The 50,859-nt window shown below is 41.6% G+C and carries 49 protein-coding genes; 24 read left to right on the top strand and 25 right to left on the bottom strand.

Annotated elements, in window-relative coordinates:
• The first annotated feature begins 376 nt into the window (after positions 1-376).
• Complete coding sequence (locus ASJ81_RS01230; RefSeq protein WP_095642880.1) at positions 377-3,121, top strand: calcium-translocating P-type ATPase, SERCA-type; 2,745 nt, start codon at positions 377-379, stop codon at positions 3,119-3,121.
• A 1-nt stretch (position 3,122) separates the two neighbouring features.
• Here the strand turns inward: ASJ81_RS01230 and ASJ81_RS01235 are convergent, their stop codons facing one another.
• Together ASJ81_RS01235 and ASJ81_RS01240 are read right to left on the bottom strand one after the other, a co-directional pair.
• Positions 3,123-3,638 carry a cation:proton antiporter gene (locus ASJ81_RS01235; protein ID WP_245859682.1) on the bottom strand — a complete coding sequence of 172 codons (516 nt, stop codon included), beginning with the start codon at positions 3,636-3,638 and terminating at the stop codon, positions 3,123-3,125.
• Positions 3,639-3,888: 250 nt separating this feature from the next.
• Positions 3,889-5,517 carry a flippase activity-associated protein Agl23 gene (locus ASJ81_RS01240; RefSeq protein ID WP_095642881.1) on the bottom strand — a complete coding sequence of 543 codons (1,629 nt, stop codon included), beginning with the start codon at positions 5,515-5,517 and terminating at the stop codon, positions 3,889-3,891.
• Positions 5,518-5,596: 79 nt separating this feature from the next.
• Between ASJ81_RS01240 and ASJ81_RS01245 the strand changes: the two genes are divergently transcribed.
• Both ASJ81_RS01245 and ASJ81_RS01250 read left to right on the top strand, forming a co-directional pair.
• Positions 5,597-5,890 carry a ubiquitin-like small modifier protein 1 gene (locus ASJ81_RS01245; protein ID WP_095642882.1) on the top strand — a complete coding sequence of 98 codons (294 nt, stop codon included), beginning with the start codon at positions 5,597-5,599 and terminating at the stop codon, positions 5,888-5,890.
• Between the two features lie 21 nt (positions 5,891-5,911).
• Complete coding sequence (locus ASJ81_RS01250) at positions 5,912-7,105, top strand: molybdopterin molybdotransferase MoeA (protein ID WP_095642883.1); 1,194 nt, start codon at positions 5,912-5,914, stop codon at positions 7,103-7,105.
• A 416-nt stretch (positions 7,106-7,521) separates the two neighbouring features.
• On the opposite strand, the gene ASJ81_RS22480 is transcribed toward ASJ81_RS01250, so the two are convergent.
• The gene (locus ASJ81_RS22480; RefSeq protein ID WP_158498980.1) at positions 7,522-7,695 is read right to left on the bottom strand and encodes a DUF5350 domain-containing protein; all 174 of its coding nucleotides are present in this window, start codon (positions 7,693-7,695) and stop codon (positions 7,522-7,524) included.
• A 332-nt stretch (positions 7,696-8,027) separates the two neighbouring features.
• Here ASJ81_RS22480 and ASJ81_RS01255 point away from each other — a divergent pair, with 332 nt between their 5' ends.
• A complete protein-coding gene (locus ASJ81_RS01255; RefSeq protein ID WP_245859684.1) occupies positions 8,028-8,768 on the top strand; it encodes a YkgJ family cysteine cluster protein in 741 nt (246 codons plus the stop codon).
• 535 nt (positions 8,769-9,303) lie between these two features.
• Positions 9,304-9,816: a hypothetical protein gene (locus tag ASJ81_RS01260; RefSeq protein ID WP_095642884.1), complete on the top strand. Its 513-nt coding sequence runs from the start codon at positions 9,304-9,306 to the stop codon at positions 9,814-9,816.
• A 167-nt stretch (positions 9,817-9,983) separates the two neighbouring features.
• Here the strand turns inward: ASJ81_RS01260 and ASJ81_RS01265 are convergent, their stop codons facing one another.
• From ASJ81_RS01265 to ASJ81_RS01280, 4 genes are all read right to left on the bottom strand, one after another.
• Positions 9,984-10,682: a 2,5-diamino-6-(ribosylamino)-4(3H)-pyrimidinone 5'-phosphate reductase gene (locus tag ASJ81_RS01265; RefSeq protein WP_095642885.1), complete on the bottom strand. Its 699-nt coding sequence runs from the start codon at positions 10,680-10,682 to the stop codon at positions 9,984-9,986.
• Between the two features lie 172 nt (positions 10,683-10,854).
• A complete protein-coding gene (locus tag ASJ81_RS01270; protein ID WP_095642886.1) occupies positions 10,855-11,709 on the bottom strand; it encodes a CBS domain-containing protein in 855 nt (284 codons plus the stop codon).
• Positions 11,710-11,796: 87 nt separating this feature from the next.
• The gene (locus tag ASJ81_RS01275) at positions 11,797-12,249 is read right to left on the bottom strand and encodes a universal stress protein (protein ID WP_095642887.1); all 453 of its coding nucleotides are present in this window, start codon (positions 12,247-12,249) and stop codon (positions 11,797-11,799) included.
• A gap of 18 nt (positions 12,250-12,267) precedes the next feature.
• Positions 12,268-13,377, bottom strand: coding sequence for an amidohydrolase family protein (locus ASJ81_RS01280; RefSeq protein ID WP_095642888.1), 1,110 nt, complete (start codon positions 13,375-13,377; stop codon positions 12,268-12,270).
• A gap of 472 nt (positions 13,378-13,849) precedes the next feature.
• Between ASJ81_RS01280 and ASJ81_RS22485 the strand changes: the two genes are divergently transcribed.
• From ASJ81_RS22485 to ASJ81_RS01290, 3 genes are all read left to right on the top strand, one after another.
• Complete coding sequence (locus tag ASJ81_RS22485; RefSeq protein WP_170943137.1) at positions 13,850-13,996, top strand: hypothetical protein; 147 nt, start codon at positions 13,850-13,852, stop codon at positions 13,994-13,996.
• A gap of 311 nt (positions 13,997-14,307) precedes the next feature.
• Entirely contained in the window at positions 14,308-14,625 is a 318-nt protein-coding gene (locus ASJ81_RS01285; RefSeq protein WP_095642889.1) for a DUF167 domain-containing protein, read from the top strand.
• A 145-nt stretch (positions 14,626-14,770) separates the two neighbouring features.
• Positions 14,771-15,202 (top strand): toprim domain-containing protein, encoded by a 432-nt coding sequence (locus ASJ81_RS01290; protein ID WP_095642890.1) that lies wholly within the window; start codon positions 14,771-14,773, stop codon positions 15,200-15,202.
• Between the two features lie 153 nt (positions 15,203-15,355).
• Here the strand turns inward: ASJ81_RS01290 and ASJ81_RS01295 are convergent, their stop codons facing one another.
• Entirely contained in the window at positions 15,356-15,772 is a 417-nt protein-coding gene (locus tag ASJ81_RS01295; protein WP_048109193.1) for a DUF356 domain-containing protein, read from the bottom strand.
• Positions 15,773-17,283: 1,511 nt separating this feature from the next.
• Here ASJ81_RS01295 and ASJ81_RS01300 point away from each other — a divergent pair.
• The 3 genes from ASJ81_RS01300 to proC all read left to right on the top strand — a co-directional run bounded on the left by ASJ81_RS01300 (position 17,284) and on the right by proC (position 21,026).
• Entirely contained in the window at positions 17,284-18,627 is a 1,344-nt protein-coding gene (locus ASJ81_RS01300; protein WP_095642891.1) for a glutamate-5-semialdehyde dehydrogenase, read from the top strand.
• A 209-nt stretch (positions 18,628-18,836) separates the two neighbouring features.
• Positions 18,837-19,988, top strand: coding sequence for a glutamate 5-kinase (gene proB / locus ASJ81_RS01305; protein ID WP_095642892.1), 1,152 nt, complete (start codon positions 18,837-18,839; stop codon positions 19,986-19,988).
• Between the two features lie 219 nt (positions 19,989-20,207).
• Positions 20,208-21,026: a pyrroline-5-carboxylate reductase gene (proC, locus tag ASJ81_RS01310; protein WP_095642893.1), complete on the top strand. Its 819-nt coding sequence runs from the start codon at positions 20,208-20,210 to the stop codon at positions 21,024-21,026.
• A gap of 47 nt (positions 21,027-21,073) precedes the next feature.
• Here the strand turns inward: proC and ASJ81_RS01315 are convergent, their stop codons facing one another.
• The gene (locus ASJ81_RS01315; RefSeq protein WP_095642921.1) at positions 21,074-21,763 is read right to left on the bottom strand and encodes a peroxiredoxin; all 690 of its coding nucleotides are present in this window, start codon (positions 21,761-21,763) and stop codon (positions 21,074-21,076) included.
• 484 nt (positions 21,764-22,247) lie between these two features.
• Here ASJ81_RS01315 and ASJ81_RS01320 point away from each other — a divergent pair, with 484 nt between their 5' ends.
• From ASJ81_RS01320 to ASJ81_RS01330, 3 genes are all read left to right on the top strand, one after another.
• Positions 22,248-23,231, top strand: a complete 984-nt coding sequence (locus ASJ81_RS01320) for a YbgA family protein (protein WP_095642894.1) — start codon at positions 22,248-22,250, stop codon at positions 23,229-23,231.
• Between the two features lie 36 nt (positions 23,232-23,267).
• Positions 23,268-24,359: a hypothetical protein gene (locus tag ASJ81_RS01325; protein ID WP_095642895.1), complete on the top strand. Its 1,092-nt coding sequence runs from the start codon at positions 23,268-23,270 to the stop codon at positions 24,357-24,359.
• A 315-nt stretch (positions 24,360-24,674) separates the two neighbouring features.
• Positions 24,675-24,860 carry a PspC domain-containing protein gene (locus ASJ81_RS01330; RefSeq protein ID WP_048109187.1) on the top strand — a complete coding sequence of 62 codons (186 nt, stop codon included), beginning with the start codon at positions 24,675-24,677 and terminating at the stop codon, positions 24,858-24,860.
• 633 nt (positions 24,861-25,493) lie between these two features.
• On the opposite strand, the gene ASJ81_RS01335 is transcribed toward ASJ81_RS01330, so the two are convergent.
• The 7 genes from ASJ81_RS01335 to ASJ81_RS01365 form a co-directional block, all read right to left on the bottom strand.
• On the bottom strand, positions 25,494-26,252 hold the full coding sequence (locus tag ASJ81_RS01335) for a class I SAM-dependent methyltransferase (protein WP_095642896.1): 759 nt from the start codon (positions 26,250-26,252) through the stop codon (positions 25,494-25,496).
• A gap of 22 nt (positions 26,253-26,274) precedes the next feature.
• Entirely contained in the window at positions 26,275-27,891 is a 1,617-nt protein-coding gene (locus tag ASJ81_RS01340) for a nickel ABC transporter substrate-binding protein (RefSeq protein WP_095642897.1), read from the bottom strand.
• A 26-nt stretch (positions 27,892-27,917) separates the two neighbouring features.
• Entirely contained in the window at positions 27,918-28,883 is a 966-nt protein-coding gene (locus tag ASJ81_RS01345; protein ID WP_095642898.1) for an ABC transporter ATP-binding protein, read from the bottom strand.
• Between the two features lie 11 nt (positions 28,884-28,894).
• Entirely contained in the window at positions 28,895-29,707 is an 813-nt protein-coding gene (locus ASJ81_RS01350; RefSeq protein WP_095642899.1) for an ABC transporter ATP-binding protein, read from the bottom strand.
• Positions 29,691-30,563 carry a nickel ABC transporter permease subunit NikC gene (gene nikC, locus ASJ81_RS01355; RefSeq protein WP_095642900.1) on the bottom strand — a complete coding sequence of 291 codons (873 nt, stop codon included), beginning with the start codon at positions 30,561-30,563 and terminating at the stop codon, positions 29,691-29,693. The genes ASJ81_RS01350 and nikC overlap by 17 nt, the downstream gene beginning before the upstream one ends.
• Before the next feature lie 8 nt (positions 30,564-30,571).
• A complete protein-coding gene (gene nikB / locus ASJ81_RS01360; RefSeq protein ID WP_095642901.1) occupies positions 30,572-31,501 on the bottom strand; it encodes a nickel ABC transporter permease in 930 nt (309 codons plus the stop codon).
• A gap of 269 nt (positions 31,502-31,770) precedes the next feature.
• Entirely contained in the window at positions 31,771-32,520 is a 750-nt protein-coding gene (locus tag ASJ81_RS01365) for a class I SAM-dependent methyltransferase (RefSeq protein ID WP_095642902.1), read from the bottom strand.
• Between the two features lie 503 nt (positions 32,521-33,023).
• On the opposite strand from ASJ81_RS01365, the gene ASJ81_RS01370 reads away from it, so the two are divergent.
• The 10 genes from ASJ81_RS01370 (at position 33,024) to ASJ81_RS22010 (ending at position 44,774) form a co-directional block, all read left to right on the top strand.
• Positions 33,024-34,835 (top strand): ABC transporter ATP-binding protein/permease, encoded by a 1,812-nt coding sequence (locus ASJ81_RS01370; RefSeq protein ID WP_095642903.1) that lies wholly within the window; start codon positions 33,024-33,026, stop codon positions 34,833-34,835.
• Positions 34,832-36,691: an ABC transporter ATP-binding protein gene (locus tag ASJ81_RS01375; RefSeq protein WP_170943138.1), complete on the top strand. Its 1,860-nt coding sequence runs from the start codon at positions 34,832-34,834 to the stop codon at positions 36,689-36,691. The genes ASJ81_RS01370 and ASJ81_RS01375 overlap by 4 nt, the downstream gene beginning before the upstream one ends.
• A gap of 300 nt (positions 36,692-36,991) precedes the next feature.
• On the top strand, positions 36,992-38,143 hold the full coding sequence (locus ASJ81_RS01380; protein WP_095642905.1) for an ABC transporter substrate-binding protein: 1,152 nt from the start codon (positions 36,992-36,994) through the stop codon (positions 38,141-38,143).
• Between the two features lie 41 nt (positions 38,144-38,184).
• Complete coding sequence (locus ASJ81_RS01385) at positions 38,185-39,339, top strand: ABC transporter substrate-binding protein (RefSeq protein WP_245859687.1); 1,155 nt, start codon at positions 38,185-38,187, stop codon at positions 39,337-39,339.
• Between the two features lie 27 nt (positions 39,340-39,366).
• Complete coding sequence (locus ASJ81_RS01390; RefSeq protein WP_095642907.1) at positions 39,367-40,410, top strand: FecCD family ABC transporter permease; 1,044 nt, start codon at positions 39,367-39,369, stop codon at positions 40,408-40,410.
• Positions 40,407-41,204 carry an ABC transporter ATP-binding protein gene (locus ASJ81_RS01395; protein ID WP_095642908.1) on the top strand — a complete coding sequence of 266 codons (798 nt, stop codon included), beginning with the start codon at positions 40,407-40,409 and terminating at the stop codon, positions 41,202-41,204. Before ASJ81_RS01390 ends, ASJ81_RS01395 begins: the two co-directional genes overlap by 4 nt.
• Positions 41,205-41,206: 2 nt before the next feature.
• Positions 41,207-41,986: a class I SAM-dependent methyltransferase gene (locus ASJ81_RS01400; protein WP_095642922.1), complete on the top strand. Its 780-nt coding sequence runs from the start codon at positions 41,207-41,209 to the stop codon at positions 41,984-41,986.
• 15 nt (positions 41,987-42,001) lie between these two features.
• Positions 42,002-42,754 carry a class I SAM-dependent methyltransferase gene (locus ASJ81_RS01405; RefSeq protein WP_095642909.1) on the top strand — a complete coding sequence of 251 codons (753 nt, stop codon included), beginning with the start codon at positions 42,002-42,004 and terminating at the stop codon, positions 42,752-42,754.
• A gap of 182 nt (positions 42,755-42,936) precedes the next feature.
• Positions 42,937-44,082: an ABC transporter substrate-binding protein gene (locus ASJ81_RS01410; RefSeq protein WP_095642910.1), complete on the top strand. Its 1,146-nt coding sequence runs from the start codon at positions 42,937-42,939 to the stop codon at positions 44,080-44,082.
• Between the two features lie 503 nt (positions 44,083-44,585).
• Positions 44,586-44,774, top strand: a complete 189-nt coding sequence (locus ASJ81_RS22010; RefSeq protein ID WP_141241557.1) for a hypothetical protein — start codon at positions 44,586-44,588, stop codon at positions 44,772-44,774.
• 152 nt (positions 44,775-44,926) lie between these two features.
• On the opposite strand, the gene ftsY is transcribed toward ASJ81_RS22010, so the two are convergent.
• The 9 genes from ftsY to ASJ81_RS01460 all read right to left on the bottom strand — a co-directional run bounded on the left by ftsY (position 44,927) and on the right by ASJ81_RS01460 (position 49,910).
• On the bottom strand, positions 44,927-46,156 hold the full coding sequence (ftsY, locus tag ASJ81_RS01415) for a signal recognition particle-docking protein FtsY (protein WP_095642911.1): 1,230 nt from the start codon (positions 46,154-46,156) through the stop codon (positions 44,927-44,929).
• A gap of 109 nt (positions 46,157-46,265) precedes the next feature.
• Positions 46,266-46,700: a prefoldin subunit alpha gene (gene pfdA, locus ASJ81_RS01420; RefSeq protein ID WP_095642912.1), complete on the bottom strand. Its 435-nt coding sequence runs from the start codon at positions 46,698-46,700 to the stop codon at positions 46,266-46,268.
• A gap of 5 nt (positions 46,701-46,705) precedes the next feature.
• Entirely contained in the window at positions 46,706-46,882 is a 177-nt protein-coding gene (gene rpl18a, locus ASJ81_RS01425; RefSeq protein WP_048109172.1) for a 50S ribosomal protein L18Ae, read from the bottom strand.
• Positions 46,883-46,931: 49 nt separating this feature from the next.
• On the bottom strand, positions 46,932-47,591 hold the full coding sequence (locus tag ASJ81_RS01430; RefSeq protein WP_095642914.1) for a translation initiation factor IF-6: 660 nt from the start codon (positions 47,589-47,591) through the stop codon (positions 46,932-46,934).
• Positions 47,592-47,623: 32 nt separating this feature from the next.
• Entirely contained in the window at positions 47,624-47,893 is a 270-nt protein-coding gene (locus ASJ81_RS01435; RefSeq protein ID WP_095642915.1) for a 50S ribosomal protein L31e, read from the bottom strand.
• Positions 47,894-47,911: 18 nt separating this feature from the next.
• Positions 47,912-48,067 (bottom strand): 50S ribosomal protein L39e, encoded by a 156-nt coding sequence (locus tag ASJ81_RS01440; protein WP_080942342.1) that lies wholly within the window; start codon positions 48,065-48,067, stop codon positions 47,912-47,914.
• A gap of 272 nt (positions 48,068-48,339) precedes the next feature.
• Complete coding sequence (locus ASJ81_RS01450; RefSeq protein WP_095642917.1) at positions 48,340-48,951, bottom strand: DUF7411 family protein; 612 nt, start codon at positions 48,949-48,951, stop codon at positions 48,340-48,342.
• A 5-nt stretch (positions 48,952-48,956) separates the two neighbouring features.
• The gene (locus ASJ81_RS01455; RefSeq protein ID WP_095642918.1) at positions 48,957-49,325 is read right to left on the bottom strand and encodes a DNA-binding protein; all 369 of its coding nucleotides are present in this window, start codon (positions 49,323-49,325) and stop codon (positions 48,957-48,959) included.
• Between the two features lie 135 nt (positions 49,326-49,460).
• Positions 49,461-49,910 (bottom strand): 30S ribosomal protein S19e, encoded by a 450-nt coding sequence (locus ASJ81_RS01460; RefSeq protein WP_095642919.1) that lies wholly within the window; start codon positions 49,908-49,910, stop codon positions 49,461-49,463.
• Positions 49,911-50,859: the final 949 nt, after the last annotated feature.

A 50,859-nucleotide genomic window follows, 5' to 3' on the forward strand; every position in this document is an offset into this window, starting at 1 on the left:
TTATGAAAATCAATGCAATTGATAACGATTTTTCCTTAACCGATGACCAATGGGTAACTCTTAAGAAATCAACCAGACTCAAATAGATTTCAAGTAAATTTGAATAATTTCAAATAGATTTCAAGTAAATTTGAATAATTTCAAATAGGTTTCAACTAGATTCGAATAGATTCCAGATGCCTGTCTTGATATAAAAATAGCTAAAGTTTTATATCTCTTTTTCCACAAGAGTCCATGTTACTGAAATTTCTTTAAAAACCCCTTAACCTATCGATATACTTAACTGCTATATATGCTTTGAAACTTATATTAAATAAGCAGATATATTAATCAAGGAACATCTCCGGATTATTAGGGGATTTTGAGGGATAGAGGGGTGTATTACGATCAGGAAGTCAACTCCGTTTTTGAAGAGCTTGGAGTATCGGAAGCAGGTTTGAGTTCAGAGGAAGCCGAAAAAAGACTTAAAAAATATGGCGAAAATGAACTTAAAGAAAAGGAAAAAGTATCGGTTCTGCAGCTCTTTATCTCACAGTTTAAAAGTATCTTGATTTTTATTTTGATTACGGCCTCTATTGTTTCGGCTCTTCTCGGGGAGGTAGTTGATGCAATAGTCATTATTTTTACGGTTTTTCTTGCAGGGATTCTCAGCTTCGTGCAGGAATATCGAGCCGAGAAAGCAATTGAGCTTCTAAAGTCCCTTACTTCACCTGAAGCTACTGTTATAAGGGACGGGGTTGAAAAAAATATTTCCTCAAACAATCTCGTTCCTGGGGATCTTATCCTTATTGAAACCGGAGACCGCATTCCTGCGGATGCCAGGATCGTTAAAGAGTTCAATCTCAAACTTGATGAGTCCTCCCTTACAGGAGAGTCCGTGCCTGTTCAGAAAAACATTGAAGCCGTGCCCTCCGAAACTCCTGAAGCTGACAGGACAAACATGGTCTATACAGGAACTGCAGTTGCTTACGGAAGAGGCAGTGCAATCGTTACCGCAACCGGAATGAATACGGCTTTTGGGGAGCTGGCCGGGCTTCTGGGGACAATAGAGAGGTCCAGAACTCCTTTACAGGAAAGCCTTGATAAGTTCGGCAGATGGATTGGTATTGCGACTCTTGTAATTGTGGCTTTTATTGCAATGCTTGGGGTTTTTTATGGTTTTCCTCTCCTTGATATGTTTTTATGGGGCGTTGCTCTCGCGGTTGCTGCTATTCCTGAAGCTCTTCCTGCAGTTGTTACGGTAGGGCTTGGGCTCGGAGTAAGACGTATGGTCAAAAGGCATGCCCTTATAAGAAAACTGCCATCTGTAGAAACTCTTGGAGCAACAAACGTTATCTGTTCGGATAAGACAGGCACGCTTACGCAGAACAAAATGACGGTTGAAAAAATTTGTGTTAACAAGCAGGTTTTGAATGTTACGGGAGCAGGATATTCTCCTGAAGGAGAGTTCTTTAAGGGAAGTGATAAAGTTTCTATGGATGACTCCCATCTTCAGATCCTCTTACTGGGAGCTGCTCTTTGTAACGATGCTGGTCTTTTTAAGGAAAATGAAAAATGGGAGATCAAAGGAGATCCCACGGAGGCAGCTCTTGTGGTTGCTGCGGCAAAGGCAGGGCTTCATAAAGTTGATATTGATCAAAAATATCCTCGCCTTGGGGAAATACCCTTTTCCTCTGAAAGAAAACGAATGACCACTATCAGTAAACTGGAAGCTGATTCTGGCAGCTTTCCTCTTAAAGGGCTGGTTGCTTTCTCAAAAGGAGCTCCTGAGGTAATTCTTGGCTCATGTACGAAGATTTTTCTTGATGGTGAAATAAAATCTTTATCTCCAGAGATGAAGCAGTTGATTACAGGGGAAGTTAGGGAAATGGCTGATCAGGCCCTCAGGGTTATGGCTCTTTCATTCCATCCTCTGGATGAGGAACTCTTTATTGAAAATAATTCTTCAGGAGAACTTCCATCTGAGAAAATTGAAGAAGATATGATCTTTTCAGGCTTAACTGGCATGAGAGATCCACCAAGAGAGGAAGTAAAGGTTGCAATCCAAAAATGTGAAAACGCAGGTATTAAAACCATAATGATAACAGGTGACCATAAGATTACGGCATCTGCAATTGCAAAGGAACTGGGGATTTTGAAGGAAAACGATCTTACTCTTACAGGCTCGGAACTTGATACCCTCAGTGATGCCGAGTTTGAAGGGGAGGTTGAAAGAGTCTCGGTTTATGCCAGGGTTTATCCTACCCATAAATTGAGGGTTATAGACGCCCTTAAGAAAAAAGGCTATGTCGTAGCAATGACCGGGGACGGAGTAAACGATGCTCCTGCCCTTAAAGCTGCAGATATGGGAATAGCTATGGGGATTACGGGCACGGATGTCAGTAAAGAAGCTTCAAGCATGATCCTTACGGACGATAATTTTGCATCAATTGTTGCAGCGGTTGAGGAAGGACGAAATATATTCAAAAATATTAGAAACTTCATTACTTACGGGCTCTCAGCCCATATAGGTGAGGTGCTCATAGTCCTTATTTCTATTCTGGGGTGGCAGATTCTGCCTCTGATTGCGGTTCAGATCCTCTGGATTAACTTAATTACGGACGGGCTTCCTCCTATGGCTCTATCAGTTGAGCCTCCTGACAGCGGCATTATGAGACAGAAGCCAAGAAACGTTGAGGAAGGTCTTATCACTCGCCGGGAAATCACAGCCGGGCTGGGAATTGGAGGGTTGATTGCTCTTCAGGCTCTTCTAGTCTTAACCTGGGCTCTTGACAGAAACTTCTCTATTGAGAAACTCCAGACTCTGATTTTTACTCTCGTAGTTTTTTCAGAAATGTTTAATGCTTTCAACTGGCGATCTGACCGTTACTCAATATTTTCCCTGGGAATTTTTACAAACAGGTCCCTGGTTTATGCAGTCCTGACAACAATAATCCTGCAACTGGTAGTAATTTATGTTCCTTTTTTCCAGACTGCTTTTAGGACCGTTCCGCTTTCTCTCTCTGACTGGGGAGTGATACTGCCTCTTGCTTCTACCACGCTTATCTCAATGGAACTGATAAAATATTTCTCAGGAAAAAGTTCTCAGGGGAAAACTAAAGAAAAGACAAACTTTGATTGATTTACCCGTTCTTTCGTTGCCTGGCTTGAACAGCCCATCTCACACAGATCGGTGAGATTAGAATAGATACAACTACCATCAGGACCATTGACGAAAATGTTTCCTGATTGATTATTTGTAATTCTCTTCCTATAGTAAGTATCACAAGCTCAACTCCTGCCCTCGGCATAACCCCTGTGCCGAAAATTAAACTTTCGTAAAAGTCGAAACCTATAACTTTTGATCCGATAAAGCCTCCTGCTAATTTCCCAGAAAGTGCTGCAAGGATAATTAGAAGGGTAAAGCTGCCAGTGTTTTTTAGAGTGTATGGATTAATTAAAAATCCTATAAAAGCGAAAAAAAGAGGAATCAAAACTCCATGAGCCAGTCCATCAACTTTGCTTTGTATATCCGGGAGTTTAGCAAGGGGAATTTCCGACACCATTATGCCTCCTGTAAAGGCCCCTATTGATGATGAAGTCCGAATAGTTCTGCAAGATAAGCAGAAGCTATTTTTCAGACTGAGTGTTCTGTCCATACCATCTCCCACTTAAAGATTGTTCTTCTAGTACTATTCTTCTAGTACTATTCTTCTAGTGCTTCGATTCCAAAATAAATTCCTTAATTCCTGGAAAAATCCGTGATTCTCGGCTCTATTCAAAAGTCAAATTTTATGAACTACTTGGGAATCACAGTACTAGTACTATTCTTCTAGTACTATTCTTCTAATACTATTGTTTTCCTGTACTTAAAATGTAAATTTCCTTTTTCCGGTCTGGTATATGTTTTTATATGTTTTTTTCAAGTTCTTTTTTATAATAAAGAGTAAACTCCTTTCCAGGGCGTAAGGAGAAATTATATGAGGAATATTTTTCTTCTGAAATCAGATCGTACATCCGGTATGTTGAAGGTACTATTATCGCGTCGTACTCTTTTTTTGTTGGCGGTTCTGTATAATATGCTGCTTTCTCATAGTCCCTGAGGTACCATGGGAGAGGCCAGTAAAGGCTTTCGGGATCCACAACGGATATTCTTAGAGTTTCAGGCCCGAGATTGAATCCTTCTATTTTCTCCATAAGTTCCCTGATATCCGGAGATGTCTGTGAATACGTCATCAGCTCATCAGGTTCCATACTCCTGTAAAAGTTTACGGAGAAGCACTGAGCCAATGATATTATTAGCGTAAGTGCCAGAATCCCTGTAATAAGGATATAGGCTCTGGAATATTTTATCCCGGAAACGGGAGGTTTGTCTGTTCCGAAACTCATGTTTTCTTTTTCGAGTAAATTCTTCTGTCTTCGGCCAGGTATCCCTGGAAAAAAATCTCCAAGATAAGCCCCTGCCAGAATCCCAAAAGGCAGGACAATATGCACAACAAGCCAGGGGACTTTTTCCTGAAGATAGGAGTAAAGCAGTAAACTCGAAACTGCCCAGTAAGAAACAAACAGGAAAAAGGAGGCGTTTTTTCCTTTCTTTCTCAGAAAATGAACTATACCTGCAGCCCCAAAGATCAGAATCGGGCTTTCGTATACAAGAAGGATAGGAATATAATAGTAAAAAGGGCCTCCTATACGTTCAATTCTATGCATCTCCATCCAGTGAGAAAAAGCTTTTTCCACAATTGAATAGAGAGTTTCCGGGGTTCTGAAGAGGCTTGTATAAAACAACATTACAATAAAAACAAAGAGAGTGCCTGAAATCAGAATTTCTGGTATGAATGGAGAAACGGCTGAAATTTTGAGAATAAAAGTTCTTTTAAGGCTCAGATTTTCTTTTTTCCAGTCGGAGTAAAATCTGTACAAGGAATAAATCAATACATAGGCTCCGAACATAAGGATAACAAGATAAGCGTTTTCTTTTGAGGATACGGCAACTGCAAGAGAGGAAGCAGCAAGGATAAGATAAGAGTACCTCTTTGAGCTGTGAAGGTTCTCAAGATAGCGAATTCCACCTATAACCGTTGCCAGGGTGCAGAAAACAATGATCAGGTCATTCCTGAAGAACCTTGAAAAGTACACCATACTTGGAGAAAAAGAGAGCAAGAAAGCCGACCAGAGTACACCCCTTTCTCCAAGTTCCTTCTTAAGTAAAAAGAGCAGAAGAATTGCTGCTACTCCGAAGAAAACAGGGATCAGGCGTGCTGTCGCATCGTTTATTCCCAGGAAGTGAAAGACGAGAGCAGTAGAATGAAATAGAAAGGGGCCGTGATAGGCAGGGTCATATTTATATTGCCCGCTTTCGAGAAGTTTAAGGGTAAAACTGGCATGTACGCTTTCATCGTGATGAAGTACTCGCTCTCCCAGATCGAACAATCTTATTAACAGGGCAAAAAGAATGATCAGAAACCCGAGCAATTTGTATTTTTTCTCAGAAAGCTCTGGCGAGTTCTCAGTGTTGTAATCCTGACCTTGCTGCATTATTCCCCAAACCTTCCAGCATAGCTGATTCTTAATGGGCATAGGTATATTTAAGGAATAGGATGAAATAATCTCTCTCATGGCTGAGGTTAAAGTCAAGTTATTTGCAAATTTGCGTGAAAAAGCGGGCACATCGGAACTGCAGCTGTCGGGAGAAAAGGTTATTGATATCCTTTTATCTCTTACTGAAAAATATCCCGAGTTAAAGCTCCTTATTTTTGAGGAACTCGAAAGAGAAAGTAAAGCTCCAATTATGTGCGGTTCAATTAATGTCCTTGTAAACGGAAACAACATTCGGCATCTTGACGGACTTGATACTCTTCTTTCTGACGCTGATGAGCTTGCAGTCCTGCCTCCGGTTTCGGGAGGCTAATTCTCTTCAGGAAGGACGATTATGGGCAGGATATTCAAAAAACGAACCTCGGTTGACGAAGCTTTGAACCTTTTTCTTGAGCGTATTTCTACCATAAAAAAAACAGAAGAAATCTCCCTTGAAACCTGCACAGGCAGGGTACTGGCAGAAGCCGTAATCTCTGAAAGGAATGTGCCACATTACCGACGTGCAGCTATGGATGGATACGCTGTAAGGGCTTCAGACACTATGGGAGCTTCCCCTTCAAATCCGGTAATGCTGCAGCTTTCTGACCGAGTAGAGGAAGGAACTTCAACCTGGGTCCATACCGGAGCGTTAGTGCCTGAAGGAGCTGATGCTGTCGTAATGGTTGAAGATACCATAACCGCAGGAAACCTTGTAGAGATTAGGGCTCAGGTCTATCCTGGCAAGAATGTGGGACAGATCGGAGAGGACATAAAAAAAGGAGAGGTAGTTTTTGAGGAAGGGCATCTTCTTCGCCCATGTGATATTGCTGTTCTTGCATCGCTTGGATTTGGCAGGGTCAAGGTTTTCAAAAAGCCTGTTGTTGCAGTTATTCCAACAGGGGACGAGCTCGTAAGCCGTCAGGAGGAAAGGGATGTCCCTCCTCCTGGCATGGTGCTTGAGACTAATGGATTGATGTCGTCTCTTTACGTGAAAAAATGGGGTGGAATTCCTCGTTATCTCGATATAGTTCCTGATAATCCGGATAATATAAAAAGAGCCATAGAAGCAAACCTGGATGCCGATATGATTCTTCTTTCAGGCGGAACATCAGTAGGAAAAAGAGATCATGCCTCTGAAGTTGTAGCAGCTCTAGGAGAACTGCTCGTACATGGCATAGGAGTCAGTCCAGGTAAACCTTCAGCTCTTGGAATTATAAGTAACATCCCTGTAGTTTGCCTGCCAGGTTATCCGGTTGCCGGGCTCGTTTCCCTCTATTTCTTTGTCCGCCCGGGGATTCGAAAACTGGCTACAATTCCAGAGATTCCTGAACCTATTTTTAAAAAGCGCCTGGCTGCAAAAATCAGTTCGAAAATAGGATACATTAATTTCGTCCGTGTTGTCTTTGAAGGAGATAAGGTGCGCCCTCTGACCGGAAACGGAGACAGAGTTCTGACTTCAGTTGCAAAGGCTGACGGGTATGTGCTTGTGCCGGAAAACGTTGAAGGATATGAAGAAGGAGAAGAGGTAGATGTCTTCTTAATCGAATGACACTCCTGTATTCTCTCAAAATACCTTTTTAATCTTCTTTTACCTTATTGTTATATTCTTCAGATTGGATTAATGAAAAAACGTTCCAGTTTTTATTCCACTTTTTGTAAAAGTAAGTCAAAAATAATGAACGAAATCCCTTTCTTTCTTCCTTCAGGTCCAGTGATTCGCTTTTTCTTATATGAAGTTTTATGCTTCAAAGGCTAATCAAACGGAGAGAGCCAGCAAAATATTCTGGTCTAAAGTATTCTGGTCTAAAATGTTCAGAGCTATGATCTAAATTCAAAATTAAAGTTCAAAATTAAAGCTCAAAATTAAAATTCAAAATTAAAGCTCAAAAATTAACCTCAAAAGTAAATTCAAAACAACAAATTAAAAAAGTAAATTTAAAAAAATAAATTTAAAAGCCCTTAAGATTACTTTACAAGAGCCTTTGCAGATCTTCTGATGAAGCGCCTCTTATGTCCTGAAGAACTGAAGCGCTGCGCAGGTCCTGGGTGTGCTTTTTGAGCCTGTGACTTCTGGACCTTAATTACTCTGCCTTTTCTGCCTTTTACTTTTACCCAATCAATGCTACCGGTTTTGCCCATTATCATTCCTCTTTATGTTTAATCTTAATTTTCTCTAAATTTGTTTGTAATTTATCACGTAATATATCCAGGTATTCGCTTATTGCTGGACACTGCCGGTTGCCGCGGATTTTTTCCTCGGCAGAGTCTCAATAAACAGGTATTCCCTGGTTTAACAGGTATTCCCTGGTTCTATAATGTTAAATCGATAATTCTCAATGATGATTAAGAATATCTGATATTCCTTGAAGCCTGAAAGTGCGAAATTATAAATGTTATCAAGCCTTGGATTTATGATAAAAAGAAATGCTAGTAATTAAATGTTACGGACATAGAATTAAAACAAGGTAGACTTGCATAATTCTTTTTTTAAAAAGGTGATTAACGTAAAAAAGAATAACATTGAAACAAGGCTTGCAGACGCACGGGAAGAACTTGCAGGCGTAGAAAAATTTCCTGATCCTGAATTTGTAGGCATTATTAAAGAGCTGGGGTTCAGGTGTGAACTCTGTGCACGCTGCTGCACCAGAGAGTTCAATGACCATGTTTTCCTGCTGGATGTAGACCTGGCTGTTATAAGGCAAATAAATCCAGATTTCGTTACTCCTGCTCCTTATTACGAGTTTTGTGACCAGAGGGGCAGGTTTTATGTTTCAGGCTACGCACTGAAAACAAAGCCTGACGGCTCCTGTATTTTCCTTGAGAATAAGCGCTGCAAAATTTATGACAGGCGTCCTTCAATTTGCAGAGTCTATCCTTACATGCTCCATCGGGAAGCTGACGACTCAGGCAAGGTGGATTGGCGCCAGATAAGCGGCTTAAACGAGCATGGAAGCTATTATTCCGAACTTGAGGATTCCGAGTGTGAAGCAATTGCGCGGGAGACCAGGGCTTATGAAGAGGCTTATTTGAGACAGATGATCGGGTTTTTTGAAGCTGTGGAAACCCACTTCCAAAAAAATGGCCTGAGACACGTTCAAAGCATATATGACCGCAGAATGCGGGAATTCCTTAAAGGCAAGTGTGAACTTGAAGTCTTCGTATATTATAAGGGCGGGTTCGAAAAATATAATCTTAAACCAAATACCGATTAACAATGCGGTAGAATCCGATTGGCAATCCGATTAAATACTGGAAGTTAATCTTCTATTTTCAGTTAGGGAAAAATCCTGTATAGTAATGAAGATCTAGCTTCGGTGAACCAAAATTAAGTAAAGTCTAAGTAAAAAACAAAAGCTAGGAATAGTAAAAATTCAAATAGCTATTTTACGTGAAAAGAGAATTTGAGATCTACTTTTGGAGGCAATTCTTTCCGATATTTTAAACGATAATGATAGCTCTTTTGCTGGAAAACACATTATCCCTATAAACTAATTATTATTGAAGAAAGTGTTCATTGCTTAAGCGTTCATTGCTTATATGTCGTGAGATCTGCATTATGTGAGATCTGGGTTATGTTACATTTTCAACCTTAATAAATTATAAAGATTTCAAAAAAGTAACCATCACCAATTATCAAAATATAATATTGACCTGCTGAACGCAGGTTGAAACGATCTAATCAGACTGCCTCAAAAATTATTTAGTATTCATTCCGGAAAATTCAGATTTCAAATTGAGAGGAGTAGCATGTCTTTTAAAAGTTTCCTATTGAAGAGACTGATTATATGGGATTTTATACCATATTCTTTGAGATGGAAAAAGTCCGTCAGTGGAATTGGGATGATATATGTGGACACTCTGGAAATGATGCAGAAGAACTATGGAAAAGGCGGTGTAAGCAACTTAAATGAGATTATGTATAATATTGGTCTTGGGCAATCAACCGAAATTCTGAAGATGCTGGATTTAAAAAGAGATCTGGAAGGATGTGCATATGTGTTGCTGGCAATGCACCGGATTTTTGGAATCAAAAGTAAAATAGTACAGAAAGATAATGACAAAATAATAATTCATGCCAGGAAATGTCTTTGGGGGGGACATTTAAAAAAATGGAATGCCAGAACCTGTTTATCCATCGATAATTATGAAGCAGGATTGATTGAAGGTATACTGCCTTTTTCTGAACATACATATACCAGAAGAAGGAGTTGTGGCGATAACGTTTGCGAACTTGTTATCCGTTTTAGTGACAGTGATTGATTTTTTTCCACCACTGTTGCTGATACTAAAAACGATGAAATTTAGATTTCACCATATTCCACGCAGCCTCTTCATTATTTGATGAAATAAAGTTTAAATTGATGAAACAATGTTTAAATTAAAGATAAATATCAGGTAAAAATTAAAAAAGTTACGAAGGCAAAAAATTAGGATACAATCTGATTTGTTTTTCCTTTGACCTTCCACTTAAGAAGTACCCCTTCTTCGATTGTTTCAGCAGAAAACAGTTCAAGCCCCAGGAGTTCGGCTTCTGAAAATCCTTCTCCGTCAGTGAAAGTTGGAGATGTAGCGCCACCTATAATAAGATTTCCTATGAAGGTGTAAATTTCATCAACAAGGCCTGCAGAAAGCATTCCCCAGTTTAGGGTTGCCCCTCCTTCGACCATAATTGTATTTATATCCATTTCCTTTAGTCTTCTTACAAGCTCCGGAAGGTCGACTTTCTCAGTTCCTGCCTTGATAACAAGAGCTTTTTCTTCCAGTTTTTCTATCTTTTCAGCAGGTGCAGAAGTCGAAATGGCAATTATCCTGAGTCCTTCCCCTTTTTTGAAAATGTCGGCATCAAGCGGAGTCCTTGCTGAACTGTCCACAATAATCCTTACTGGATTTTCGTTTTTTCCGGCGGCTTTCCTGACTGCCCGTCTCTCTGGAGATTTTACAGTTAAACTTGGATCATCCGAAAGGACAGTTCCTATTCCTACCATAATTGCATCTACTTGGGCTCGGAGTTCGTCGACTCTTTCAAAATCAAGTTTTCCTGAGATTCGGACTTGTTTTCTTTCTTTTGTTGAGAGTTTGCCGTCGGCTGACATAGCAGAATTAATAAAAACAAAAGGTCTGTCCATTTTTCTAGCTCCTGAAAAAAGTAGTTTTCGGAGGCGTCTCTAGAAAGAATGCCTCCTTACTGGTAAAAATTTTGAATAGGCATCAATAGCCTTATTTTTCTTAAATAGCTTTATTATTCTTCGTCTTACGTTAAAAGATTTAACGGTTCTTAGAAGCGAGATTAATCTTAATTTATTCGATTTCTATCAGAGGCTTCAGAAGATCATGGTCTCTCAAAAGTCCCTGAAGTTTCCGGTTTGAATTAATAATCGGAACCTGGTCAATTCTGTTCCGCTTCATTTTCCGTGCACAGTCGCTGACAGATGTAATATATGTGGCTGTGATTGGCTCTCTTATCATGATATCGCTTCCGATCAGGTTGGGAACCTTAATCCTTGAGACGCTGTAGTAAATGCTCATGGTGTCTCGCATCGATTCCCAGGTCCAGGCATCGTCGTCCTGACCTGCAGACATATCTGACATCTCTACACTGTCTTCAATTATGCTTGCAGCAATAACGTCACGGTCCGAGATAATTCCTACAAGTTCCAGGCTTGAGTCAAGTACAGGTACAGCCTTAACACCTGCCAGTTCCATAATCCTGGCAACAACGGGTAAAGGCGTTTCATTGTATATTGCAACGACTTTCTTTTCCACATAGTCCTTTATCGGGATATCAATGTTCATGTCTGCAATTGTACCTATAATATCTGCCACGGTAACAAGCCCTACAAGTTTCCCGTCATCTACTACCGGAAGCCTTCTTATGCGGTGTTCCAAAAGTAAACGTGCTGCAGTCTGCAGATCAGATCCGGAGGATATGGTTATCGGATCCCGTGTCATAAGAAGAGCCAGTTGTTCTTCTTCAGGGTTTTGTAATAGGTTTGTCCTTGTTACAACTCCCACAACTTTGGAGTCTTTAATTACTGGAACTCCTGAAATGTGTTTGTTCTTAAGAATTTTAAGAACCTCGTCCCTTGAACCTGGAAGGGTTGCACTTGCTACATCCCTTACCATGATATCTTCAATGAAGATGCTTTTTGGCATGTGATATACACCTTTGTATACGCTAAATCCTGGTTTTCTTTCTCCGATATCTATTTTCTCAAAAGGCTTCCAGTTGACTAGAAAGTCTTAATCTTGTTTTTCACTCCGGACGACCAGGACCGGGACTTTTGAGCCTCTTACTACTTTCTCTGCAACACTTCCCAGCAGAAACCTATCGAGCCCGCTTTTGCCGAGGGTGCCTACAACTATCAGATCAATATCGTTATTTTCTGCGAAATTTATAATCTCATTACTCGGGTGACCTTCCAACATCACTTCTCTTACCTCAACTCCTGAGGCATCTCCGTGTTCCTTTACCACGGATATTGCTTTCTTCCCCTCCTCTCTCAGGGTGTCATACATTATTTCCAATCCCGCATCCATAGGCATTGAAGAAAAAGAAGTTATATCTGTTACGTAGAGAGCGTGAACCGTAGCTCCGCTGAGTTTTGCAATCTCAATACCGTAAGAAATAGCCCTAAGGCTGTTCTCGGATCCATCTGTTGCAATCACTATATTCCGGTAAAATTCGCTCATCATGTTTATTCTCCATTTGCTTTATGAATGAAGTACTGATAGTATGTCATCGGGTCTTGCTCGCCTTGTAATTCCACTTATGGGGTTCTTTATCCCTGCAAGATTATTGGAATTTCCATTCAGGATCATGAGATTAGCTTTATTCCCCTTTTGTATTGAGCCCGTAGAATTAAATCCCATTACAAAGGAACCATTAAGTGTGCAAATTTTAAATACTTGCCTATCATCAATGGAAAAAATCTTAGACATAAATTCCATTTCAGCAAACATATTTACAGAATTTAACATTACATTATCCGTTCCTGCAGCTACTTTTATCCCAGCTTCCAGCATCTCGGCAACAGGTGCGATTCCGGCTCCTGTAATTAGATTAGATCTGGGACAGACAACAACCGGAATCTTTGCATCAGCCACCTCTTCAATATCTTTTCTTGTAGCATTTGTCAAATGAATCAAGAGATCAGGCTCAAGCGACAATGATTTTTCTATATCGCTCGTATCTTTTTCTCCGGCATGGATCGCAAAGAACTTTTTATGCTGCCGTGTGCAGGTAGCAATATTCTCCAACAGTTTGAAATCAAGGTCATTTGCTCCACTCATCCCAAGTCCGGTGGAGTGTAGAAGAATTCTTCTCACTTCTGCCAGTACAACCTGAGTCGGTAGTTCAGGCTCTGTAGGTCTGCCCAGTGTCATGGAGTGAAGTTTGAGTCCTTCAAGAGCTTTATTCAGGGCTGCAACTCCTACAACACCCCCTTCCCTGAAATCAGCAAAAGCACAGGTTCCGGTTTCTATCATATCCAGCAAGGACTTTCTCATGCCTTCGATCAGAGTTTTGTACGGCGTGTCTCTTAATATTCTATGTTTTAACCCGTCAGGAGGCTTTACAAGAGAATCCAGGTCTCTTTGAATCCGAAACCCGGAAGTCCTTCCCAGAGGAGGGTCTTTGAATACCGAGTCTCCAAGGTGAGTATGCGCATTGACAAAGCAGGGAGCAATTATATTTTTAGAGGGTGTACGCTCCTCCCCAATTTCCGTAATTATTCCTCTCTTCACGCAGATGTACCCCTCAATGGGTTCCAGTTCGGGGCCTGCAATAATTGTCCCTGGAATTATCTGTTCAGTGCCGTACATATGCACCTCAGCTACTCATTAAGCACTATGCTCAATTTGTGGAAGAGCAAACATGTACATGATATATAAGTTTTTCTTCATATTTTTACATTATAATCTTTTCAGGATAAAACAGAATGTAAACTTCTTCAAAATTCAATTTTCTCAGAACACAGTCTTTTTGAGAATGTAATTTTGTTAGGAATGTCACTTACTACTCTTTTCTTTTTTGAATCTTTTTTATGATATTTATCTCCGCAGTTAGCAGTTAACTCTGAACTCTTTTAGGTTATTTTTGCATTCTCATGTTCTTATGTTGCCCTTATAATCTAAATCATTTTCTTGAGAAAAATCAGTTTCAATGTAACTATCTCCTTAATATTGCAATGTAATAAATCAACAGTTCATCGACATTTTTATATATTATTATGTATATAATATGGCTTCGTCGCATTGTATAGGTCCTTGCATGAGGTAATGGAAAATCCTGACTGTGAGTGTACAGACAACCCCAATGCGGTACATTGATAGTGTGATACTGCCCTGCACGAGGGTAACTGAAAGTGACTGCGGAAAACCAGAGGATGAGCTTTCGGAGTTAGTGCGCCAGGGCTACAGCACTATTTTCCCATTCTTTTAAAAACTTTTTTCCAGAAATTACTTGAACAATATCTAGTTTGAATTGTTACTTGTTGAGTTATTATTTGTTGAATTATTACCTACTTGTATTATTACCCACTTGTATTATTACCTACTTGTATTATTACCTACTTGTATTATTGCCTATTTGAATTATTACTTATTTGAATATTAATTGTTTTAATATTACTTGTTTGAAACTTCATTTGCTTGAAATTCTAAGCTTATGTTCTTCACTGTCTCCGATTATTTTTTTACTTTAAAAGGTCAATCCGTCATTGATTTATATGATCCTCCAGAAAGGTAAAAGATATGTCTTTCGAAGAGGCGATATCAGATATGGGGTCCAGTGTGATTGTTGATATAGAGGTTACTCCAGGCTCCAGGTCTATTTCGGTTCCAAGCGGTTATAATGAGTGGCGCAAACGAATTGAAGTAAAACTAACCAAAAATGCCCAGAAAGGAAAGGCAAACGAACAGCTGGTAGAATGCCTTGCTGAACTCTTTGCAATTAGTAGTTCGGATATTCTTATAAACAGCGGGGCAACAAGTAGTAAGAAATCTTTATTGTTAAATGGAGTTTCATATCAACAGGCAGTTTCAGTTTTTGGAGAGCGTTTAAAGAAATAAACCAGAAATTTAAAACTGTATTTAAAAATAACTAAACGTTAAGAGTAACTTCTTTATTCTCCTGATAAGCAAACTGTTATAAGTAAACTACTTATAAGTAATGCGGTTCTCTAAAGTTTTAATTAATAATAAGGTTGCAGAAAACGTGGCTGATCTTGAAATTTACAGAAAAAGGCTTGAAAGGATTGAAGAGCTGCTCTCCGAACTCTCTGAATATTCTGTAAGGGGAGCAATTATCATTGTTGAAGGAAAAAGAGACGTCCTCTCACTGAAAAGGCTTGGAATTAAAGGCAATTTTGAACTTGCAACTCGTCAATCTCTTTTTAACTTCTCTGAGAAAATTGCGTGTCTTGGTAGTGAAGTAGTTATACTAACTGATTGGGACAGACGAGGTGACATTCTGGCTATAAAGCTTTCTGGATACTTCCAGAGTTTCGGTTTGAAACCTGATCTTGAGATCCGAAATAAACTCCGATTCATCTCTCAGAAGGAAATTAAAGATATAGAAAGTCTGTACACTTATGTTTCCAAGCTGAGACTGAAAACTGGTTCCTGCTTAACACAGGATTTCCAATAAGTCTAAATCTTAAAAATTAAATTTGAAAGTCAAGTTCAAAAATTAATATTAAAGTAATGTTTAATATTAAAGTTAATGTTATAAATATTGTTGAATACAAAATATTTGAGTTAACACTGACTTAAGTTAACATTAACAATTGACGGAGTTGTTTTATTCTTTATGCATGGGATTGGAAGACTCTGCTTTCTCCTGAATTATCTCCATACTCTGCGGACTCTTCTGATGGTTGAATGTTCTGTCAAATTCCGGATATTTTGGAAACTTGCCAGCCAGCTCTTCAAACATTTTGTGTCTTGGGCTGATGATAATTATATGAGCAGGAGGATGAATTTTTTTCAGCCTACTAATTGCCGCTCCTGCGTGATTATTTAATTCCACCAGTGCTGCAGAGTTGCATTTTGACTTGAGGGATACGCCCATTACACTAACAAGAAGTTCATCAGCATAGTTTGGCTCTATGCATTTTGGAGTCGCTGAAAATTGAATATGTCCGTATCGTTCTAGATCATGTAAGGCTATTTTTACTTTGTCCGAATCGTCTGCCCGGACTAATGCAAATGATTTCATTTTTACACACCACCAATATACTGAAGTTATCCCCATTTCGATATGGATTTACCCCTATAATAATCTTTGTGTATGAGATATGCTGAACAGCCGAGTTTTCGGATATTTTAGGCCTCTTATGACCTTTTAGTTACTTTTACGGCGCGATATATGGTCTGGTCCCTGGGCTGTAAAATTCATCTCTCTTATATAAGAGATCTTCAAAAATTATAAGGGTACCTTGCAATTTCTTTTTTCAGATGTAGTATACGCTTCCAAATTATAGAGTCGCGTATTCTAGTTATATTCATCTTATATATATTCGTTTTGAAATAATATCTTTCTATAAACCCGAAATCAACTATTTTTATAAACGTATCAAAATAAATAACATCATGCGACTGCATCGTTCATTCAAAACTTTTCCAAAGTTAAAACTAGTATCTGAGCTGATCCCAAAACTAAAAATTGCTTCTCTGAATCCTGTATTTCGAATGATCACTCAAGTTTCTGATCATGACAACAATCCTGAAAATTCTTGATGATTAAGAACTAAATGGCTTTTGGGATAGGCTCTCTAAGTAATTTAGTTATTGAGCATAATTTTGGTAGTTTCTTGTCAGTACACAATGATTTTTAACTCATTAGATCACCAATAACTAAATTTTCGTGACACTAGAGTAACTTTATCCATTATATCAACCTACTCAAAGTTAATTCCCAATTTTGTAGAATCAAAAATAAACTTTAAAAAATAAATTTTAATAAGATAAAGCTTTACTTTAAAACCTTACTTCAGGTTAATATAATAAGAAATATCTTAGCAAGTTGCGCTCCTGGGACCAGGTCACCAGATAAAATGTCCAGAGTTAAAAACCTCTTTATAATGCTGCAAAAAATATTGTGAGTAAAACACTGTGAGTAAAACACTGTGAGTAAAACACTGTGAGTAAAACGTTATAAATACAACATTGCCGGTAAAATGAAATCTCTTATTTAGAACTTCGCTATATCATATACCGAAACAGTGTATAAATAAGGTATTAAAAGGTACTACAGAATTTAAAAGGTATTACGGAACTTAGAGGATATTACAAAAATTAAAAGGTATTACAGAACTATATTCGTTTTTTCCGCATTTATTTCTATATGAAGCGGAAGAATTAATACGTCTTTAGAATTATGGATATATCCTCAATACTAAAGAGGAAATGACCTTCAGTTTATTCGATATTCAATCTAAGTTCAGTACTATTATTCAATGATTTAACGGTAAGTTCTATCATTTGTAATTCAATTACGAAACTGTTACCTGTAATTTAGTAATAAGACCGTTACCTATAATTCAGTAATTAGACCGTTACCTGTAATTCAATGATAAAATCATTACATAATCTAATAGTAAGATCTTATTTCTATCCGATATCGAGTAATGCCGAATCTTCTGCAAATTTACTGATACAGTAACAGGTTTGGCTGCCCAGCTTCTTAATTAGGGACATACAGAAGTCGTCATATTAGAAGGTAATTATATGGCTGAAGATATTAAATCCAAAGTAATACAGGCAAAAAAGGCATCGATTGAGCTTTCCAGTGTAAGTGCGGAAATAAAAAACCAGGCGCTTGAGGCTATGGCTCAGGCCCTTGACAAGGAAAGGAAAGCTATTCTGGATGCAAACGCAAAAGATCTTGAATCTGCAGTGGAACTGAAAAAGAAAGGGAAGCTCACTCAGGCTCTTGTAGATAGGCTTAAAGTAAGCGACTCAAAAATTGACGGAATGATTGCAGGAATCAGAGATGTAGTTAAACTTAAAGATCCTGTAGGAGACACCCTCTCTACTCTTGAGCTGGACAAAGACCTCATTCTCTACCAGGTGAGCTGTCCAATCGGCCTTATAGGTGTCATCTTTGAATCCCGGCCTGATGTGGTGCCTCAGGTTATGTCTCTTTGCCTTAAGAGCGGGAACGCGACCATCTTCAAAGGCGGGAGTGAAGCGCGAGAGTCAAACCGCACTATTTTTCAGATCCTTGTAAAAGCCATAGAATCTACCGCCGGCATGCCAGTAGGGGCTTTCCAGCTTATGGAAACAAGAGAAGAGATAATGGACCTTTTGAGTCTTGATACCTATGTAGACCTCCTGATCCCAAGGGGCTCAAATGAGTTTGTTAAGTTTATCCAGGAAAATACGAAAATTCCGGTACTCGGACATACTAGCGGGATCTGTCATATCTATGTGGATGAATATGCGGACCTCGATACAGCCTGGAAGGTTTGCTTCGATGCGAAAGTACAGTATCCTGCAGTATGCAACGCCATTGAAACCCTTCTGGTAAACCGTAAAATTGCGGATACTTTCCTGCCGAAAATGGCAGAAATATACCTCGGCGCAGGGGTTGAATTACGCTGTGATGAAGACAGCTATGCTCTGCTTGAAAAAGGAGGAATTTCTCCTCTTTCAAGAGCTACGGACGAAGACTGGAGTCTTGAGTACAACGATCTTGTTCTTTCGATAAAACTCGTTGATACCATAAAGGAAGCCATCGACCATATAAACATGTTCGGTTCTCATCACACCGATGGAATAATAACTGAGAATGCTTCTAGAAGAAAAGAGTTTACAGGACTTGTTGATTCTTCGAGTGTTATGGTAAACGCTTCAACCCGCTTTGCCGATGGCTATCGTTATGGGAAAGGGGCTGAGGTAGGAATCAGCACAAACAAAATCCATTCTCGTGGGCCTGTAGGCATGGAAGGCCTCCTGATCTACAAATATATCTTGCTAGGGAAAGGGCAGGTTGTCGCAGATTATGCAGGAGAAACCGCAAAAGCCTATACACACAGAAAACTTGACCTTAAATTTGAAAATGTAGATTGAAATCCTGTCGAAGATTATCGAAGATTATTGAAGAATATTGAAGAATATTGAAAAATATTGAAGAATATCGAAGAATATCGAAGAATTATGATATGTTTATATATCTGAATTGAAATACCAGCGCAAATTGAGTGCAAGCGATGGAAATCCGGATTGTGGCTGTTACTTATTTCAGCTGCATTCTCAAAATATTTTACGAGGCCTTGTGATTGACAGATAGAAATCAATTTCTCAATGATGTTAATAAAATCGTTATCAAGATAGGTACTTCCTCAATTACAAAACAGAATTGTGACAGTACAAAAGAAAACTGCAGTATTGATCCGGCTTTTATGGAAAGTATCGCAGCCCAGGTCTCCGAGCTTCGAAGGCGCGGAAAAGAGGTAATTGTGGTAAGTTCGGGAGCAATAGGCGTAGGACTCTATGAACTGGGCATTGCCCCAAAACCTCGTGAAATTCCTATCAGACAAGCAGCGGCAGCAGTTGGACAGAGTATCCTTATGCAGTACTGGAGCGAAGCTTTTTCGAAACATGGGATAAAAGTTGCTCAGATCCTTCTTACTTATGACTTTTACTCTGACCGGATATCCTACCTTAACCTCAGAAACAGTATTTCTACCCTTCTGGAATATGGGGTAGTTCCCATAATAAACGAAAATGACTGCACCTGTACAAACGAGATTGAAGCAATCTTCGGAGACAATGACAAGCTTTCTGCAATGGTTGCAAGCAAAATCGATGCTGATCTCCTGGTTATTCTTTCGGATATCGATGGTCTCTTTGACAAAAACCCAAAGATGCACGACGATGCCAGACTCATCTATCTCGTGGAAAAAATCACACCTGAAATTGAAAGCTATGGGGGTGACCCAACAAGCTTCAAGGGTGTAGGGGGAATGAGGACCAAAATAAAAGCTGCAAAGATCTGTAGTATGGCAGGTTGTTACGTCTTGATTGCAAATAGCGAGATTGAGAACGTGCTTCTGAAAGTTTTGTCCGGAGAAAAGATTGGTACCCTATTCCTGGCTGAAAGGCATATCCAGAAGAACCGTGCTCGCTGGATCCTTCTTGCAAGGGCTTCGGGCACTATCCGTGTAGACGCAGGGGCAAAAGCTGCAGTCCTCGGAAAAAACAGCCTTCTTCCTGCAGGAGTTGTAGAGGTTGAGGGAAGTTTTGATAGGGGAGATGTGGTTAGATTAGAGTGTGAAGGCAGGGTCTTTGCGAAAGGAATCACAGACTATACTTCTGAAGAACTTATGAAGATAAAAGGAGCCCACACCGACGAAATTGAGGGTATTTTGGGCTATAGCAACTACAACAATGTAATAAAAAAAGAAAACGTTGGCATACTGGAAAACTGAATTAAATCTCCAGCGTGTTCGAAGAACTAAACCGGATTTTTCGGAATTTATGAAGAATCCAATTAATTTCTTGTAGTTTGCAAATTTTATCAATCTATTAATTTCTTACAAACTTATTTGGATTATAAAGTCCTTTTTAACTACTCAATATTACTTAAAAACACGTTTTGAGGCAATTGCCTCTATATTTGCATTTATTTTGGAAATAGGAGAAATTATATGGTAGATTATAACCGAAAGATAGGATTTATCGGAGCAGGAAAAATGGGCTCTGCTCTCATGCAGGGAATTATAAAGGCCGAAATTGTAAAACCTGAAAATCTTGGTGCAAGCGATGTATACGAGCCTTTCTTGAACGATCTGAAAGCAAAGCTTGGCATAAATATATCTACTGACAATTCTGTTATCGTCAAGGCATCCGATATTCTTATCCTGGCAGTGAAGCCCCAGACTCTGGGTTCGGTACTTGAAAATCTTAAAGCTTACATAACTTCAGATAAACTTATAATCTCAATTGCAGCCGGTGTGCCTCTTGCTACTTACGAAAATGCACTTCCTGCTGGCACAAGAGTAATACGTGTAATGCCAAACATTGCAGCCACAGTTTCCGAAGCTGCTTCAGGCATTGCACCAGGTAAATATGCTACCTCCGAAGACATGAAAACTGCTCTTGAAATTTTTTCTGCGGTAGGTACCGCAGTTCAGGAGCCTGAATCCCTGATGGATGTCGTTACAGGTCTTTCAGGCAGCGGGCCGGCATTTATCTTTCCAGTGATTGAGGCAATGGCCGATGGGGCTGTCCTTGAAGGAATGGATAGAAAAAGTGCCCTCACTCTCTCAGCCCAAACTGTACTTGGAGCTGCAAAAATGATGCTTGAGACAGGCATGCATCCCGGAGAACTCAAAGATATGGTTACTTCTCCTGCCGGGACTACCATTCAGGGTGTTCATGCCCTTGAAGAGGCCGGAGTCAGAGCTGCATTTATGAATGCAGTTATAAGGGCAACCGAACGCTCAAAAGAGCTTGGGAAGAAATAAATTTATTTTCTTCATTTTTCTATTTTTTACTAGTTACATTTTACTGGTTACTTTTTACTATCTTTTTTAAAGCACAAAAACCAGTCAAGACAGTACATGTTCTCTTCTGGTTTACCAATTCTTTCTTTTACTGCTTCCATCGAATTGGGAGCTGGAATAATAACATCGTCTCCAGGTTGCCAGTTAGCCGGAGTTGCGACTTTTTCGGCCGTATTTTTCTGCAGGGCGGTCACAATCCTTTTGATCTCCTGCATATTCCTTCCTGTTGACTGCGGATAGTAGAGTATTGTTCTTATTTTTGCCTCAGGATCAATAATAAATACGGCTCTTACAGCCTGTGTTGTTGAGGTTTTTGGCTGGATCATACCATATTTTTTTGCGACTTCCATCTTCAGGTCTTCGATCACCGGAAATTTGATCTCGAGATTTTTCATTCCTTTATATTCGATTTTCTCTTCTATTCTCTTAAGCCAGGCAATATGGGAGAACACACTGTCTATAGAAAGCCCTATAAGCTCAGTGTTCATCTCTCTGAATTCTTCCTGCATACTGGCAAAAGTCATGAATTCGGTAGTACATACTGGTGTGAAATCTGCAGGATGACTGAAAAGAATAACCCACTTACCTTTGTAATCCTCGGGGAAATTGATTTGTCCCTGAGTTGTCACTGCTGTAAATGATGGTGCATCATCTCCGATAAGAGGCATACGTATCTGTTCATACTCAACTTCTACCATATTTTCACCTATTTTTGAGCTCATACAGTTTCCTTTCGGGATCGAAAATTGAGTTCAATTTAGAAGGCTTTCCTCTTTCAATTTAGAAGGCCCTCTTTCAATTTAGAAGGCTTTCCCCTTATACGAGTTCGAAGGCTTTAACATTAAAAGCCTTTTCTTCCCTCAACCGTCCCCAAAATTATCTTATAGTTATTTTCATTGTTATATATCTGTTACGAGGAAGGAAAATAAGTTTATTTTGTTAGGAAGATTCTCTTTAAAATTTTATTATCTTTTGGCTGTTATTTCTTTTAAAATAAATGCACAGTGCTTGTTTTTGGATCATTTTTCCATCAAAACTTTTTATTTTTTTAAATTATGTGTTTTAATGTCTTTTTTTGAAAGATCCTCACACACTAACGTTTTATTTTTAAAAAAGAAGTGTTTTAATCCTCTATTTTAGAAAATAATTTATGCTGGTAATCCTTTGTTATATGGGGGTTAAATGAGGGAGTTTGTTCGGCCAAAGGTTGTGGTTAGTAGGTGCCTTGGGTTTGATCACTGTCGATACAACGGGAATATTATAAACAGTTCGATAGTGGCGAACCTCATGGAGTATGTTGATTTCCTGCCTGTCTGCCCGGAGGTGGAGATAGGGCTCGGTGTTCCAAGAGATACAGTAAGAATTGTTCTCGAGAACGGGGAAGAGCAGCTTATTCAGCCTGCAAGTGGCAGGAATATAACTGAGGCTATGAAGGCATTTTGCACTGATTTTCTCGGTTTCACAGGAGAGATTGATGGTTTTATTCTTAAATACAGGTCTCCTTCCTGCGGCATTAAGGACGTAAAAGTTTATCCGACCACATCGCTCAAGTCAGCGGTAATTGGGAAAACTTCAGGGTATTTCGGGAGGGCAGTCCTGAAAGAGTTTTCATATCTTCCTGTTGAGGATGAAGGAAGGCTAAGGAATGCTCGTATAAGAGAACATTTCATGACCAGAATCTTTATGCTTGCCGCTTTCCGAAAAGTAAAATCAGAAGGCAGCATGAAAGACCTTGTCACGTTCCATTCCGAAAATAAGTATCTGCTCATGGTATATGGCCAGGAGGAGCTCAAGAAACTGGGAGCTATTGTTGCAAATAAAGAAAGAAAAAACTTTAATGAACTGATCTCTGAGTACGAGAAGCATCTTTACAGCATCCTCTCCAGGCCTCCTAGGTACACTTCAATTATTAATGTACTCATGCATGCCTTCGGACATTTTTCAGAGAAGCTCTCAAGCAAGGAAAAAACATTATTTTTTGACTGGATCCAGAAGTACAGGAACGGAAAAGCCTCTCTTTGCCCTACAATTAATATCATCAGGTCATGGGCTATACGCTTTGAGGACCAGTACCTTATGAATCAGACCTTTTTTGAGCCCTATCCAGAAGGACTGATGGAAGTAGACTCTACAGAATCCCACCTGAGGGAAGACCTCTGGAAATGAACTCGTAATCTATGAAATTCTAGGTGGGAATAATTTATGAAAAGCTTAACCGCTTTGTTTTATTTCTGTTTACTCATTTATCTGGCCGAGTTTATCTCAACCTGGTCCGACTCTGAAACTTCCATAGATTCCTATATAGGCGATGCTGGGGAGAATCTGATAGGAATAGATATTGTAAATTCCGAGCCTTACAGTGCCTCGATAACTGAGGAGTCAGTAACTCCCGGAACGTTTTCCCGAACTTACTCCTGGGACTACGAAGGCTACAACTGGCAGCTTACTCTGCCTCTTGACAATGAACTGTATGAAAAATATAAATCAAGGTCTCGAAACAGGGACTACGACCTGTTTGCTTCAGATCCATATGATGATCGGTTAATTAAGGACATTGCAGAGGCTTTATCTTCTCTCTCCAAAGCTCACGGACTTGAAAAGTGTGAAATTCCAGGACTCTGCATTTCTTTTGTCCAATCGCTGAATTATACCTCGGATCTTGAAAGTTCGGGTTACGACCAATATCCTCGTTTTCCTTATGAAACTCTTTATGAGAATGGTGGAGACTGTGAAGATACCTCAATTCTCTCCGTGGCAATTCTTCAGGAGATGGGTTACGATGCTGTCCTTTTAGAGCTCCCTGAACATATGGCTCTCGGGATAAAATCTAATACTGGGCAGCAGGGAAGGAGTTTCGAGTACGAAGGCAGTAATTACTATTATTTGGAGACTACAGGGAGTGATTGGCAGATAGGTGAAATCCCGGAGGTTTATGCAAACCAGCCTGTACATGTTGTCCCGGTCTACAGAAGGCCCATGATTAAGCTTGATTTCAAAGCCCAGTGTGCATTCTCAAAAAGAGAAGGGGTTGTTGATGTTAATGTAACAGTAAGAAACCTGGGTTCGAAGAGAGCTGAAAACACAACCGTTTATGTTGCCCTTCAGGCTGAAGATAAGCTTTCTTTATGGGATGAAATTGAGAGTTCTTCTATTACTATTGAGCCTGAAGAAGCTTTTAATTACACTGCAAAAGGCCTTACTTTTCCTGCAGGGGGAAAATTCAGGGTATACGTGCAGGCATCTGGAGAGGACATGGTGCCTGAAAACATAACCAGTGAATGGGCCATGATCTGAGAACCCGGATTTCTGGCAGGCCTGTAAGAAAAGGGACTGCCGTAAAAAACCAACTTTAAGAGTTAACTTCTACCTGCAAACACAAGGAAATCCCAGATAAAATTAACATATGGAAATTTCGGATAAAATTCTGATCAACGAACTTATCAATCCACGGTTACTTATTAACCACGAGTTACTTATAAATCGGATATCAGCAGTTTATTAATTGCAATCCTTTTAAAGGGATGAAAAGCTATACTTAGAAATCGAATATAAATATAGTAGCGTGATAAATAGTAGTATGTTAAGCATTTTGAATTTAGGGGTGGTCAAATGAATAAATTATATAGGTCAAAGAAGAACAGGATTATTGCAGGGGTATGTGGTGGGATAGGTGAATATTTTAAAGTTGATCCTACGCTTGTACGACTTTTATGGTTGCTCATTTCTATAGTGGGTGCGGGAAGCGGTTTAGTTGCGTACATAATTGCATGGATTATAATTCCTGAAGAGCCCTGAAGGCTTTCGGTTTTATTTTTAAATAATACAAATTTCAAATTTTTTTACAAATATCTTTTTTATATAGTCTAAAAAATCTCATTCCAGTCTGAGTTTTGCATTAATTGGAATCTGCTTCAGACTACATCTTGTTGTGATTGAAATAATAACAAAAAACGAGAGTTTTTTAGGTATTTGTAAAAAGAATGATCACTCAAAGGGCAATAATTCCTGAGTCAACGAAATTTAATGAAAAAAACTAAAGATGGAGATCGAAATGTAAAATCCGGTGAAAAGAAAAATAGTGAAATCACCGGATTAACACAATTGAACTGAAAAATCAATAGCATCAGATCATTAACCTTATAAAACATAACTTTAATCCATATTCTTTACTGTAATTGATTTTGGTTCTCAAGCGCGTAATTTCTATGGATTATGAAACTTACACTTAGTTTTTTATCTAAAGTTATATGATCTGAGCTTTTATTCTTGTAATTATGTCTTTATTCCCGTAATTATAACATTTCTTCCCGTAATTATGTCTTTATTCCTGTAATTAGAGCCTGTATTTCTATGATTAGAGCCTGTATTCTCATAATTATGTCTTTATTCTCATAATTAGAGCCTGTACTCCCGCAGTTGTTATCTCACTTACCTGTAAGCAATTACACGGAACTTTTTTCCTTGATACCCATATCTCCAGAACTCAAGACGTAACGGACTGTTGCGGAAACAGTCCTTTGTCACCTCTACTTTTGAAAAACCTGCTTTCAGCAATAGTTCTTGATCATATTGCGGTCGCCTGTGCCGAATCATCGGCAGTTGCTCAAATCCGTTACCTACGGAACTATGCTGTTGTTTTTTTCGAGGTTTCCCCTCCATTAAGAGAGTAATCAGACCTGAGCTCAATTTCAGTACATGATAACGCAAAGACGACCGATCCCGCCTGTAATCGCCGTCATAAATGACGATTTTACCACCTGTTTTCAGCAGATTTTTCCACCTGATGAAAGCTTTCTCAGGGTCATAGAGTGTCCAAACAACATCACGTGATACTATGGCATCAAGGCTGCCTTCCTTCTCCTTATCCAAAAGCACGGCGTCACTTTTATATATTTTTGTATTTGCCGCCTCTTTTTTGATATTGATTCTGGCACGCTTTACCATTCCCTCAGCACCATCGACAGATGTCACATTATGTTTTAGCCTGGCAAGCATGATTGTAAAAAATCCCGGTCCGCACCCGACATCAAGTACATGCAATGGTTTTTCACCAAACACCAGACGAAGTTCGTCTTGCCAATGCTTCACGTCTTTTTTATTGCTTAGCTGTTTTTGAATTGCCTGGTCATATCCTCCGGCATCGGCAGACCAGGCTTTTTCAATATGTTCAAATACAGTTCCCGACATGCTTTTACCTCTTTTTTACCTCTTACTTTGCTATGGTGATCAACTGCCACTCTATGCCTTCATAGGTTGTCGGTGCAACTGTCACGTTTTGCAAGCGGGCATTATACGCATATTGTTTATCGGGATAGCACAGAGGAACAACAAGTGCTTTGTCATTGATCAGCTTAAATATCTGGTCATATTTTGCCTGACGCATTGCCTCGTCCTGCGTCTTAATGACCTCGTCAAGGTATGTATTTAACTGCGGGTCATACCAGCACACGGACGTGCTACCTTCGGCCTGATAAAACATGGAGCGCAAAAATCCGTGAGGATTCCATGAATCTTCATATGTGCGGTAAATAATCATGTCGAAATCACGGTTTTTCCAGATCGCGTCATAGTAAGCCGAAGTGTCCAGTTGTTCAAGCTGAATATCAATTCCGACCTCTTTGCCAGCCGCCTGCAGGTACTCACACATGGATTTCCAGCTTGCATATTCCTCAGACTGGAAAACAAGCTTGAGGGACAGAGGCACACCGTTCTTATCAACGATACCATCCCCATCACTATCCGTATATCCTGATTTGGCTAGCAGTTCTTTTGCTTTTTCCGGGTTATAAGAGTAGCCCTTACTGTTTTCATCAGTGACATACGGTACCGTGTCAGGTAAAATTCCCTTTGCAGCAACAGCGTCGCCTCCGAATATATTTTTCACAATGCTGTCTTTGTCTATTGCATAATTTAACGCAAGACGGACATTTTCCTCCTGCAGTACTGTATTTTCCTGATTTAGCATAAGGAAAAATCCCATTGTACCTTTAGCATTTTTAACGTCAAGATTTTTTGATGATTCAACGATTGATTTGCTTTCGGAAGGCAGATCGGCAAGAGAAAGGTCAGCTTCTCCGCTCTGAAGCGCCATAATTCTTGATTCGCCGTCAGTAACTTTTCTGATAGTTATCTTTTCAATATTCGGTTTTGTTCCGTAATAATACGGGTTGGGCACCATGACTACCTCTTCCTCAGGGACATAGCTCTTCACCATCCACTCACCTGTGCCAATCATTTTTGCAAAGTTGCCTTTCGTATCAAATGAATTATCAGAAGCAATGCGGAAAGGCCGTGGGTAAGTCAGTTCGGTTAATACGGGATAGCAGTTTTCTTTAAATGTCAGCCTGACTGTATAGTCGTCTACTTTCTCCACATTTGTAAGCGGCGTGGAAAACTTCGTGGGGTCCCAGTGTTTTGCACTGCTTACCACGCTGTCCGCGTTAAAGTTGGTACCATCTGAAAATTTGATATCTTTACGTAAATAGAAAGTATATTGCGTTCCGTTATCGCTGATTTCCCATTTCTCAGCAAGTCCAGGCTCAATCACGCCGTCTTTTCCGTACTTGACCAGCGGTTCGTACACCATTTCATAAAGGCACATTTCCGTGCTGGACTCTATCGGGCTGGCGTCTTCGGGATTCAGTTTGCCTGAGATCATAATTGTAACTGAATCGGACCGATTGCTATCGCCCATAGCTGTAGTAGCTGAAGAACCAGAAGTTCCGTTCTGGGTATCGTTTGACACTTGACTTGAAATGCATCCACTCATCAACAGCACCAGTGATAGTGCTGACGCAATAACTGCCCAGATATACTTTTTCTTCATTTTTCATTCTCCCTTTCTATAATGGCTTATACGATATGACATGCTACAAAATGACCGCTTGCAACTTCTTTTAGCAACGGCTCTTCATTGGTGCAACGTTCCGTACAGCAAGGACAGCGTGGAAAGAACCGACAGCAGTATTTTGAATCAGGTATAACTGTCGTATCAATTATGCTCTCCATTGTACATTTTTTCCGTTCTGCAGGCATCTTTGCCGGTATACATGAAAACAGCAGGCTGGTATACGGGTGAAGTGCATTCTGCATCGAGTTTTTCTTTAAATCGATTTGCTCCACTATCTTACCCGCATACATAATGGCCATAATATCGCAGACATAAGGCACACAGTTGAGGTCGTGAGTGATAAACAAGTAGGTTAAACCAAATTTATTTCGTAAATCATTAAGTAAAGTCAGAATTTGTTTTCGCAATGAATAATCAAGGCTGGAAACGGGCTCGTCACAAACAACAAACTCAGGGTGAAGAACAAGCGCACGTGCAATATTGGCACGCTGGCGTTGTCCTCCGCTCAACTCCTTTGGATACCGCTGAGCGTATAAGGCATCCAGACCGACCTGTTCCAATATTGTCTCAACTTTTTCCAAGCATTCTTTTTTTGATACTTTCTCGCTGTTTTTAATCACCTCAGCAATACTTTCTCCCACGGTATAGGATGTATCGAAAATACTGCTGCTATTTTGAAAGATCATCTGAATATTACGTCTCAGTGGGCGCATTTTTCTAAGGGAAATATATGATATTGACTGTCCTCGGAACAATGCCTGTCCTTCTGTAGGAGTTTCCAGTCCGACCATCATTCTGCCAAGCGTGCTTTTTCCGCTTCCGCTCTCCCCTATAAGCCCTACTGAACATCCCTTCCGAATTTTAAGAGACACACCGTTTACGGCAGAAACTTGCTCTCTCTTTTTTGTAAACAAATTTTGTTTTTCGTAGGTTTTTCGTATGTTCAGGGTTTCTGCCAACACTTCCATGGCCAAACCTCTCAGAGTGCAGCTGCCAGTAATTGGCATGTATACCTATGTTGCGGATTAGAAAATATGTCTTCTACCGTGCCGCTTTCTACGATATATCCGTCTTTCATGACACATACATCGTCTGCTATTTCCGCGACTACTCCCAAATCATGCGTAATAAGCAGAATTGCAGTTCCTTCCCTCTTCCGCATAGAATCCAATTGATGCAGGATTTGAGCCTGAACAGTTACATCAAGAGCAGTCGTTGGTTCATCTGCAATGAGAAGCGCTGGACGGAAAACGCTGGCAATAGCAATCATAACGCGCTGACACATTCCTCCGCTCAACATAAAAGGGTACTTTTTCATCAATTCCTCAGGTTGTGGAAGGCTGACAGCCAGAAGTTGATTAAGCGCAATGGTGAAAGCTTGTTTTTTTGTTATTTTTTCATGTATAAGGACTGCCTCCACCAACTGTTCTCCAACAGTTAATAACGGGTTCAGCGAATCAATCGGGTCCTGAAAAATAATGCCTGCATGGTTCGATATATAAGACCTCAGACCTTTTTTTGGCATCGAGAGTATATCCGTCCCTGCCAGGTAAATCTCACCACCTGGTATTACAGCATTTTTGTCCTGAATGCCCATTACAGCAAGTGCGACAGTGGATTTTCCACTACCGCTTTCCCCAACAAGTGCGGTGATTTTTCCTGTTCTTGCAACAAGGTTCAAATCTACCACAGCGTGGATACTTTGATCAGGCATAATGTAGTCAAGAGAAAGGCTTCGGATTTCTAGTGCCTTGTTTTCACTCTGAACTCCCTGGTTAGTTTTGTATTGCATTTTTCAGTCCTTCTCCCAGAAGATTAAATGCCATGACTGTAACAATAATTGCAATTCCCGGATAAACCATCAGCTGCGGCTGTGTCTGCATAAATTCTTTACTGTCGCTAAGCATAATGCCCCACTCGGGCGTAGGCGGCTGTGCACCTAACCCTATAAAAGAAAACGACGCGATAGCCAGTATAATCGAACCGATTTCAAGTGTGGCCATTACAATAATTGGCGGTGCGATATTGCGAAGGATGTGACGAAAAATAATTTGGGTGTGAGTACAGGCGGCTGCTTTTGCTGCAAGCATAAAGTCCTGCTGTTTTGTTTGCATTGCCATACCGCGTATTATTCTTGCATAAGGTGCCCACCAAACGCTGGCCATGGCTATAATCATATTTTTCACACTGGGTTCCAGCATACCTGAGATAGCTAATGCCATCAGAAAAGTAGGAAGTGATAAAAATATGTCAATAATCCGCATAATAAATGTATCTATGCGACCGCCTGCATACCCGGAAAGGAGCCCTATCGGAATGCCAATTGCCATCATAAGGCCCAGCACGCACATGCTGTATATTAGTGACATCCGGGCACCCCAAATCAGGCGGGATGCAATGCATCGCCCCAGATTGTCGGTGCCAAGCCAATATAACGAGCTTAGGCCCTTTAGACGCATTGACATATTTACCTTAAGCGGGTCATTTGGCGCGATTACAGATGCAGTTATGGCAATAATGATAATCAAAGCAACTATTACAAAACCGAAAACTGCTGCTTTTTGCGTAAGTATACGATTTATAATGCCATGGGATGAACAAAACCGTGCATTCGATCTTTTTACTGCTTGAATTTTGACCTGCATCATATTCCCTCTCATACGTTTTTAAGACGCGGATCAATGATGCCGCATATGATATCTACAGTCAGGTTAATTAACACCATCAAAACAGCCATAAATAGTACATATCCCTGGACTACAGGATAGTCTTTGAGTTTAACAGATTCGAGCGCCAGATTTCCAAGCCCGTTCCATGAAAATATTGATTCGATAATAGCAGATCCGGCTAACAAAGAGCCGAATCCTATTCCAAGCTTGTTGATTACGGGAAGCATTGCGTTTTTTAGAGCATGTTTTGTTATAATTTTATATTCACTAACGCCTTTTGCTCTGGCTGCACGGATATATCCTTTGTTCAGCACTTCCTCCATATTTGTACGAATTAGTCTGACATAAATCCCACCACTGCATAAAGACATTGTAAGAGCAGGTATTATTGGAAATTTCATTGAATTTCCACCAAGCACTGATATCAGTCCAAGGCGAGCACCGAAAATATACAGCAGAATGAGTCCAAACCAGAACTCGGGCATTGACACACTCCAAAAACAGTATATTCTGGAAATTTTGTCAATCAACGAGCCGGAAAACACAGCTGATGAAATTCCGAGAGTAAATGAAATTATAATTAAAAACAATAGTGCTAGAAGTGATAACTGTAATGTTTTAGGAAAATACTGAACGATCTCGTCAACTACCGGTTTGTCATTTGAATAAGAAAAGCCCAGATTACCCCTCAGAGCATCTTCAAGCCAGCTTACGTACCGGACCAGCACCGGCCGGTCAAATCCCATTTCGGTCCGTATTTTCTCAATCTGCTCATACGTTGGCCTGTCATATTTCTTTTCAGCTAGCGTACGTGCCGTGTCGCCGGAAGACATACTGCCAAGGACGAAAGTTATTAATGAAACAGCCAGCAGTACAGGAATCAGTGTGAATAGCCGTTCACCTATGTCTTTAAGCATTACTCCACTTCCTGTAGCCTGTAATGTTACTCATCGTTTAAACTGATGTCTATTTTTGTAGTTGTGACCCACTAAAGATCCTGTAAAAGCCGGGCTGCTTTATTAGTGCGTCAAAGGTGGCAACTTATGTAACCAAACATTTTTTAAAAACAGCACGCTGTGGCAAAAGACCAATTGTTTTCGTCTTCTATATCTTTTTTAGAATCCGTGAAGGGATCGTAAAAGCCGTAAATATTTTGCCACAACTCGCAACACTTAGTATGTCCCTTCTATTTTTCCCCTCCCACCAAAAACGGAGGATGCATACTGTTTATATCTTGCTGCTGTTCATTAAGTATCCGTTCACCCACTGAAACATCCGCAAATACTTTTGAAAACCCGATTTTAAGCATTATATCCAGATCCCACTGCGGCCTGACTTTATCACTCATAAAAAGCTTCCTGCTAAGTGCTTCGCCTTCGGCCTGGTCCTTGTGCCGGTGCACCGGGTACCCGTATTTCGTAAGGATCTCTTTTTCCTTTTTCTCATAGGCTATTTTCATATTTTCATCAAACAGGTGCAGATACCAGCAAGCGTCGAAGACAAGAACCCTACCCCCAGGTCTTAGGACGCGATGCCATTCTTGATATGCTCTGGCGGGGTCGTCAAGTGTCCACGTGAGATTACGGCAAACTAACAGATCAAAATTGTTATCTGGGAATTTCAAGTCCTGACAGTCCATAGTCATCAACTTTGCACTGGCACCTTCACGTGCAAGGTTAAGCCGTGCAAACTCGACCATATTTTCTGTTAAGTCTATACCAGTAACATTATGTCCACCCTGTGACAGGACAATTGGAAAAAATCCCGGTCCGGTACCAATATCCAGTATGTCAAGAGAATCTTTTAAGGGAGCGTATTCCAGTACCAGATCAGACCATGCTTTTCTCTCAAAACCGTTTAGTTCATTGTCAATAAATTCACTGTAACCTTGCGCCTCGCCTTCCCAATAATTTTTAATGCGGATGTTTAAACTCATTTTACTGTCCCTCTAATGTACAACATTTTTTGGCTAAATTCATGATAATCTTTATGGAATTGCTATTTTTCAGATACTATCATAAGAAAAATTCCGTATTTTTCCAATTAGCATATTTCGATTTTTAGAACAGTCGTCGGCGTTTTAACCTTTCTTGACTGGTATATTTATTAAAAATACCACATTTTTAATTAATTTTTATTATTATATCTTTTTAATATTATTTGACCTGATATTTATACATTCTTATTTGACTAATGAATATTATCTTTCTTAACAACAATGATATTTATATTATTTTTAATTACTAATCTCATTCAAAGTAAATTAATATGTTATAAATATTGTTATTAATGTTAATTAATAAGTTATTTATATATTCTTTATAGCAAATGTATTAAAAAAATTCGTTGAATTGGCTTTTCTCAAGCAAGCAATAACCCGAAAACTAACTAAAATTTTATCAACTGATACCAAATTGCAATTATTAACAGAGAGATCATATGTCAAAAAAAACAGATGTCGTCAACGAGTATACCCGAGTTGAGTCAAAGCGTGGGCTCTCGATCACAACAGGGTCGAACAGAGTGAAACTGTTCGACCGCAGAGTGCTTGAGCTCGGCCGCGGAGAGTACGGCAAGCTACGGAGCGTTATCATTCTTGGCCTTCTCATTTCTTTCAGTTATATAGTCCAGGGGCTGCTCATTGCAGTCATACTCAACGGAGTATTCGCTGGGGCATCGCTCCGTAATTCCGAACTGTACTTTGCCGCCGTGGCGCTCCTCATAGTCCTGCGATGGGCTATGATCCGGGAAAACGATCGTATCGCGGCCAAAACTGCCAGCAGCATCGCCATGTCTCTTCGGCGGCGAATGTATCGTAAGTTGTACGAGCTTGGCCCGGGTTGGGTCTCTACCCAGAAAAGCGGCGTCATACAGGCTACGCTGGTCGATGGAGCTGAAGCTCTGCAGAATTATTACGGGCGTTTCCTACCCCAGGTTATTGTGTCTATTGTCGCCGGCGTCTCGATTGTGGCGATACTGCTCCATGTCGACATAATTATCGGATTGGTTATCGGTGCTATGATGATTGCTGCGCTAATCCAGCCGATTGCCATCTACAAGGGAGTAGGAAAGGGAATAAGGATCTGGTTTGTCGCCATGCCTCGCCTGTTCGCTGAGTACGTGGATAATATCCAGGGCATTGTTACGTTGAAGTCTTTCAATGCCAGCCAGAAGCAGGGTGAGATCCTCTACCAGCGGACAAATGACCTGTACGATGCGGAAATCGGTATTCTGCGGGATGAGATCCTGTGGAGCATCCTTCCTGGGCTGGTTACTGCAATCTGCAGTACCGTAGCTATCATTATAGGCGCCATCCGCATGGATGCAGGTGCCATATCCGCAGAAGGCCTGCTTTTCGTGCTGCTGCTGGTGAGAGAAGCACTCCGTCCGGTTACTGACTTAAGCCAGATTATACATTTCTCCTTTACCGGAATGGGAGCAGCCGAAGGCGTACTGGATATACTGGAAGCAGTTCCGCTCGCTGTGGCGTCAACCAGGACTCCCACAACCTCCTTTCCTCCCTCCTTTGCCTTTGAAGGTGTCACTTTCAGATACCGAAAAACTGACGCTCCTGCCATAGACAACCTTTCCTTTTCGGTCAGTCCTGGTGAGAAAGTAGCACTGGTAGGCCGTTCCGGAAGCGGTAAAACGACAGTAACTGCCCTCCTGATGAGATTTTTCGATCCTCAGGCTGGTTTTGTCCGACTAGGCGGCGAAGATGTACGGTTTATCCCGGCAGATGAATTACATGCTATGTACTCGATTGTGTCCCAGGACATGTTCCTGTTCCACGGTACTGTACGTGAGAATCTGTTGATGGCAAAGCCGACGGCCTCACAGGAAGAACTTGAGCAGGCTGCTCGGGCCGCTGCAGCGCACAAATTCATAACAGCCCTCCCGCAAGGCTACGATACCCTGATAGGAGAAAGGGGAGTACGGTTATCCGGAGGAGAACGGCAGCGCATTGCCATAGCTCGGGCTTTCCTGAAAGACGCCCCCATCCTCATTCTGGACGAGGCAACATCCAGCGTAGATGTTGCTAATGAAGCGTTGATTCGCAAAACAATAGCCGGGTTAGCCCGTAACAGGACTACCCTGATCATCTCGCACCGCCTTCTGGCAGCTAGAGACGCCGACCGAATCTATGTGCTGGAAAAAGGCCGTCTGGCTGAAGCGGGTACGCATTCGGAACTGGTAGGCTATAAAGGAAATTACAGTGCTCTGGTCAGGGCTGAGGAGGCATGCATATGAGCCATGAACATAGTACGCACTTTGATCTGCCTGTAGGGCAAGTATTTCGAAAAGTGAGGGTCATTGACCGGCTGTTGACCAGCTATCATATGGACCTCTGGAAAGTGAAAATTGCCAGCATTGTGATTCAGGTGCTTGGTATCCTGTCGGCAATCACAGGAGCTTATCTTGTAGGGTCGGTAATCACCGGAGTCTCCGTTATCGACCTGTGGCCAACAATCGGGCTATTGCTCCTGTTTACTGTTACTCAATTCGGTTTATCCAACCTCAATACTTACTGGGCTCATGTTATCGCATTTCGGTCACTGGCTGAGATTCGCAAGGCATTATATCAAAAACTGGACGAGCTTGCCCCTGCATACGTGATCAAGCAACGTTCCGGCAACCTTGCCCGGTCTGCCCTCTCTGACGTCAACCTTCTGGAGCTATACATTGCTCACACACTTCCCGAGTTTTTACAGGCGATCGTAGTGACGCCTCTGGCATTAATCTTCCTCGGGCTTATCCATTGGAGCCTGATGATAGCACTTGCCCCGTTTTTAATAGCCGCGATAACGGTTCCAGACTGGTTCGCTCGCCGGGCTGAAGCTCAGGGTAAAGCCCATAGGGAATCAGCAGGGACAATGAGTGCGGATGTTATAGACTACATCCAGGGAATGCGGGAAGTTGTGGCTTTCGGAGCCGTAAAACTGTCGATGAACCGTCTCGATGCCAGTCAGCAAAAGTACTCTGACACTTATGTAGCCTATGAGAGCCGCAGCGGCATGGAACGCGGGGCAGGCGATGCGCTGCTGGCGGGAGGGATGGTTGTCACCGTAGCACTGGGAGGTTGGCTCTCTATCATGGGCTACATGGACGTTGCACTGTACCCTGTGGCAGCAGTCCTTACTGCAATGGCATTCTCGCCTGTTATGCACTTGCTGAACATCGCTAGACAGCTCAGCCAGACTGCGGCAGCAACCGATCGGGTATTTGGCATCATGAACACTCAGCCTTCAGTCGTCGATCGGGTTTCTGCCCCTCCCGAAGGGCCTATCACTCCAGAGGTCTGCTTCGAAGACGTACGGTTCAGGTATGGCGCTGAACTACCCGAGGTACTGAAAGGTGTGAACCTGAAGGTATCACCGGGTGAGACGGTTGCGCTGGTCGGACCGTCGGGTGCGGGAAAGTCAACCTGCACTTATCTGCTACTCAGGCTATGGGACCCTGCCGAAGGCTCGGTAAGGATCGACGGACATGATCTGCTCGAGTTTCCCCAGGAGTACCTCAGGGATATGATCGCCTATGTGCCTCAGGATGTTTATCTGTTCAATATGTCAGTGAAGGAAAACATCCGCATTGGTAGAAGCGACGCTACGGAAACCGAAATAAAAGACGCGGCTCGCCGGGCCTTCGCTCTCGATTTCATAGAGGCTTTGCCTGATAAGTGGGACACTGTACTGGGGGAGCGAGGCACGACACTTTCCGGTGGCCAGCGCCAGAGAATCGCAATAGCCAGGGCATTTCTGAAAAACGCCCATATCCTGATCATGGACGAAGCGGTCTCCAGCCTGGACACCGAATCGGAGGTCAATGTCCGAAAAGCGATCAAGGAAATATCGGCAGGACGCACAACGCTGATCGTAGCACATAGACCTTCAACGATTCGATCTGCAGACCGGGTGATAATGCTAGCAAATGGGAAAGTCGAGGAAAATGGCACATTCGATGAGCTGATCGCTGCTAATGGCGCTTTCAGCCGACTAATGGCTGCACAGATAATCACACAGATGGACCACAAGATGACCACACAGATGGATCACAAGACGACCACACAGACGACCACAAAGATGACCGTGCAGAGAGCCACACCTTAAGATGGGCATGGATTTCTCTGGACTGCAGTGGATTTTCTTTCCCTCTTCGTTCGTAATATATTACGAACGAAAAATATGTTATTTTGAAATTTCAGCGTGTTTTAATATGAAATATTTGGTGCTGAATATAAAGTAACACAATTTATAAAATTATTAGCACGTTAAATAATCTACTGAGTAATATATAATTACTAAATTACAGATGGCTGTGAAATTAGTGATGGACCCTGATAGTAAACTCCGTTTTAGTTTATCTGAAAGTGGTCCAGCCCCGATATAATTTGAATAGTAGAGGTCAACATGCGCAATAATTTAACAACAATCCCTATACTTACGATCATATTGGTCGTTTTTTTGACATTTTCAGTTTCGGGCTGTGTCACGAAAGGTGGCACAGGGGACCAGGCAAAAACGATTACTGTTACGGACATGGCTGGAAGATCGGTGACATTAAAATATCCGGTGGAGCGCCTTGTACTGATGGACTCGACGTGTACGGCCGAATTTTCATCGGTCTATGGTGAGGGTTTTGATAGCAAGATTGTTGGCTGGGATAATAACCTCAGGGATAATTCCGGCGACATATATGAAAAATACGTGGAAAAATATCCGTCGATGGCCGAAATACCTGATGTGGGCTCCCTGGATGATAATACTTTTAATATTGAAAAAGTAGTCGCGTTAAATCCTGACGTCGTCATCATGCACGACTGGGAGTTCATGTGGGATGGGGACGCCACAAAAGAGGCACTGGCCAGGCTGGACCAGGCCGGCATTCCCGTAGTATTTTTAGACTTCTATATGGACCCCATGACTAATTCAACAAAGAGTATGCAGTTGCTTGGAAAGATCACGAGCAAAGAACAGAGAGCACAGGAGATAGTTGACTATTATGATGAGAAAGTCAACAGCATATATTCTCGCCTGGAAAAAATACAGGGAAAGAAACCTACCGTTTACATCGAATGCGCATATAAAGGCCCGGATACTTACGGTATATCTTACGGGGATGTGGCATGGGGAGCTATCGTAAAGAAAGCTGGTGGAGACAACATTGCAGAGCCGATTTTACTCAACAAAAGCAAGGCTCTTAGCTCGGAGTATCTGGTCAACCAGAGTCCGGATATTATCATATTGACCGGTAGGAACTGGTCTACGCCAGGATCACTCAGGATGGGCTATACTTCTACATCTAACGTAACAAAGAGCACGATGACGCCATTCGTCAACCGTCCAGGGTGGGATACGATAAATGCAGTAGAGAATCAGAAGGTATACGGCATATACCACGGCTATTGCACGGACATATTTAACTTCGTTGCACTGGAAGCATTCGCCAAATGGTTCTACCCCGAAGAGTTCAAGGACGTGGACCCTGCTGAGACGCTCAAGGAATATCACAGGAAGTTCATGCCTATAGATTATAGCGGTACGCTGGTGTACAACTATTAATTGATGCCGGGAGCTGAGAGAAAAAATACTGGAGGAATTGGGTGCGTGAAAGATTTACTATGTTGGCAATCCTGGCAAGCGTATTAGTTATCTTTATGGCTTTTACCGTTCCGGGTTGTGTCACAAAAAGCGGCACTGAAGACCAGACGAAAACGATTACCGTTACGGATATGGAGGGAAGATCGGTTACTGTAAAAGCGCCGGTTGAACGAATTGTCCTGATGGAATCATCGAAAACACATGAACTGGCCGCTATAGATGGAGCCGGAATTGTCGACAAGATCGTCGGATGGGATAACGATTTCAAGGACAACGCCGGCGACGGATACGTAAAATTTGTAGAGAAATATCCAGAGCTGGCCGATATCCCAAATGTAGGCTCCCTCGATGACAATACATTCAGTGTTGAAAAGGTGATTGCGTTAAATCCTGATGTTGTCATCATGCATAACTGGGAATTTATGTGGAGCGGAGACGCTACGAAAGAAGCCCTGGCCAGGCTGGAACAGGCAGGTATCCCGGTTGTTTTCGTGGATTTCTATATGGATCCGATGGTCAACTCCACAAAAAGTATGCTGCTGCTTGGTCAGATACTTGGGAAAGAACAAAGGGCAAAGGATATTGTCGATTTTTATGACCAGCATGTAAACACGGTCTATTCACGCCTGGCGAAGAGTGACGGACCGAAGCCCGGTGTATATATAGAGACAGGATACAATGGCCCGGAGACATACGGGATAACCGAGGGAGATGTCGGATGGGGATCGATTGTAAAGAAAGCGGGTGGAGACAACATTGCTGAGACTTTATTAGGAAATACCAGCAAAGCGATTAGCCCTGAATTCCTTGTCAACCAGAGTCCGGATATTATAATATTGACAGGCCGGAACTGGTCAACACCGGGATCGATCAGGATGGGATATACCTCAACTGCTGCAGATACAAAGAGTACTATGGATGCATATGTTGCACGTCCGGGATGGAACACGATCAATGCCGTCAAGAACCGCAATGTGTACGGCATTTATCATGGATACTGCTTCAGCATCTATAATTTCGTGGCGCTGGAAGCTTTTGCAAAATGGTTCTATCCGGAGGAATTCAAGGATATCGACCCCAATGCTACTATTCGGGAATACCATGAAAAGTTCATGCCTATTGAATACGACGGGACGTTCATGTACAGCTATTATTAACAGCGGACTTGAAAAGTAGGGCTCAGGATGAACGTTAAATCAAAAGAGGCATACAGAAAAATGATGGGGAGGAAATATTTATTTCTCCTCTCTATTTTGGTAGCGATCTTTCTCACTTTTATCCTCGACATTATGACAGGGCCGGCTTCTTTATCGGCAAAAGAGGTCATTTCGACGATATTCTTCCCTGCCTACAGCGAGAGATCGGTCCAGGTCATTGTTTGGACTTTCCGCCTGCCAGTCGCCCTCATGGCGGTTGTGACCGGAATAACTTTAGGCCTTGCCGGCGCAAACATGCAAACTATTCTAGATAACCCCCTGGCCAGCCCTTATACGCTTGGAATATCCGCAGCAGCCGGGTTTGGTGCTGCGCTGGCTATCGTGTTCGGCGTTGGAGTGCTGCCTTTCGCAGATACCTTATTCGTGCCGGTCAATGCATTCGTGTTCTCGTTAATCAGCTGCATGGCAATATATGGCATTGCCAGGTTCAAGCGAGCCACCTCCGAAACCATAGTGCTTACCGGCATTGCTGTACTGTTCCTGTTCGACTCTCTGCTGGCGCTCCTTGAATATACGGCGAACCCGGAGCAAGTCCAGGCCATAGTTTTCTGGCTCTTCGGCAGCCTGACCAAGACCACATGGACTACTCTGGGTATTACGGTGGGAATTGTTTTGCTGGTCATACCACTGCTAGCCATAGACGTCTGGAAGCTCACCGCTCTCAGGCTGGGCGACGATAAGGCAAAAAGCCTTGGAGTGAACGTCGAAAGGATGAGACTAAAGGGATTGATCCTGGTCTCGGTTCTTACGTCCACGGCAGTAGCATTCGTGGGCACCATAGGGTTCATCGGTCTCGTAGCACCACATATAGCACGGATGCTCGTAGGTGAGGACCACCGGTACTTTTTACCTTTTTCAGCCCTGTCCGGGGCGTTTATACTCTCCACCGCATCGGTCCTCAGCAAAGTCGTAGTCCCTGGAATCATATTCCCTATAGGGATACTCACATCACTTATTGGCATACCGTTTTTCGTCTGGCTCCTTCTATCTAAAAAGAGGGGATACTGGTGAAGCTGGAAATCAAAAACCTCAAGTTCGGATATAATTCCACTCCGGTATTAAAAAGCGTAAACATGGTCGCCGAGCCAATGATCACTGCGATCATAGGCCCGAATGCGGTCGGAAAATCCACTTTGCTAAAATGCATATGCGGGATACTCAAAGCTGAAGGATCGATAATCTTCAACGGAAAAGACCTGAAGGAATATCGAAAGGACGAGGTCATAAAAGCCATTAGCTACCTCCCCCAGGAATCCTCTACAAGTGCGGTTATGACTGTGCTGGAGGCAACAATGCTGGGAAGGATAAATTCGCTTGGCTGGAGGATAAATGACGAGGACCTGTCTGCATCTATGGACACGCTTGAAAAGCTCGGGATTGAAGAACTGGCGATGCGTCCAATGAACGAGCTCAGCGGTGGGCAGAAGCAAATGGTGTCCATTGCCCAATCGATTATCCGAAAGCCCAAAGTGCTCCTCATGGACGAGCCAACGAACTCGCTTGACCTCCAGAGGCAGCTCGAGCTTTTTGACGTGATTCAGACCATCACGGAAGATCACGGAATGACAACCGTAGTAGCGTTACACGACCTCAACCTGGCAGCCCGGTATGCGGGCAATGTCGTATTGATGAACGGAGGTAAGGTCGTTGCATCGGGAAGCCCGGCTTCCGTGATAACCGAAGCAATGATTCGAAAAGTGTATGGGGTCAACGCAAGGGTAACGCTCGATGGTGAAGGCATACCGCAAGTCATACCAATCAATTCGACGCGAAAATGCAGGATAAAAAAAGCTATAATGGGATGATTATGACGGAATCGGGAAAACTAAAACTCGACAGGACCAAGGAAGGAGTTAAGAAGTACTGGGATTATGGGAGCAAGTTCTACGATACGGCTCCAGGGAGTGGAGGGACTGAGGAAAGCGAGATGTGGAGAAATATATTATCAGGAGCGATCGGCCAGAACCCTAAAAATATCCTGGATGTTGGCAGTGGTACCGGAATAATCGCAATGTACCTGGCAGAGTTGGGGCATAGCGTAACTGCGGTAGATTTTAGTGAAGGAATGATGGATGTAGCCCGGAAGAAGGCCCTGGCAAAGGGAGCGGATATCCGGTTCATGGAAATGGATGTTGAGAACCTTAGCTTTGAGGACGATACTTTTGATTGCATCACGGCCAGGTACGTACTCTGGACTATGTCTCACCCGGAAAAAGCGGTAAAAGAATGGGTCAGAGTCGTAAAGCCAGGAGGCAGGATCGTCATTATTGATGGCAAGTGGATCACAAAAGGTCTACTTCCCTGTATATCCGCAGTGAATTACCACATTTACAGATTTATAAAATACGGAAAAAATCCCTTCACCTATGATTATAAGAAAGATATCAATGTTAGCCTCCCAAACCCGCATGGGGTCGATAAAGAGCAGGTCGTGGAATACATGTCTAAGGCCGGCTTAGTCGATACCACTGTTACTGACTTGAAGATAATTCGGGATATACAGCGGAAAAGGTTACCATGGTACTTAAAATACGCCAATGATCACCCCATTTTTATGATTCATGGTATCGCGGTAAAAAATAAGTAAACTTCGAGGCATTTTATGTCAATTAATGAAAACAAGATAAAGGAAGAAATCACGAAGCGATGGGACTATTCATCGCAGCGCTACGATACATATCACGGCCACGGGGTGAAGAGCGATGAAGAGGCAGCAGCCTGGAAAGTTCTTTTCAAACAGGTAATCCCAGGGGAAAATCTAAACGTTCTTGATGTCGGCTGCGGTACGGGCGAGATGAGCAGGATACTGGCGGATATGGGTCATAAGGTGACGGGTATAGACCTGTCCGAGAAAATGCTCTCTGTAGCGAAATCTAAGTCTCTTAGAGACATAGAATTCAGGATAGGCGATGCGGAAAATCCTCAGTTTAACGAAGGGAAGTTCGATGCAGTCGTGACCCGGCACGTACTCTGGACGCTGCCGAATCCTGAAAAAGCCCTTAAAAGCTGGAGAAAGGTGCTGAAACCAGGAGGAAAAGTAGTCGTCATAGACTGCTTATGGGATGACGGCCGCCTTGAGACACACCTGAAAAGGAAGATCGGTGAGGTTATGATACGTATCGTCGAAAGAAACGATATTTCCAAAGACAGTTATACTGCGGAAGTAAACGCTATCCTGCCCAACGCAAAAGGAGTATCCCTGGATAAGACAAGGGAATACATGGAAAAAGCCGGGCTTAAAGACGTGCGGTCAATAGGACTGGAAGACCTGGTACGAATCCAGAAAAAACATATGCCGCTCAGATATAAAATTGCCTACAAGTATGAGTATTATGTGATCTATGGCCTGAAATGAAATCTCAGGACAAATTTGCGAATAAACATTAACTGATGAAAAAATAGTAATAAATCTCATTATTTGTCAGTATAATGACAAAAAATAGGGGAAAAATAAACAAAATTCAAATATTGTATTACATAAAATCCAAATATTTATACAATTGAAACTTATACCTGAAGCAGGCAAGAGGTACAGATATGAATAAAAATAATTCAATTGTAATCGTTATAACTTTCATAATTTTTGTTATGTTAGTTGCCGGTTTATTTTTATTATCTGATTCTCCCAGGGCGCCGACAGAAAATAATACGATAATAGTGACAGATTTAGCGGGAAGAACTGTATCTCTTAAAGTGCCAGCTGAAAGAGTAGTTCTAGGTAGTTCAAGAGACCTTCACGAATTTGCTGCTATCGAAGGAGAAAACTTTTCCAAAAAAATAGTTGGCTGGGGTACGGATCTTAGAACATCTGATAAAGACACCTACGACAAATTTAGCGAAAAGTACCTGGAGATCAAAAATATACCTGAAGTTGGCTACTATGGGAATCAAGATTTCAGTATCGAAAAAATCATTTCATTGAACCCCGACCTGGTCATATTACCCATGTTTGATTATGATCTGGCAAAAGACGATTTGAACAAATTTGAACAGGCTGGCATCCCGGTGGTTTTTACTGATTTTTATCAAAACACGCTTGAAAATTCAACCAAGAGTATTACACTGCTGGGCAAGCTGCTGGGCAAGGAAAAAAGGGCAAAGGAAATCACAGATTTTTACAATGACCAGACAAACATTGTGTATTCAAGACTTGCTAAGATCAATAAGACCAAGCCCAGGGTCTATATTGAAAGTGGTTGGAAGGGTGCTTCTGAATATGGTAGAACATATAGCAGTTTGGGTTGGGGTCCAATTGTGAGTAAAGCCGGTGGTGATAATATTGCTAAGAGTTTTACTTCTGAGTCGGCGACTGTAACTCCCGAGTTTCTGATTGATGCTAATCCAGACATTATCATCATTACCGGTTCCAATTGGGTGACGACGCCAGATAGCATAAAACTAGGGTACTATGCCAGTAAAGACTCATCTAGATCTCTCCTTAAGGTATATCTAAAGCGTCCAGGTTGGGACTCACTGAAGGCCGTAGAAAATCAAGAAGTGTACAGTATCTTTCACACATACGACAGCAGGATTTACAGCTTTGCCGGTCTCCAGGCACTTGCCAAGTGGTTCTATCCTGAAGAGTTCAGTGATGTAGACCCGGAAGCCGGAATAAAGGAGTTTCACAAGAGGTTCATGCCCATTGATTATAGTGGAAACTGGATGCTTGAATTAAAAGAGTAGCACAACCTCGAAAACACATACAATATTGGATAACCTGCCGTCCCCTTTACATTTGGAAAATTGGAGATAGTATACCATAGGTCGTCCCAGGTCCTAAAAACGTCTTGGATGTCGAGTAGTACCAGAATAATCGACATGAATTTGGCATGGTTAGGCCATGATGTGACGGTGGTCTACTTTAGCGAAGGAATGATGGACATATCCCGTAAGAGAACTCTGGTAAAGGGAGCTAACATCCGGCTTATGAAAAGATGTAAAAAATCTCATCTTTGAGATGTGACCTTTGGTTCACTGCCCAGTACGTGCTCTGGGAAACTGCCGAATCCGGAAAAAGCCCTTGAAAACTGGCGTAATATGCTGAAGCCTGGAGGAAAAGTAGAGTCGTAGATGGCTTATGGGATAATAGCAGCCTAGAAACACGTCTGAGACGAAAGATCTGCGACATTACGATACTTCTTGTCGAAAGAAATGATGTCTCTAAATACAGCTTAATTCGGAAATGAATGCCATGCTGCCCCCAACGTGAAAGAGGATGTCTTTGGGCTACCCGGAAATATATGGAAAAAGTCGGGTTTAAAGACGTGCGGTCAATAGGACTGGAAGACCTGGTACGAATCCAGAAAAAACATATGCCGCTCAGATATAAAATTGCCTACAAGTATGAGTATTATGTGATCTATGGCCTGAAATAATTTCCAGAACAATCAAAGTTGTGTTAATCGAAGTTGTGTTAATCAAAGTTGTGCTGGCGTGAAAATACACAGTTGTTTACAACACAGTATTCGCCTGCACATCTTTGATATGAAAAATTTGTTATCAGTCAATAACTCCACATTGAAGTGATTTACTGGTTAAAAAGCTGGCCTATAAACCATTCGGGATCGAACTTTTTTAAATCTTCATAACCCTGCCCCATTCCGAAAAAGAGAATGGGTTTGCCTGTGATATAGGCAATGGATATTGCAGCTCCTCCTTTAGCATCGGCATCAATTTTTGTCAGGATGGACCCGTCGATTGGCACAGCATCATTAAACTGCGCAGCCCTTTCAACGGCATCATTCCCTGCCACGGCTTCATCTACGAAAATTATAAGGTCAGGAGTGCTTACCCTGCAGATCTTTTCCATCTGTGACATGAGGTTAAGGTTAGTATGCATTCGGCCTGCAGTGTCGGAAAGTATAAAATCGATTTTATGACCTTTTGCATACTGCACGGCATCGTAAATAACTGCAGCAGGATCAGCACCAGGCTGATGTTTTATCATTTTTACTCCTAGCCTGTCGGCATGGATCCCAAGCTGGTCGATTGCACCTGCTCTGAAAGTGTCTCCTGCAGCGAGGACTACGGAATAATCCGATTTGAGCAGTCTGTGTGTCATTTTTGCAATCGATGTCGTCTTTCCTGTCCCGTTAATTCCGACAAATACAATATGGACAGGCTTTTCTTTGTCTTTTACATACTCATCAAAGTCAAAAGTATTAGCAGACACCACATCAAGGATGGCTTTTTTCAGGGCTTCCTCTACAATCTCTCCGGTATTGCCGCCAATGCGCTTTGTAGTACCTGTGAGTTGTTTTTTAACTGATTCCACAATTGCCTCGGAAACCGATAAGGCAAGGTCACTTTCAAGAAGTCCCATTTCAAGTTCCCAGAGAGGCTCTTCCAGGTCTTTACTATCCAGATAAACTTCTCTATTAAGGACCAGGGCTTTTGCTTTCTTTGTAAATCCTATATTTGAAAATTTTTTGAAAAAGGACTTTTTTTCTTCAGGTATGTTTTCTTCTTCGGGTTTGCTCTCGATCGCCTTTTTTCTATTTTCCAGTTTTTTCCTGTATTCAGCCTTTTTTCTATCTTCGGTCTCAACAGTTGCAGAAGCAACCGTTACAGGTTTGGCTTCGTAACTTTCTTCTTCAGTCAGCGTTTCAAGAGCTTCTTCCTCAGGAATGGGCTCAATGTCCTCTTCAAAATCTTCTTCAGCCTCAGGTACAGGTTCGATGTCTACTGCTTTATCATCAATAGTTTTGCTGAGCGCCTTTTTAAAATTCCCCAGTTTCTCTTTGAATTTGTTGAACATAGGATCCCATTCCAAAAAAAGCCAATAAAAAATAGTAGTTAAGTCAAAATAAAAAGTTCTTTCTCAAATGCAGCTTTGAGTTCCATCTTTTGTTTCTGAGACAGGTTTTTCAGGCCTGGCTGGGTTGCTGAAGCTTTGCAGCTTCAGATTCCAGAGCCTGCATACCCTGTATATATTTAGTCAGTGAAGCATTCATCTGTTCGAGAATTTTCGTAAGCTGCTCTTTACGGCGTTTCAGAGTTTCAATGGCCTCATCAGCAGTCTCTTCTGCGCTAAAGCCTGCTCCAAGATCCACAATAACCTTGTCTGCGTTTTTTATTTCGGCGTAAACGAATGAACCAAATCCAACAGGTACCATCGTTTCGGCAATCTTACCTTCAGCTGAAACGGTTTTAAGCTCGTTGATGGTTACAATTGTCTGGTCGCAGCTTGTAATGGAAGCCTGGACCATGTTCATCTGCTGTCTTAAGCCTTCGGCCTGCCTCTGGAACTCCTGGTGCCTGGCTGCCAAATTTCTCATGTCTTCTTCACTGACTTCTACCATATCCTTCACTCCTCAGCAATGCTTTCGATCTGGATCTGGCTCCTCTTAATCCCATGCTTGCTTCCGAAGACAGAATAGACCTTATCAGTTGCGTTCTTTTCATTCTGACTTTCGATTTGCTTTGTGAATTTTTCCCAGGAATTTCCTGCTTTAAATTTACCTTTAACAATAAAGTTCTTCATCTTGGTCACCACTCTTGCTGTAACTTTTTATGAAACAGGTGGATTAATATCAATCTAAGAATCCAAGGGCTTCTTCAATTCTTCCAAGTTCGGGGCCTGTAGTGTCTGAACCTGCCAGATAATTCTTTGAATTCGCAAGCAGGCCTGAGCCGAGCATCTGAGTTCCAAAGTTCGTAGTTCCTATGTTTACAGGAAGCTCAAATATCTTTTCCAGAATTTCTCTTTCCGATGCTGTCACTTTCGGGTGCACCAGAAGCCCTTTGTTGGTGACAACTCCTGCCATCCCTACGTTCTTTATCCCGGCAATTGTTCCTCTGTAAACTTCTACTTTAAGGGTACTGGCAATTACCTCAATAGCCTTGTCTGACAGTTCGGGATGGACAAGGGCTGCGGAATCGTTTGCAAGTACGATGTTTCCTACTGCATTCAGCCTGCCCGGAAGGATCTCAGCCTTAACTCCTGTCAGTTCTTTTATTTCCCTGGTATCGGTCCCGTGTGAAAAAAGGAAACCGTTTGAGTTCCCTCTGGAAAGAGCTCCAATAACAACGCTTCCGTTTACAAGAGTATCAATGACCTTTGCACCGAGCGAATCCTCAAGTACGGCACAGGTTTCGGGCTTTGTTCCGGTTGGAACAAGAACAACATCTTCTGTGCAGGTTGCAAAGACCCCGATCATTGGGGTGTCGTATATATCCACTGTTCGAATCATATTCTTTGAAGCTTCGCGTCTTCTGGTATATTTTACTGGGCGAGTTCTGCCTGTACCTCGCCATCTGCGAATTTTACAGCTCTGACCCTGATGGAAAGAGGAGGCTTTTCACAGCCTTTTTCCCAGAGGCGTTCATTGATTGATTTGTCCAGTTTGACCTGTACAGAATCAACTTTCATGTGCCTTACAAGAAAACCTCTTACTTCAATAACTGCTCTGTTTGCTCTTTTCCATGCAGGGACTTTCCTTACTGTCCTTAGAGGGATAGTATATATCTGCTCATTTACCATGTCGTCAGCCATTTTTCCCACCTTCCTCGCTTACTTCACATCCAGGCTTCTTCTTCTCCAGTGCCTGCGTCTGGGATGACTCACAACCTTCCGATTAGTTTTCACAATAACCCACACTGGAATACGTGTGTTCTGTTTATGTGCCTTTGCAAGGCGTATTTTCTGTCCTTTCATGTTATGACTCAAGTGGATCACACCTGTTGACCTGAAATAACTTAATTTTGTTAATTTCCGATTATATCCGATAATTAGTTGATGATGATTTTAACCCTTGCATATCGAGATTTTTTCTCTGCCAGTCAAGCAGTAGTTTTTGAAACCATATCCGGTAAGTTTTATAAGGGTCTTGGTTAATCTGCAGCAGTATAAGGGTTGAATATAACTCAGGGTTGAATATAACTCGATTATTGTATAAATCTTTATTCCAGAATTTTCCCCTTCCGGAAGACTTCATGATTTTAAGGCCTGCTCTTACAGTTTTTCCTGGAAAGCACATGAGATTGGATATGGGAAGGAAATAGTTCTTTTATCTTCTCCTTACCGTCTCTCTGCCTGATTAACTCCCTTAGCTCGGTTTCGTAATCAGCTTTTTGAGTGTTTTCACTCGGCCCTTCTTCAATTTTCAGATAACGCTCTACAAGAATACTCACCGTTTTTTTGCCATACCCCTTCAAAGGGCATATGTACTGAACTCCCAATCGATCTTCGATACTTCGTACCTGTGAGATTGAAAGTACAGGAACTCTATCATCCCTTCTGGTTCCATCAGCAATGAATTTAACTTCCGGATCCGAAGCAAGAGTTTCTACGGCTTTTTCGTGAATATAATTAATAGCACTTTTCGGGAAACCGTCTTTCATTATTTTCTCGTAAGCCTTTTCAAGGACCTCCCATTCCAGAGAAAGAACCCTGTGTGGGAATCCTAACCTTTTTGCAGTTTTTTCTGCCAGCTCACCATTGGGTAGCAGGCCAAAACTAAAGGTTACAAGTTCTATCTCAAAAAACGGTTCCATTAAAAGGGCAGAGAGAGAACTGTCTTTGCCTCCGCTAAACAGGACCGAAATTCTCATTGTTTTTAAACTCTGGTTATAGATGTCTTACGTTTTTTTGGCTGCATCTTTATAAGGAGATTTTTGAGCTGTTCGTCACTAATTTGAGACGGAAGCCTTCCACTCTGAGCAAGCGAGATCAGCTGCATCTCAAGCTGTTCCCCAAGAGCCGGTCTTGACATCTTTAAAGTTGTAAGGCGTTCTCTTGCTTCAGGAGTAAGGATCTGCCTCAGGATAGCCTGTTTCTGAGCTTCCATCTCAGCTTTTGCCTGTTCCTGCTGGTAAGCTGCCTGGATGTCAGACGGTTGGTTCTGTGCCTGCTGTTTCTGAATTTCTGCAAGCCGTCTCTTTCGGATTTCGTTGAGTTCGTCATCCATTGTAGACATGGCAATCATCTAAAAAACCGGTTTTCCGGAGCAATCTGGGTTATGATTAATAATATCTGGATTAAGATCAATAATCTGGATTGAGATTTATGATATTTGAAAGGGAATCCTAAGAATTTTTCAGGTCCCTTTCGGATGGAATTCTCAGTATTTTGCAAGTCCAGGGATCTTCTCAACAAGTTCTTGCCTGAGCTCATTAGCTGCATTGTCAAGCATGGAGCGTCCACTTGCAGATACCGTTCTTCCGTCCTTTACTTTTTGCAGGTAACCTGCAGCTTCAAGCTGCTGTACTGCCTTTCTGGCAATCGAACCGCTGCCTTTTGCTTTGTGGGACGGCTGTGATCCGTTGTCCTTCTTTCCACCGTATACTGATCTGAGCCTTTCAATTCCTATAGGCCCGTCGGTATAGATTTTTCTCAGGATCGCTGCGGTTCTGATATACCACCAGTCATCGTTGTTCGGAGGGAGTTCTTTGTGAACCCCGGTCTTTACGTTCTTTGCCCACTCCGGGGGAACGACGGTTTCATTTTCTTTAAGAATGCCTGCAACCTTCTCGATAAGTTCCATTGCAGGGACATCAAATACTGTTGTCATACATGCCACCTTTTCTGAATTAGGTTGTCTTTGCAGATCCTGAGAGATAGTGCCGATTCTTCTCCCCTGGCTGCTAGAAATCTACTTTTCCCGAAACGAGGTAACTCTTTCTCTTTCGAGAGGTCCTTTCCGATCTTTATAGCTGGATTTGCGGACTCTTATGATTTGGGCTTTCAGGCCCGATAAGCCGGTAAATATGATTTTAGTTTAAACTGGAAGGAGGTTGATATATTTATCAATTACTGTGTTCAGGTATTCATATACAATCGATCAGCTGATTTATAGTATGAAAAGCTTCAAACTGAAAAACGATCAAATTGTATTGAATTGGCTCTTGTCGATTGACGCAAGTACGAACATCCAGCGTAATTACTTTCAAGCTATAAAAGCATTTTGTGAACTCATAGATAAATGCTTGATGAACTTATTCCGGAAGCTGAACAGGAAGCTAAACTTAATTTGTTGATGAGATAGAGGAGAATTAAAATATATTTTATCAATTTTCTTGTTAAACAGTTAACTTATTCCGATATTTATAGGCCGGAAAATTCATTTATGATTGTATTTTGCCATGAATTTTTGATTTACATTGTGTGTAGGTGATTGATTTCATGGGGACATTATCAGAACTTTCTCCATTTTTTCCTTCGATGCTTCTATAGCTTTCGGATTAATCAAGCCATGAACCTACATATCTGACTATTCTTTATCTTTTTGAGGCCTATAAGACACAATTCCATAATCTAGTGATTTCTCTTATTGTTCTTTCCTCAAACCTACAATTTTCTCTGCTAACTACCTCAAAAAGCTGCAATAATCTTGAAAAACAAATTCTTTGGCATTTTTGCCAAAGAATTTGTTTATTCATTAGATATTTTTTTTGAATATTTTATCTAAAATCAATACGCTCCGCTACTTTCTAAAGTGAAACTTTTATCAAAATAGCTTA

This window comes from Methanosarcina spelaei, assembly GCF_002287235.1.
Lineage (GTDB): Archaea > Halobacteriota > Methanosarcinia > Methanosarcinales > Methanosarcinaceae > Methanosarcina > Methanosarcina spelaei.

What these genes read in the sequence shown, in the direction of transcription:
- ASJ81_RS01235 (WP_245859682.1), bottom strand. Translation starts at nt 3,638, where the DNA reads ATGGACAGAACACTCAGTCTGAAAAATAGCTTCTGCTTATCTTGCAGA.
- ASJ81_RS01240 (WP_095642881.1), bottom strand. Translation starts at nt 5,517, where the DNA reads ATGCAGCAAGGTCAGGATTACAACACTGAGAACTCGCCAGAGCTTTCT.
- ASJ81_RS01245 (WP_095642882.1), top strand. Translation starts at nt 5,597, where the DNA reads ATGGCTGAGGTTAAAGTCAAGTTATTTGCAAATTTGCGTGAAAAAGCG.
- ASJ81_RS01250 (WP_095642883.1), top strand. Translation starts at nt 5,912, where the DNA reads ATGGGCAGGATATTCAAAAAACGAACCTCGGTTGACGAAGCTTTGAAC.
- ASJ81_RS22480 (WP_158498980.1), bottom strand. Translation starts at nt 7,695, where the DNA reads ATGGGCAAAACCGGTAGCATTGATTGGGTAAAAGTAAAAGGCAGAAAA.
- ASJ81_RS01260 (WP_095642884.1), top strand. Translation starts at nt 9,304, where the DNA reads ATGTCTTTTAAAAGTTTCCTATTGAAGAGACTGATTATATGGGATTTT.
- ASJ81_RS01265 (WP_095642885.1), bottom strand. Translation starts at nt 10,682, where the DNA reads ATGGACAGACCTTTTGTTTTTATTAATTCTGCTATGTCAGCCGACGGC.
- ASJ81_RS01270 (WP_095642886.1), bottom strand. Translation starts at nt 11,709, where the DNA reads ATGCCAAAAAGCATCTTCATTGAAGATATCATGGTAAGGGATGTAGCA.
- ASJ81_RS01275 (WP_095642887.1), bottom strand. Translation starts at nt 12,249, where the DNA reads ATGATGAGCGAATTTTACCGGAATATAGTGATTGCAACAGATGGATCC.
- ASJ81_RS01280 (WP_095642888.1), bottom strand. Translation starts at nt 13,377, where the DNA reads ATGTACGGCACTGAACAGATAATTCCAGGGACAATTATTGCAGGCCCC.
- ASJ81_RS01285 (WP_095642889.1), top strand. Translation starts at nt 14,308, where the DNA reads ATGTCTTTCGAAGAGGCGATATCAGATATGGGGTCCAGTGTGATTGTT.
- ASJ81_RS01295 (WP_048109193.1), bottom strand. Translation starts at nt 15,772, where the DNA reads ATGAAATCATTTGCATTAGTCCGGGCAGACGATTCGGACAAAGTAAAA.
- ASJ81_RS01300 (WP_095642891.1), top strand. Translation starts at nt 17,284, where the DNA reads ATGGCTGAAGATATTAAATCCAAAGTAATACAGGCAAAAAAGGCATCG.
- proC (WP_095642893.1), top strand. Translation starts at nt 20,208, where the DNA reads ATGGTAGATTATAACCGAAAGATAGGATTTATCGGAGCAGGAAAAATG.
- ASJ81_RS01315 (WP_095642921.1), bottom strand. Translation starts at nt 21,763, where the DNA reads ATGGTAGAAGTTGAGTATGAACAGATACGTATGCCTCTTATCGGAGAT.
- ASJ81_RS01320 (WP_095642894.1), top strand. Translation starts at nt 22,248, where the DNA reads ATGAGGGAGTTTGTTCGGCCAAAGGTTGTGGTTAGTAGGTGCCTTGGG.
- ASJ81_RS01325 (WP_095642895.1), top strand. Translation starts at nt 23,268, where the DNA reads ATGAAAAGCTTAACCGCTTTGTTTTATTTCTGTTTACTCATTTATCTG.
- ASJ81_RS01330 (WP_048109187.1), top strand. Translation starts at nt 24,675, where the DNA reads ATGAATAAATTATATAGGTCAAAGAAGAACAGGATTATTGCAGGGGTA.
- ASJ81_RS01335 (WP_095642896.1), bottom strand. Translation starts at nt 26,252, where the DNA reads ATGTCGGGAACTGTATTTGAACATATTGAAAAAGCCTGGTCTGCCGAT.
- ASJ81_RS01340 (WP_095642897.1), bottom strand. Translation starts at nt 27,891, where the DNA reads ATGAAGAAAAAGTATATCTGGGCAGTTATTGCGTCAGCACTATCACTG.
- ASJ81_RS01345 (WP_095642898.1), bottom strand. Translation starts at nt 28,883, where the DNA reads ATGGAAGTGTTGGCAGAAACCCTGAACATACGAAAAACCTACGAAAAA.
- ASJ81_RS01350 (WP_095642899.1), bottom strand. Translation starts at nt 29,707, where the DNA reads ATGCAATACAAAACTAACCAGGGAGTTCAGAGTGAAAACAAGGCACTA.
- nikC (WP_095642900.1), bottom strand. Translation starts at nt 30,563, where the DNA reads ATGATGCAGGTCAAAATTCAAGCAGTAAAAAGATCGAATGCACGGTTT.
- nikB (WP_095642901.1), bottom strand. Translation starts at nt 31,501, where the DNA reads ATGCTTAAAGACATAGGTGAACGGCTATTCACACTGATTCCTGTACTG.
- ASJ81_RS01365 (WP_095642902.1), bottom strand. Translation starts at nt 32,520, where the DNA reads ATGAGTTTAAACATCCGCATTAAAAATTATTGGGAAGGCGAGGCGCAA.
- ASJ81_RS01370 (WP_095642903.1), top strand. Translation starts at nt 33,024, where the DNA reads ATGTCAAAAAAAACAGATGTCGTCAACGAGTATACCCGAGTTGAGTCA.
- ASJ81_RS01375 (WP_170943138.1), top strand. Translation starts at nt 34,832, where the DNA reads ATGAGCCATGAACATAGTACGCACTTTGATCTGCCTGTAGGGCAAGTA.
- ASJ81_RS01380 (WP_095642905.1), top strand. Translation starts at nt 36,992, where the DNA reads ATGCGCAATAATTTAACAACAATCCCTATACTTACGATCATATTGGTC.
- ASJ81_RS01390 (WP_095642907.1), top strand. Translation starts at nt 39,367, where the DNA reads ATGAACGTTAAATCAAAAGAGGCATACAGAAAAATGATGGGGAGGAAA.
- ASJ81_RS01400 (WP_095642922.1), top strand. Translation starts at nt 41,207, where the DNA reads ATGACGGAATCGGGAAAACTAAAACTCGACAGGACCAAGGAAGGAGTT.
- ASJ81_RS01405 (WP_095642909.1), top strand. Translation starts at nt 42,002, where the DNA reads ATGTCAATTAATGAAAACAAGATAAAGGAAGAAATCACGAAGCGATGG.
- ASJ81_RS01410 (WP_095642910.1), top strand. Translation starts at nt 42,937, where the DNA reads ATGAATAAAAATAATTCAATTGTAATCGTTATAACTTTCATAATTTTT.
- ASJ81_RS22010 (WP_141241557.1), top strand. Translation starts at nt 44,586, where the DNA reads ATGCCATGCTGCCCCCAACGTGAAAGAGGATGTCTTTGGGCTACCCGG.
- ftsY (WP_095642911.1), bottom strand. Translation starts at nt 46,156, where the DNA reads ATGTTCAACAAATTCAAAGAGAAACTGGGGAATTTTAAAAAGGCGCTC.
- pfdA (WP_095642912.1), bottom strand. Translation starts at nt 46,700, where the DNA reads ATGGTAGAAGTCAGTGAAGAAGACATGAGAAATTTGGCAGCCAGGCAC.
- rpl18a (WP_048109172.1), bottom strand. Translation starts at nt 46,882, where the DNA reads ATGAAGAACTTTATTGTTAAAGGTAAATTTAAAGCAGGAAATTCCTGG.
- ASJ81_RS01430 (WP_095642914.1), bottom strand. Translation starts at nt 47,591, where the DNA reads ATGATTCGAACAGTGGATATATACGACACCCCAATGATCGGGGTCTTT.
- ASJ81_RS01435 (WP_095642915.1), bottom strand. Translation starts at nt 47,893, where the DNA reads ATGGCTGACGACATGGTAAATGAGCAGATATATACTATCCCTCTAAGG.
- ASJ81_RS01450 (WP_095642917.1), bottom strand. Translation starts at nt 48,951, where the DNA reads ATGAGAATTTCGGTCCTGTTTAGCGGAGGCAAAGACAGTTCTCTCTCT.
- ASJ81_RS01455 (WP_095642918.1), bottom strand. Translation starts at nt 49,325, where the DNA reads ATGATTGCCATGTCTACAATGGATGACGAACTCAACGAAATCCGAAAG.
- ASJ81_RS01460 (WP_095642919.1), bottom strand. Translation starts at nt 49,910, where the DNA reads ATGACAACAGTATTTGATGTCCCTGCAATGGAACTTATCGAGAAGGTT.